Source organism: Amycolatopsis sacchari (assembly GCF_900114035.1).
GTDB lineage: Bacteria > Actinomycetota > Actinomycetes > Mycobacteriales > Pseudonocardiaceae > Amycolatopsis_E > Amycolatopsis_E sacchari.
In genome coordinates this window covers 1-46,531 of record NZ_FORP01000038.1, presented here as the reverse complement: position 1 = coordinate 46,531, position 46,531 = coordinate 1, and the positions used below count along the sequence as shown (strand labels likewise).

44 protein-coding genes are annotated in these 46,531 nt (G+C 73.2%); 18 read left to right on the top strand and 26 right to left on the bottom strand.

Annotated elements, in window-relative coordinates; genetic code table 11:
* Nucleotides 1-485 precede the first annotated feature (485 nt).
* From BMZ92_RS34525 to BMZ92_RS34510, 4 genes are read right to left on the bottom strand one after another with little or no spacing between them, the layout of a single operon-like run.
* A complete protein-coding gene (locus BMZ92_RS34525; protein ID WP_091516504.1) occupies nt 486-1,196 on the bottom strand; it encodes an ESX secretion-associated protein EspG in 711 nt (236 codons plus the stop codon).
* Nucleotides 1,193-1,735, bottom strand: coding sequence for a PPE domain-containing protein (locus tag BMZ92_RS34520; RefSeq protein ID WP_091516501.1), 543 nt, complete (start codon nt 1,733-1,735; stop codon nt 1,193-1,195). The genes BMZ92_RS34525 and BMZ92_RS34520 overlap by 4 nt, the downstream gene beginning before the upstream one ends.
* A gap of 9 nt (nt 1,736-1,744) precedes the next feature.
* The gene (locus BMZ92_RS34515) at nt 1,745-2,242 is read right to left on the bottom strand and encodes a DUF3558 family protein (protein ID WP_245783428.1); all 498 of its coding nucleotides are present in this window, start codon (nt 2,240-2,242) and stop codon (nt 1,745-1,747) included.
* Entirely contained in the window at nt 2,235-2,585 is a 351-nt protein-coding gene (locus tag BMZ92_RS34510; RefSeq protein ID WP_091516500.1) for a hypothetical protein, read from the bottom strand. The genes BMZ92_RS34515 and BMZ92_RS34510 overlap by 8 nt, the downstream gene beginning before the upstream one ends.
* A 275-nt stretch (nt 2,586-2,860) precedes the next feature.
* Here BMZ92_RS34510 and BMZ92_RS34505 point away from each other — a divergent pair, with 275 nt between their 5' ends.
* From BMZ92_RS34505 to BMZ92_RS34495, 3 genes are read left to right on the top strand one after another with little or no spacing between them, the layout of a single operon-like run.
* Nucleotides 2,861-3,946 carry an AAA family ATPase gene (locus BMZ92_RS34505; RefSeq protein ID WP_177229003.1) on the top strand — a complete coding sequence of 362 codons (1,086 nt, stop codon included), beginning with the start codon at nt 2,861-2,863 and terminating at the stop codon, nt 3,944-3,946.
* Between the two features lie 6 nt (nt 3,947-3,952).
* Nucleotides 3,953-5,239 carry a DUF58 domain-containing protein gene (locus BMZ92_RS34500; protein WP_091516497.1) on the top strand — a complete coding sequence of 429 codons (1,287 nt, stop codon included), beginning with the start codon at nt 3,953-3,955 and terminating at the stop codon, nt 5,237-5,239.
* On the top strand, nt 5,236-7,728 hold the full coding sequence (locus tag BMZ92_RS34495) for a transglutaminase TgpA family protein (RefSeq protein WP_091516523.1): 2,493 nt from the start codon (nt 5,236-5,238) through the stop codon (nt 7,726-7,728). The genes BMZ92_RS34500 and BMZ92_RS34495 overlap by 4 nt, the downstream gene beginning before the upstream one ends.
* Nucleotides 7,729-7,885: 157 nt before the next feature.
* Here BMZ92_RS34495 and BMZ92_RS34490 read toward each other — a convergent pair whose 3' ends face one another.
* Nucleotides 7,886-8,923, bottom strand: a complete 1,038-nt coding sequence (locus tag BMZ92_RS34490; protein ID WP_245783427.1) for a LacI family DNA-binding transcriptional regulator — start codon at nt 8,921-8,923, stop codon at nt 7,886-7,888.
* 31 nt (nt 8,924-8,954) lie between these two features.
* On the opposite strand from BMZ92_RS34490, the gene BMZ92_RS34485 reads away from it, so the two are divergent.
* Nucleotides 8,955-10,112: an MFS transporter gene (locus BMZ92_RS34485; RefSeq protein WP_091516495.1), complete on the top strand. Its 1,158-nt coding sequence runs from the start codon at nt 8,955-8,957 to the stop codon at nt 10,110-10,112.
* A gap of 40 nt (nt 10,113-10,152) precedes the next feature.
* Here the strand turns inward: BMZ92_RS34485 and BMZ92_RS34480 are convergent, their stop codons facing one another.
* The 3 genes from BMZ92_RS34480 to BMZ92_RS34470 all read right to left on the bottom strand — a co-directional run bounded on the left by BMZ92_RS34480 (nt 10,153) and on the right by BMZ92_RS34470 (nt 12,754).
* On the bottom strand, nt 10,153-10,533 hold the full coding sequence (locus tag BMZ92_RS34480) for a DUF3040 domain-containing protein (RefSeq protein ID WP_091516493.1): 381 nt from the start codon (nt 10,531-10,533) through the stop codon (nt 10,153-10,155).
* A 180-nt stretch (nt 10,534-10,713) separates the two neighbouring features.
* Nucleotides 10,714-11,979 (bottom strand): DNA polymerase IV, encoded by a 1,266-nt coding sequence (locus tag BMZ92_RS34475; RefSeq protein ID WP_091516491.1) that lies wholly within the window; start codon nt 11,977-11,979, stop codon nt 10,714-10,716.
* Nucleotides 11,980-12,010: 31 nt separating this feature from the next.
* Nucleotides 12,011-12,754, bottom strand: a complete 744-nt coding sequence (locus tag BMZ92_RS34470; protein WP_091516489.1) for a methyltransferase domain-containing protein — start codon at nt 12,752-12,754, stop codon at nt 12,011-12,013.
* Between the two features lie 63 nt (nt 12,755-12,817).
* On the opposite strand from BMZ92_RS34470, the gene BMZ92_RS34465 reads away from it, so the two are divergent.
* The 4 genes from BMZ92_RS34465 (at nt 12,818) to BMZ92_RS34450 (ending at nt 16,624) form a co-directional block, all read left to right on the top strand.
* Complete coding sequence (locus BMZ92_RS34465; protein ID WP_091516486.1) at nt 12,818-13,690, top strand: ParA family protein; 873 nt, start codon at nt 12,818-12,820, stop codon at nt 13,688-13,690.
* Nucleotides 13,677-14,480, top strand: coding sequence for a DNA-formamidopyrimidine glycosylase family protein (locus BMZ92_RS34460; RefSeq protein WP_091516485.1), 804 nt, complete (start codon nt 13,677-13,679; stop codon nt 14,478-14,480). The genes BMZ92_RS34465 and BMZ92_RS34460 overlap by 14 nt, the downstream gene beginning before the upstream one ends.
* A gap of 534 nt (nt 14,481-15,014) precedes the next feature.
* Nucleotides 15,015-15,572 carry a GNAT family N-acetyltransferase gene (locus tag BMZ92_RS34455; protein WP_091516482.1) on the top strand — a complete coding sequence of 186 codons (558 nt, stop codon included), beginning with the start codon at nt 15,015-15,017 and terminating at the stop codon, nt 15,570-15,572.
* A 14-nt stretch (nt 15,573-15,586) separates the two neighbouring features.
* Nucleotides 15,587-16,624, top strand: a complete 1,038-nt coding sequence (locus tag BMZ92_RS34450; RefSeq protein WP_177229002.1) for a quinone-dependent dihydroorotate dehydrogenase — start codon at nt 15,587-15,589, stop codon at nt 16,622-16,624.
* On the opposite strand, the gene BMZ92_RS34445 is transcribed toward BMZ92_RS34450, so the two are convergent.
* The 7 genes from BMZ92_RS34445 to rimO all read right to left on the bottom strand — a co-directional run bounded on the left by BMZ92_RS34445 (nt 16,596) and on the right by rimO (nt 23,351).
* A complete protein-coding gene (locus tag BMZ92_RS34445) occupies nt 16,596-17,741 on the bottom strand; it encodes an allophanate hydrolase-related protein (RefSeq protein WP_091516478.1) in 1,146 nt (381 codons plus the stop codon). The genes BMZ92_RS34450 and BMZ92_RS34445 overlap by 29 nt on opposite strands.
* Nucleotides 17,742-18,322: 581 nt before the next feature.
* On the bottom strand, nt 18,323-19,225 hold the full coding sequence (pspM, locus tag BMZ92_RS34440) for a phage shock envelope stress response protein PspM (protein ID WP_091516475.1): 903 nt from the start codon (nt 19,223-19,225) through the stop codon (nt 18,323-18,325).
* 13 nt (nt 19,226-19,238) lie between these two features.
* Nucleotides 19,239-20,075, bottom strand: a complete 837-nt coding sequence (locus BMZ92_RS34435) for a PspA/IM30 family protein (RefSeq protein WP_091516473.1) — start codon at nt 20,073-20,075, stop codon at nt 19,239-19,241.
* A gap of 246 nt (nt 20,076-20,321) precedes the next feature.
* A complete protein-coding gene (locus BMZ92_RS34430) occupies nt 20,322-20,768 on the bottom strand; it encodes a helix-turn-helix domain-containing protein (protein WP_177229001.1) in 447 nt (148 codons plus the stop codon).
* A gap of 95 nt (nt 20,769-20,863) precedes the next feature.
* A complete protein-coding gene (locus BMZ92_RS34425; RefSeq protein ID WP_177229000.1) occupies nt 20,864-21,328 on the bottom strand; it encodes a CinA family protein in 465 nt (154 codons plus the stop codon).
* Nucleotides 21,325-21,954 (bottom strand): CDP-diacylglycerol--glycerol-3-phosphate 3-phosphatidyltransferase, encoded by a 630-nt coding sequence (pgsA, locus tag BMZ92_RS34420; protein WP_091516466.1) that lies wholly within the window; start codon nt 21,952-21,954, stop codon nt 21,325-21,327. Before pgsA ends, BMZ92_RS34425 begins: the two co-directional genes overlap by 4 nt.
* On the bottom strand, nt 21,951-23,351 hold the full coding sequence (gene rimO / locus BMZ92_RS34415; protein ID WP_091516463.1) for a 30S ribosomal protein S12 methylthiotransferase RimO: 1,401 nt from the start codon (nt 23,349-23,351) through the stop codon (nt 21,951-21,953). The genes pgsA and rimO overlap by 4 nt, the downstream gene beginning before the upstream one ends.
* 95 nt (nt 23,352-23,446) lie before the next feature.
* Here rimO and BMZ92_RS34410 point away from each other — a divergent pair, with 95 nt between their 5' ends.
* Nucleotides 23,447-23,959, top strand: coding sequence for an amino-acid N-acetyltransferase (locus BMZ92_RS34410; protein WP_091516462.1), 513 nt, complete (start codon nt 23,447-23,449; stop codon nt 23,957-23,959).
* 21 nt (nt 23,960-23,980) lie between these two features.
* Nucleotides 23,981-24,616 (top strand): hypothetical protein, encoded by a 636-nt coding sequence (locus BMZ92_RS34405; RefSeq protein WP_245783426.1) that lies wholly within the window; start codon nt 23,981-23,983, stop codon nt 24,614-24,616.
* Here BMZ92_RS34405 and BMZ92_RS34400 read toward each other — a convergent pair.
* The gene (locus tag BMZ92_RS34400; RefSeq protein WP_091516459.1) at nt 24,613-25,206 is read right to left on the bottom strand and encodes a TetR/AcrR family transcriptional regulator; all 594 of its coding nucleotides are present in this window, start codon (nt 25,204-25,206) and stop codon (nt 24,613-24,615) included. The genes BMZ92_RS34405 and BMZ92_RS34400 overlap by 4 nt on opposite strands.
* Before the next feature lie 94 nt (nt 25,207-25,300).
* On the opposite strand from BMZ92_RS34400, the gene BMZ92_RS34395 reads away from it, so the two are divergent.
* The 3 genes from BMZ92_RS34395 (at nt 25,301) to BMZ92_RS34385 (ending at nt 27,972) form a co-directional block, all read left to right on the top strand.
* Entirely contained in the window at nt 25,301-26,266 is a 966-nt protein-coding gene (locus tag BMZ92_RS34395) for an NADP-dependent oxidoreductase (protein ID WP_091516457.1), read from the top strand.
* A gap of 126 nt (nt 26,267-26,392) precedes the next feature.
* Complete coding sequence (locus BMZ92_RS34390; RefSeq protein ID WP_091516455.1) at nt 26,393-27,415, top strand: lipase family alpha/beta hydrolase; 1,023 nt, start codon at nt 26,393-26,395, stop codon at nt 27,413-27,415.
* Nucleotides 27,412-27,972, top strand: coding sequence for a QsdR family transcriptional regulator (locus tag BMZ92_RS34385; RefSeq protein WP_091516452.1), 561 nt, complete (start codon nt 27,412-27,414; stop codon nt 27,970-27,972). The genes BMZ92_RS34390 and BMZ92_RS34385 overlap by 4 nt, the downstream gene beginning before the upstream one ends.
* Here the strand turns inward: BMZ92_RS34385 and BMZ92_RS34380 are convergent.
* Nucleotides 27,969-30,449 carry an FtsK/SpoIIIE family DNA translocase gene (locus BMZ92_RS34380; protein WP_091516449.1) on the bottom strand — a complete coding sequence of 827 codons (2,481 nt, stop codon included), beginning with the start codon at nt 30,447-30,449 and terminating at the stop codon, nt 27,969-27,971. The two genes, BMZ92_RS34385 and BMZ92_RS34380, sit on opposite strands and share 4 nt — an antisense overlap.
* A gap of 75 nt (nt 30,450-30,524) precedes the next feature.
* Here BMZ92_RS34380 and BMZ92_RS34375 point away from each other — a divergent pair, with 75 nt between their 5' ends.
* Nucleotides 30,525-31,340 (top strand): lysophospholipid acyltransferase family protein, encoded by an 816-nt coding sequence (locus BMZ92_RS34375; protein ID WP_091516448.1) that lies wholly within the window; start codon nt 30,525-30,527, stop codon nt 31,338-31,340.
* Here the strand turns inward: BMZ92_RS34375 and BMZ92_RS34370 are convergent.
* Complete coding sequence (locus BMZ92_RS34370) at nt 31,337-32,689, bottom strand: LLM class flavin-dependent oxidoreductase (RefSeq protein ID WP_091516445.1); 1,353 nt, start codon at nt 32,687-32,689, stop codon at nt 31,337-31,339. The two genes, BMZ92_RS34375 and BMZ92_RS34370, sit on opposite strands and share 4 nt — an antisense overlap.
* Nucleotides 32,686-33,966 carry an MFS transporter gene (locus BMZ92_RS34365; protein ID WP_218153607.1) on the bottom strand — a complete coding sequence of 427 codons (1,281 nt, stop codon included), beginning with the start codon at nt 33,964-33,966 and terminating at the stop codon, nt 32,686-32,688. The genes BMZ92_RS34370 and BMZ92_RS34365 overlap by 4 nt, the downstream gene beginning before the upstream one ends.
* 87 nt (nt 33,967-34,053) lie before the next feature.
* On the opposite strand from BMZ92_RS34365, the gene wrbA reads away from it, so the two are divergent.
* Together wrbA and BMZ92_RS34355 are read left to right on the top strand one after the other, a co-directional pair.
* A complete protein-coding gene (gene wrbA / locus BMZ92_RS34360) occupies nt 34,054-34,668 on the top strand; it encodes an NAD(P)H:quinone oxidoreductase (protein WP_091516513.1) in 615 nt (204 codons plus the stop codon).
* A 53-nt stretch (nt 34,669-34,721) separates the two neighbouring features.
* A complete protein-coding gene (locus BMZ92_RS34355) occupies nt 34,722-35,708 on the top strand; it encodes an EamA family transporter (RefSeq protein WP_218153606.1) in 987 nt (328 codons plus the stop codon).
* Here the strand turns inward: BMZ92_RS34355 and BMZ92_RS34350 are convergent.
* From BMZ92_RS34350 to thyX, 7 genes are all read right to left on the bottom strand, one after another.
* Nucleotides 35,660-37,321, bottom strand: coding sequence for a substrate-binding domain-containing protein (locus tag BMZ92_RS34350; RefSeq protein ID WP_245783424.1), 1,662 nt, complete (start codon nt 37,319-37,321; stop codon nt 35,660-35,662). The genes BMZ92_RS34355 and BMZ92_RS34350 overlap by 49 nt on opposite strands.
* A gap of 109 nt (nt 37,322-37,430) precedes the next feature.
* A complete protein-coding gene (locus BMZ92_RS34345; protein ID WP_091516441.1) occupies nt 37,431-39,137 on the bottom strand; it encodes an RNase J family beta-CASP ribonuclease in 1,707 nt (568 codons plus the stop codon).
* Complete coding sequence (gene dapA / locus BMZ92_RS34340; protein ID WP_091516440.1) at nt 39,134-40,147, bottom strand: 4-hydroxy-tetrahydrodipicolinate synthase; 1,014 nt, start codon at nt 40,145-40,147, stop codon at nt 39,134-39,136. The genes BMZ92_RS34345 and dapA overlap by 4 nt, the downstream gene beginning before the upstream one ends.
* A gap of 130 nt (nt 40,148-40,277) precedes the next feature.
* Nucleotides 40,278-41,729, bottom strand: coding sequence for a serine/threonine-protein kinase (locus tag BMZ92_RS34335; RefSeq protein ID WP_091516438.1), 1,452 nt, complete (start codon nt 41,727-41,729; stop codon nt 40,278-40,280).
* Nucleotides 41,730-41,806: 77 nt separating this feature from the next.
* Nucleotides 41,807-43,045: an Nramp family divalent metal transporter gene (locus BMZ92_RS34330; RefSeq protein WP_177228999.1), complete on the bottom strand. Its 1,239-nt coding sequence runs from the start codon at nt 43,043-43,045 to the stop codon at nt 41,807-41,809.
* Nucleotides 43,046-43,147: 102 nt separating this feature from the next.
* A complete protein-coding gene (locus BMZ92_RS34325) occupies nt 43,148-43,546 on the bottom strand; it encodes an ACT domain-containing protein (RefSeq protein WP_091516435.1) in 399 nt (132 codons plus the stop codon).
* Nucleotides 43,543-44,295 carry an FAD-dependent thymidylate synthase gene (gene thyX, locus BMZ92_RS34320; RefSeq protein WP_091516434.1) on the bottom strand — a complete coding sequence of 251 codons (753 nt, stop codon included), beginning with the start codon at nt 44,293-44,295 and terminating at the stop codon, nt 43,543-43,545. The genes BMZ92_RS34325 and thyX overlap by 4 nt, the downstream gene beginning before the upstream one ends.
* An 88-nt stretch (nt 44,296-44,383) precedes the next feature.
* Here thyX and BMZ92_RS34315 point away from each other — a divergent pair, with 88 nt between their 5' ends.
* Nucleotides 44,384-44,911: a toxin-antitoxin system HicB family antitoxin gene (locus BMZ92_RS34315; RefSeq protein WP_091516431.1), complete on the top strand. Its 528-nt coding sequence runs from the start codon at nt 44,384-44,386 to the stop codon at nt 44,909-44,911.
* A gap of 2 nt (nt 44,912-44,913) precedes the next feature.
* Entirely contained in the window at nt 44,914-45,816 is a 903-nt protein-coding gene (locus BMZ92_RS34310; RefSeq protein WP_091516428.1) for a DUF4097 family beta strand repeat-containing protein, read from the top strand.
* Nucleotides 45,817-46,531 lie beyond the last annotated feature (715 nt).

Sequence of the window (46,531 nt, the reverse complement as noted above, 5' to 3'; positions counted from 1 at the left end):
GGGGGGGGGGGGGGGGGGGGGGGGGGGGGGGGGGGGGGGGGGGGGGGGGGGGGGGGGGGGGGGGGGGGCGGGGGGGGGGGGGGGGGGGGGGGGGGGGGGGGGGGGGGGGGGGCGCGGGGGCCGGGGCGCGGTGGGCGGCGGGGTCGGGCGCGCGCGGTGGACCGGGGCGGGGCGCGGCCGGGGCGGCGACGTGGCCCGGCGGCCGCCGGGCGCGGGGCGGGGGGCTGGCGTGCACGGGGCCCGGGCGGGGGCGGGCGGCGATGACCCCGAGGTGCGCCGGGGCCGAGGCGGGGCGGGGGCCCGGCGGGCGCCGGGGCGCGGGGGCACGGGGCGCGGGGGCACGGGGCGCGGGGGCGCGGGGGCGCGGGGGCGACGACGGCCGGGCGTGCGCCAGGGGCGCGGGGCGCGCGGGCTGTGATGGCCCGGCGGCCGCAGCGGGTCGGGACGGGGCGGTAGGCCGACCCGGGGAGCCAGCGCCGCGAGAATCAACCCCCGAGATCCGCCAGCCGTGCTGCCAGCCGCTCCGGGTCGGTGGGCGTCAGCGTCAGCCAGGACTCGCCGCCGCGGCCGGGGGCGACGCCGCCGCAGTACGCCCCGGCCTCGGTGGTGAACCAGCTCAGCCCACCGACCCGGCGCACCCGCCCGCCTTCGCGCACCCGCACCGAGAACTGCCCCGCACCCAGCACCGGCCGGGCCTGGATCGCCCGCAGCTCACGCAGCTGCTTCTCCCGCGTCTCCGACCCGCCCCCGACCAGGGCCGACTCCGGCACGCTCACCCCGAACCCCGGCCCCGGCCCGAACGGCGGCAGCAACCCGACGACCGCCCCGTGCAACTCCGTCCCGCGGATCGCCGACAAGCCGATCGTCCGGCTCGGCTGCGCCGCCAGCACCGCGCGCCGCCCGTCCCCCGCCGCCACCGCACGCAACGGCGTCTCGTCCGACAGCGACACCAGCACCTCGCACTCGACGTACCGACTCGCCGACGCCAGGACCTCCAGGCGGTCGGCCAGCACGTCGTCCGGACGGCCCCCGTGGGCCAGCCCGCGCTCGGCCAGATTGCGGTACACCGCCTCCCGGACCTCCGCCCGCTCCCGCTCAGTACCGCCCGGGCTGGGCACCGCGAACGGCAGCGGCACCTCCGGCAACCCCAGGTCCTCCCACAGGACGTCGAAGGCCGTCGCCGAGACGCGGATCAAGTCAGCTCCGGCGGCGCCTCGAACACGCGGTCCGGGACCGACGCCCGCAGTGCCGCGTCCCGCGCCGCCATCACGTCGATCGCCTTGCGGCGGGCCGCTTCGGACTCTTCCCGCCGCCGCGCCATCCGGTCGGACAGGCCGACCAGCGCGACCACGTCACCCGCCGACTCGCGGATCATCGCGACCGGGTCGTACGACACCGGCGGCGGCATCTCCGCCCGCGCCCTGGCGGCGATCTCCGCCTGCCCGCTCACCGCACCGGCCACCGCCCGCGAGACCTCGGTGGCCTGGTCCGACCACGCCGCCGCCTTGGCCAGCGTCGCCCGCACGGCTTCGGCCGCCGGACCCTGCCACGCCTCGCCGCTGCGGTCCGCCAGCGACTCCAGCGCCTGCGCCGACTCACGCAGCCGCGTACCGAGCTCCGCCCACCGCGCGCCGAGCTGCCCCGCCGCGGCCGGGTCGTTGCCCTCGGCCACCTCGCGGGCCAGCTCCTCGTGCGAGCGGGACTCGTACCGGCGGACCGGTTCCGGAATCGTCACGGCTTCCTCCTACGGCAGCTTCGGCTCCACCAGCAGCGCCACCGTCTCGGCGCGACGGCAGGCCAGCCCGGTGTCCCGGAAGTTCGCGTTGGAGACGTCGACCTGCACGCTCGCGCGGTCCTCGACGTCGAGCAGGACAGCGCAGGTGCCGTCGTCCTTCTCCCGGTCGGCCACCTCCAGCGCCTGGTGGCGGCCCACGGTGCGCTGGTTCCCCTCACCGGTCCGCAGGTCGCTCACCGCGGCCGTGTCGTCGACCGTGACCGTGAGGCCGAACGTGCCGGTCTCGGTCCAGTCGCACGCCCTCGCGACCCCGATCGTCTTCTCCTGACCCAACGACGTCAGCCCGGCCTGTGAGCGGTCGACCGAGGACAGCAGCCCGCACGGGGCAGGCAGGGCACTCGGCGAGGGCGAGGACGCCGGCGGCGACGCGGGTGGTGCGGCCTGTGCCCCGCAGGCGGCCGGCAGCCAGGCCGCGGCGAGCAGCAGGGCGGGAAATCGCCTAGCCACCGTGGCAGTCGACCCCGTCGGCCGCGTCGTCGTCGGCGGCCCGGTACCGCTTGAGCGCCTTCTCGATGTTGTCGCGCAGGCCCTGCAGCTCCTGGCCGAACTTCGTCAGCTGGTCGGCCGCCGAACCGGGACCACCGATCCCGTAGCGCGCCATGAACTCGCCGATCTCCGCCGCGTAGCCGCCGCCGAGCGGCACGGCACGGCCCAGCACCTTGGCCTCGCGCACCAGCTCGCCCACGACGTCCTGCAACTGGGTGAGCTGCGCGAACGCCGCCGTCGCGAGTTCCGGGGACACCGCGAACGCACCCGCGTCCACCCTCGGTGCCACCTTCGATCCGACCATCGCGCCTCTCCGTAGCCGACCGGTTTCCCACCGCAGCATAGAGGCTGGGCCCCCGAATGCCCATCACCCGGGAAAATGAGGGTTCGGTCACGCGGTTGGCACGAGTTTGACACACTGGATGCGAGGCTGGAGACCAGCCGAACAGCATCGGAAGGCTCGTACGCGCCGCCGGACCCGTCTGTGAGACGCTTCCGCGCCACCACTCATTCGGGGGGCGTGCGGTTCACTCCGTACCCAGCACGCACGCAACAGGGGTTTCACCACCAGGAGGTCGAGTGACGTCGAGGATCCAGCCCGCGACGCCCGGCGAGTACGCCGGCGAGCAGGCACCGGGGCCCGCGCCGTACTACGCGTCAGGGGCCACCGCCTACAACGGGCACGCGACCGTCTCCCTCGACGAGCTGCACGACACGATGCGCCGCATCGCGGGCAACGTGGAACGCGTGCTCGTCGGCAAGCCCGACGTGGTCCGGATCGCGCTGGTGACCCTGCTCGCCGAGGGCCACCTCCTGGTCGAGGACGTGCCCGGCGTCGGCAAGACGTCGCTGGCCAAGGCGCTCGCCCGCTCCATCGACTGCACGGTCAGCCGCATCCAGTTCACCCCCGACCTGCTGCCCAGCGACGTCACCGGGGTGTCGATCTACAACCGGCAGACCGGCGGCTTCGAGTTCCGCCCCGGCCCGGTGTTCGCGAACATCGTGGTCGGCGACGAGATCAACCGCGCCTCGCCGAAGACGCAGTCCGCGCTGCTGGAGTGCATGGAGGAGCAGCAGGTCACGGTCGACACCACGACCTACACCCTCGAAGACCCGTTCATGGTCATCGCGACGCAGAACCCGATCGAGATGGAGGGCACCTACGCCCTGCCGGAGGCCCAGCGCGACCGGTTCACCGCGCGGGTCTCGATCGGCTACCCCGACCAGCAGGCGGAGCTGGCGATGGTCGACGAGCACGCCGGGCACAACCCGCTCGCCGAGCTGGAGCCGGTGTCCGACGCCGCCACCGTGGTCCGGCTGATCCACCTGGTGCGCAACGTGCACATGGCGCCCGAGGTGCGGCGCTACGCCGTGGACGTGGTGGCCGCGACGCGCCAGGCGCCGGAGATCCGGCTGGGCGCCTCCCCGCGGTCCACGCTGCAGCTCGTCCGCGCCGCGCGGGCGCAGGCGGCGCTGTCGGGCCGCGACTTCGTGGTCCCCGACGACCTCCACGCGGTGGCGATCCCGGTGCTGGCGCACCGGCTCGTGCTGACCACGGAGGCCCACGCCGCGCGCCGCTCGGCCGTCGACGTGGTGCGCTCGGTGCTGCAGCGCGTGCCGGTGCCACAGGGCGGTCCCGCGCTCAACGGCCAGGGCCGCCGGTAGCCGGCCATGCTGCGGTCGCTGTCGGGGCTGACCACGCGGGGCCGCTGCCTGCTCGCCGCGGGCGTGGCGGCGGCCGTGTGCGCGGTGGTGCTCAACGAGCGCGACCTGCTGCGCGTCGCCGTGTTCGTCATCGGGCTGCCCCTGCTGGTGGTGGTGTTCATCGCCGCGTCCCGCGTGCGCATCGGCGCCTCGCGGCGGCTGCTGCCCGACCGCGTGGCGGCGGGCTCGGCGGGCGAGGTCGAGCTCGCGCTGTGGCGCAACGGGAAGCTGCCCGCCGGTGAGGTGCTGCTGGAGGACGGCGTGCCCTACGCGCTGGGTTCGCGGCCGCGGTTCGTCGTGGAGCGGCTGCCGCAGGGGCGGGCGATCGCGCTGCGCTACCCGATCCAGCCGATGCTGCGCGGGATCCAGCAGGTCGGGCCGCTGCGCGCGACGCTGACCGACCCGTTCGGGCTGTGCGAGTTCGAGCGCGAGCTGTTCGGCCACAGCAAGCTCGTCGTGGTGCCGCGCGTGGTCTCCCTGTGGGGCCTGCCGACCGGGGCCGGTGTCGGCGCGGGTGACGACGGCAGCGTGCGCCTGCACGCGGGCCAGGGCGAAACCGACGTGATCGTGCGGCACTACCGCCAGGGTGACGACCTGCGCAAGGTGCACTGGCGCTCCACCGCGCGCCGCGACGAGATCATGGTCCGCGTCGAGGAACGCCCGTGGCGCGGCGGCATCACGGTGCTGCTCGACCACCGCGCGGCCGCCCACCACGGCACCGGCCCCGCCGCGAGCCTGGAGTGGGCCGTCTCGTTCGCCGCGAGCGTGTGCCTGCACGTGCGCCGGTCGGGGCACCGAGTGCGGCTGGTCACCGAGCACGGCAAGGTGCTCGCCGACTCGCCCGGCTACGGCGGCGAGGGCAGCTCCAGCAACGCCGACAACGTCCTCCTGGACGCGCTGGCCGCGCTGCAGCCGGCGCACCAGCGCGACCTGACCACCGGGCACGACCCGGCCGAGGGACAGGAGCTGATCGCGATTCTGGGCACGGTGAGCAACGAGGCGGTCCACGAGCTGGCGCGGTTCCGCGCCCGCGGCACGCGCAGCCTCGCGGTCCTGCTGGACACCCCGGCGTTCGCCGGTGGCGTGTCCGCGCCGGACAAGCGCGCGGCGGCCACCGAGGAGTCGGCGGCGCTGCTGCGCGCGGCGGGCTGGGGTGTGGTGATCGCCGACCCGGTGACGCCGATGACGCAGGTCTGGGCCGAGCTGTGCCGGGCCGCCGCGGGCCGGGGCGCGCTGCTGGGGGGTGCGCGATGACGAGCACGCTCCCCCGTCCCCAGGCCCCCGCGCCGCCGCCCGGCGGTCCGGAGCTGCACACCCCCGCGAAGCGCTACGTCCAGCCGCCGCCCGCGTGGCGCAGCTCCGTGCTCGCGCCCGCCGCCGCGGGGGTCGCGACGCTGTGCGCGTCCACGTCGCTGACCGGCGTGGTCGGCGGCGCGAGCTGGCTGGGGTACGTGGCGGTCACCGTCGTGCTCGTCGCGTGCACCGGGCTGGCGCTGCGCTCGGTCCGCACGCCGACCCCGCTGGTCGGGCTCGCCCAGCTCGTCGTGCTCCTGCTGCTGGTCACCGGCGTGTTCACGAGCAGCGGCCTGCTCACCGTCATCCCCGGTCCCGCCGCGCTGAGCGAGCTGAACGACGTGCTGGTCTCGGCGTTCGACCAGATCCGCACGGGACTGCCGCCGGTCGACCCGACGCCGCCGATCCTGTGCCTGGTCACGATCGCGATGGGCATGGTCGCGGTGCTGGTCGACACGCTCGCCGTGGCCGCGTCCGCGCCCGCCGCGACCGGGCTGGTGCTGCTGTGCGTCTACGCGGTCCCGGCCTCGCTGTCGGACTCGATGCTGCCGTGGTGGACGTTCCTGCTCGGCGCGTCGGCGTTCGCCGCACTGCTCGCGGTGGACGGCAACCACCGGCACCGCCGCTGGCGCAACCGGGACAGCCCGGGCACGAACCGCTCCCCCGCCGCCGCGTCGGCCCCCGTCGCGGTGGTGGCGCTGGCGCTCGTGTGCGGGCTGGTCGCGGGCACGGCGATCACCGCCGTCGGCACCGTCGGGCGATTGCCGGGCAGCGGGCGCAACGGGCAGGGCGCGGGCTCGGGCGGCCTGGGCGTCAACCCGTTCACGTCGCTGCGCGGCATGCTCGACCAGGGCGACACCGTGGACCTGTTCCGCGTGCGCGGCCTCGGCAACGACAGGCGGCTGCTGCGGGCGTTCACGCTGGACACCTACCGCCCGAACCAGGGCTGGAGCCTGCCGGACGGGCCGATGCCCGCCGGCTACCCCGCCGACCGCACGCTGCCCGCGGCGCCCGGTGACGACGGCACCGGCGAGTCGCGGCGGATCGACATCGAGCCGGTGAACTGGGTGGACGTGTGGCTGCCGGTGTACGGGGCGCTGCGCGGGCTCCAGGGCGTGTCGCCGGGCTGGTACTACGACCCGGACAGCGGCGCGGTCTTCAGCGAGCGCAAGCAGCACATGCAGCCCTACACGGAGCTGGCGTCCCTGGCCGAGCCGACGAAGGAGCAGCTGGAGACGGCGCCGGACCGCGGGGCGTCGCTGCCCGCGGTCTACACCCGGATCAACGGGGTCGACCCGCGCGTGGTCACGCTGACGCAGCAGATCACGGCGGGGCAGGCCACGACGTTCGACAAGGCCACCGCGATCTGGCGGTACTTCACCGCGGAGAACGGCTTCACCTACGACACGCGCACGGCGGCGGCCACGGACTCCGACGCCCTGGCGGACTTCCTCCTCAAGGGCAAGCGCGGGTTCTGCGAGCAGTTCGCGTCGGCGATGGCCGTGATGCTGCGGGTGCTGGGCATCCCGTCGCGCGTGGCCGTCGGGTTCACCACGGGCTACCCCGACGGCGACTACCGGCTGATCACCTCGCAGGACGCGCACGCGTGGGTCGAGGTCTACTTCGGCGAGGACCTCGGCTGGGTCAGCTTCGACCCGACGCCGCGTTCGGACGGCCGGGGCTACGTCCCGCCGTACCTGCAGTCGGGCAGCGCGTCGACCGACCCGTCCACGCAGGACGACCAGGAGGTGCCGAGCGTCTCCACGACCCACCAGGCGCCGACCGGTGCGCCGACCGCGCAGGAGGACGGCACGGGCGCGAACGGCGATCCGCAGGCGGCGGGCGCGGGTTCGGCGCCGGGCTGGACGGGCTGGATCGCGCTGGGGATCGTGCTGCTGGCGATCGCGCTGACGGTGGCGGCGTTCGCCGGGGCGCGGCTCGCGCGGGGCCGGGTGCGCTGGCTGCCGCTCGCGGCGGTGGGCGCGTGGCTGCTCGCGGTGCTGCTGAGCGCGTGGCTGGTGCACTGGACGCTGTCGCTGGTCCTGCTGGTGGTCGTGGGGGCGGTGCTGGCCCCCGCGGTGCTGCGGGAGGTGGCGCGGCGGCGGCGCAGGCGGGCCATCGCGGGCCGCGAGCCGGGTGCGGCGGACGCCGCGTGGGCGGAGCTGCTCGACGAGTGCGCCGACCGCGGCCTGCCGATCCCGCCGTCGGACACGGTGCGGGTGGCGGCGCAGAAGGTCGCCCACCAGCACCACCTCGACGAGCACGGGCAGGACCACCTGCGCACGGTGGTCGGCGTGGTCGAGCGGTCGTGGTACTCGCCGGGCGCGGAGCCGGAGGACCCGCAGCGGTTCGCCTCGGCGTTCGAGGGCGTGCGGGAGAGCCTGCGGCGGAACGCGCCGATGTCGTGGCGCGGGCGGCTGTTCCCGCGGTCGGTGTTCCGGCGCCGCTGAGGTTTCACCTCGTACTGGTGCGCACCGTGGTGGTCCACGTGACCGGCTCGACGGCGGCTCGGTCGCCGAGCGCGATCCGCGCGCAGGCGCCGGGAACGCGCCGCGGCCTGGCGCGGACGGCTGTTCCCGCGGTCGGTCTTCCGGCGCCGCTGAGGCCTCACCTCGTACTGGTGCGCACCGTGGTGGTCCACGTGACCGGCTCGACGGCGGCTCGGTCGCCGAGCGCGATCCGCGCGCAGGCGCGACCCTGGTCGAACAGGGACTGGGTGATGGTCGTCAGGCCCTCCCGCCGGGCCTCCGGGTCGTCGTCCCAGCCGCCCAGCGCGACGTCGTCCGGCACCCGGAGGCCGCGCTGGCGGGCGGCGTCCAGTACGGCGAACGCGAGCTGGTCGCTCATGGCGAGCACCGCGTCCGGGAGGTGCTCCTCGAACAGCCTGTCGGCCGTCGCCACCGCCTCCGCGCGGTCGTTGCGGGGCGCGACGGCGACGGGCAGCCGGTCCACGGCCACGCCGGCTTCGCGGCAGTGGTCGTAGATCCCCAGCAGGCGTTCGCGGGTCACCGGGAACGCCACGTCCTCAGCGGCCGGGCCCAGCGCCAGCCGTGACCGGCTGTCCCGGCCGAACGGGAAGCTCAGCACCGCCGGGCGGCGGGCTCCGGCGAACACGCGCGCGGCGAGTTCCCGTGCCGACGCGCGGTTGTCGATGCTCACCACCTGCGCGCCGGGGACGGCGGGACCGCCGTGCACGGCGACCGGCTTGCCGAGACCGGTCACCACGTCCAGCACCGGGTCGTCGTCGACGGTGGTCCAGACGATGTAGCCGTCGACCGAAGCCGAGCGGACCCGCTCGACGTCTCCAGCCTTGCCCGTCGTGGGGATCAGGTTCAGCCCCGACCCGCGTTCGCGGCACACCTCCGCGACGCCGGCCAGGAAACGGCGTGCCTGCGGGTCCTCGAAGGCGTACGCCAGGTGCTCCCCCAGCACGACGCCGATCGCACCGGTGTGGCGGCGGCGCAGCGACCGCGCCGTCGGGTCCGGCCCCCGGTACCCCAGCTCGGCGGCGGCCTCGCGCACCCGCCGCAACGTCTCCGGCGCCACCCGGTCGGGCTGGTTGTAGCAGTACGACACCGTCATCGGCGAGACGCCGCAGCGGCGTGCGACGTCGGCCATCGTCACCCGGGACCCTGCCCTCGACATACCCCCACCCTAGCTGTGTATCGTTACACACATGCGCACCGCAGTAGCTCTCGGAGCACTGAGCGCCGCCTGCTTCGTCTCCGTGACCTCGGAAAACCTGCCCGTCTCCCTGCTGCCGCAGCTCGCGGCGGGCTTCGGGGTGCCCTCCTCCGCCGTCGGCCTGCTGACCAGCGGGTACGCCGTCGTCGTCGCGGTCACGGTGGTGCCGCTGGTCGCGCTCGCGGGCCGCTGGGAGCGCCGGGCGACGGCGCTGGTGACGATCGCGGCGGTGGTGGCGTCCAACGTGCTGCTGGCCTTCGCCCCGAACTACGCGGTCGCCGTCGTCGCCCGGCTCGTCGCGGCGGCCGGGCACGGCGTGTTCTGGTCGATCGTCGCCGCCATGTCGGCCCGCCTGCTCGGCCCCGAGCGGGTCGGCCGCGCCACCGCCGTGGTCTTCGCGGGCAACTCTCTCGCCTTCCTCCTCGGGCTGCCGCTGTGCTCCTGGCTGGGCTCGGCGATCGGCTGGCGGGGCACCGCACTCGTCGTGGCCGGGATCGCCGCGCTGTCGGCGCTGGCGATCCGCGTGAGCGTCTCACCGCTGCCCCCGGAACACGGGACGGCTCCGCACAACGTGGCCGCGGTCCGCCACGCGCTCACCGACCGCGCCCTCGCCCCGGTCAACCTGGCGACCGTGCTCGTCGTGCTGGGGCACTTCGCGGCCTTCACCTACATCACGGTGCTGATCGGCGACTACGTCCACCTCAGCGGCTCGGCGCTCTCGGGCCTGCTGTTCGCCCACGGCGCCGCGGGGCTCGTGGGCCTGCTGCTGATCGGCCGCTACTCCGACAGCCGTCCCCGGGCCACGGCGCTGGTCGTCACGGGCGGTCTCGCCGCGTGCATGCTCGTGCTGCTGCTCGCCGGCCACGGCTCGGCGCTCACGGCGGCAGCGGCCATCGTGGCCTGGGCCGTCCCCGCGGGCGGCATGGGCGTGATCCTGCAGGCGGCCGTGCTGCGAGCTGCGGGCACCCGCCAGGACCTCGCTTCGGCGGTCTACATCGTCGCGTTCCAGGTCGGCATCGCACTGGGCGCGGCGGTGGGCGGCGTCGGCGTGCCCGTCGCGGTGGGCACCGCGGCGGCGTGTGGCCTGGCCGCACTGGGTGTCGTCCACCGGTCGGCGGCGTTCACGCGCAGCCGCACGACAAACAGGTAGCCGGTCCCACCTCGCGGCGGAACCGGCTACCGGAAGCTCGCTACTGCTCCTCGAAGCGCTGGCGGAAGCGTTCTTCCATGCGCTGCGTGAAGGAGCTCTTGGGCCTGCTGCCGCCCTTCTCCCCCTTGGCGCCCGCGGGGCCGCGGCCGCCCATGACGGCCAGCACCACCCCGAAGAACATCACGAGGAACCCGAGCACGCTGGCGAGCGGGATCTCCGCGACCCACAGCGCCCTGACCATCACGCCCACCACGAGCAGCGCGACCCCGACTACGAACAGCGCGATCCCCTGGATTCGGCGGCGGCGGGCGGGCCGGCGGAACCGGGCACCGCGCACCGTAGACGCGAACTTGGGGTCCTCGGCATAGAGCTCGCGCTCGATCTGGTCGAGCAGCCGCTGCTCATGCTCGGAGAGTGGCATCTTTCCTCCTCCGGCACAGCTGTCGCGGGCGCCGGGCCGCGCAACGTCCTGGACCCAACAATGTCACCCCTGACCGGGGTGCACTGTCCAGGATACGAGTCCTCCGCGCGGACGACTACCCGATCCCGCCACCGAGCTGTGGCCCGTTCGGCTCTTTCGTACTTTCGTGCACTCCTCGTGTCACGTCGGACTGCGCCGCCGCGGTTCACCGGGCTCGGCGGACAGCAGCGAAGCGGGCCGGATGGCCGCAGCCCCGAACTTGGCACGGGCGCCGTCCGCGGCCACCTCCGCGTCCCGCCAGCGCGGCTCCTGCCGCTCGAAGCTCAGCTGCTCGGGCGCGTCGGTTCCGGCGAGTCCTTCGACCCGCACCCCGAGTAGCCGGATCTCCGCGCCGGAAACCGCCTCCCCCAGCAGGGCCACCGCGGTCGAGTGGATCACCCGCGCGACGTCCGTCGGCGCGGCCAGGGTGCGGGCCCGGGTGATCGTCCGGAAGTCCGCGAACCGCACCTTGATCGACACGGTCCTGCCGCGGACCTCGCGCGCCCGCAGCGTCGCCGCCACGCGCTCGGACAGCCGCAGCAGCTCGCGCTCCAGCAGCCGGGGATCACGCTGGTCGGTGTCGAAGGTGTGCTCGGCCCCGATCGACTTGTCCACGCTCTCCGGCACGACGCCGCGCTCGTCCTGCCCGTTCGCCAGCGCGTGCAGGTGCTCGGCCGCCGCGTTGCCGACCGCGCGCCGCAACCGCGGCAGCGGCGCCGCCGCGACGTCCGCGATCGTCGCCAGCCCGAGCCGCTTCAGGCTCTCCTCCGTGCGCTTGCCGACGCCCCACAGCGCCGAGATCGGCAGCGGGTGCAGGAACTCCAGCGTCTGGTCCGCCGGCACGACGACCACGCCGTCGGGCTTGGCCATCCCCGACGCCAGCTTCGCGATGAACTTGACCGCCGCGACGCCCACCGAGCACGTGATCCCGTGCTCGGCACGCACGCGCTGCCGGATCAGCTCGGCGACCTCGGCCGGGGTCGCCCGCAGCCGTCGCAGCGCCCCGCTCACGTCGAGGAAGGCCTCGTCGAGGCTCATCGGTTCCACCAGCGGGGTGAGTTCGCGGAAGATCGCCATGACACCCCGCGACACCTCGCCGTACAGCCCCTTCGTCGGCGGGATGAACACGGCGTGCGGGCACAGCCGCCGCGCCACGGCCACCGGCATGGCGGCGCGGACGCCGTACTCCCGCGCCGGGTAGTTCGCCGACGTGACGACCGAGCGCGGCCCGCTGCCCGCCACGATCACCGGCTTGTCCACCAGCTCGGGCCGCGTGCGCAGCTCCACGGCGGCGAAGAACGCGTCCATGTCGACGTGCAGCAGACCGCATCCGGTGTCGTCCGGCACGTGCTGCCCGGAGACCCGGAACCGTTCGTACCCGGCACGCAGGCCGGAGTTGTGTCCCATCGCAGGTCAGCCTAGAGGGACCCCCCGACATTTACGGACGACGAGCCAGCGCATGGAGTCGGGTCGCGATGTCCCGCAAGGGGGAAACCACGCTCGCGGCCGTCTCGAACTCCGTCAGCTCCTCGGCGGTGAACTCGTCCGACTCCGCCTCGCCCAGCGTGTCCGACACCACGCCGTCGCCCTGCAGCAGCGCCAACTCCAGGCCCGCGGCCTCCAGCAGCGTGCGCAGGCCCTCGCTGTCGAAGCGCCGCAGGATGCTCTCGCCGTCGTCGGGCAGGACCCCGTCGGTACCGGTGAGCAGGTGCCGCGCCTCCGTGAGCCGCCCCGCGAGCGCGCGGTGCAGCACGGCGGCGAAGCGGTTGGCGGCCAGCACCGACAGCGCCCCGCCGGGGGCCACGGTCGCCGCCAGCGCGGCGGCCGCGCGAGCCGGGTCGTCGACGACCTCGAGCAGGCCGTGCGCGAGCACGAGGTCCGCCGAACCCGCCGCCACGTGCTCGGAGATCGCGTCGGTGTCGTCCGCCACGACGGTGATGCGGTCGGAGACCCCGCACTCCTGCGCGCGGCGGCGCAGGGTGGCCAGCGCGTTCTGGTTGGGCTCGACGACCGTCACCCGGCAGCCCGCCGCGGCCAGCGGAACCGCCCAGACGCCCGTGCCGCCGCCCGCGTCGACCACGTGCGGCTCGGCCCCGCCCTGCGCGCGGACGCGGGCCAGCTCGTCCTCGAGTACCCGCCAGACCGCGCTCGAGCCGCGTGCCGCCCCGATCTCCGTTCGCATGGTGGGACAGCGTAGTAAGACAGGCGGCGCGGGAGGCGAGCGCACCCGGCTACCCTCGGAGACGTGCACACGGTCGCCGTACTCAGCCTCAAGGGAGGCGTCGGCAAAACGACGGTAGCGCTCGGCATCGCCTCGGCTGCGATGCGTAGGGGCATCCGGACGCTGGTGGCCGACCTCGACCCGCAGGGCAACGCCACGGCCTCGCTCGACCCGCCCTACACCGACGCCACCCTCGCCGACGTGCTGGAGAACCCGCACCGGACGGTGCTCGACCAGGCGATCGGGCCGAGCGTCTGGGGTGCGGAGGTCGAGGTGCTCGTCGGGTCCGAGGACCTGGAGGCGCTCAACGAGCCCGGCCCCGACGAGGAGCGGCTGACGAGCCTGTCGCGTGCGCTGGACGAGCTGGACGAGGCGCCGCCGCGCGGCAAGCCCTACGACCTGGTGATCCTCGACTGCCCGCCGTCGCTGGGCAGGCTGACGAAGTCGGCGCTGGTGGCGGCCGACAGCGCGATCCTCGTCACCGAGCCGACGATGTACGCCGTCGCCGGGGCGCAGCGCGCGCTGGAGGCCATCGAGACGATCCGCGACGAGCACAACCAGGACCTGCGTGCGGTGGGCGTGCTGGTGAACCGGCTGCGCCCGCGCTCGCACGAGCACCAGTTCCGCATCGCCGAGCTGCGCGAGTCCTTCGGCGCGCTCGTGATGCCCACCGCGATCCCCGACCGGCTGGCGATCCAGCAGGCGCAGGGCGCGTGCAGCCCGATCCACGAATGGCACTCGCCGGGGGCGCAGGAGGTCGCGCTCACGTTCAACATGGTGCTCGCCAAGATCCTCCGGTCCACCCGCGCGGGGCGGCACCGCATGGACCCGGAACCGGAGACCGAGGCCGAGGTGACCGGCCCGATCGAGCCGATCCGCACCGATGCCCGAGGGTGACACCGTCTTCCTGGCGGGCAAGAAGCTCGACCGGGCTCTGGCGGGCCGGACGCTGGTGCGGACCGATTTCCGCCACCCCGCGCTGGCGACCGCCGATCTCGCGGGACGCGAGGTGCTGGGCGTGCGCACCGTGGGCAAGCACCTGTTCACGCGGTTCTCCGGCGAGCTGAGCCTCCACAGCCACCTGAAGATGGACGGCTCGTGGGAGCTCTACCGGCCCGACGGCCGCTGGCGGCACCCCGCGCACCACGTGCGGGTGATCCTCGCGGCGGAGGAGGTGCAGGCCGTCGGGTTCCGCCTGCACGACCTCGAACTGCTGCCCACCGGCGAGGAATCCCGGCTCGTCGGGCACCTCGGCCCCGACCTGCTGGATCCACAGTGGACGGACGAGCACACCGGGCGGGCCGTGGCGGCGCTGACCGCGCAGCCGGACCGCGAACTCGGCCCCGCCCTGCTCGACCAGCGGATCATGGCCGGGGTCGGCAACCTCTACAAGTGCGAGATCTGCTTCCTGCTCGGCGTGACCCCGTGGGTTCCGGTGTCCGAAGTGGACGCTCACAAGACCGTGGGGCTCGCGCGGAAGCTGTTGCTGGCCAACGCGTGGCGGCACGAGCAGAGCACCACCGGTGACACCACGCGCGGCAGGCGCAACTGGGTCTACGAGCGCAGCAGGCAGGGCTGCTTCCGCTGCGGCGGCCGGCTGCGGGTCGGCACGCAGGGGCACGACGTGCAGCGGCGGCCCACCTGGTACTGCCCGCGCTGCCAGCGCGGGCCCGCTCCGGCAACGTGAAATTAATGATGTTGCGGGACCGCCGGGAGCAGGCATAACTTGGCAGTACACGAGAAAGGAGGTGGTCCGAAGTTGATTAACTACAGGACTCGTGAGGTGGCTGTCCGCTAGCGGACCGAAGCTGCGAAAAGCTCGTGACGGCGGTGGCCGTCGCGTAGTGCCGCCCTCCGTGGACCGCCGCCCGGCGTCCGGAGGAGCGACAGGACAGTGAAGGCCTGCGAGCGAATACCAGGCAGTCACCGGACCCCCGGCGTCCCGAGCAAGTCCGGCTCGGGCCGGCAGCGGCTGACGACGCTGCCGGAAGCACGCCGGGGGTTTCCTGTCACCCCCGGTCAAGGCCGGTGACGGTGCGCGATTCCCGCGTGGATCTTCCACGCAACGCCGGGGTTTCCGTGAAGGATTGCCCTTTCTGCCGCAATTACCCGCACACGACCGAGTGATCATGGGCCGCGAAACCGGCGTTTCCTAACTTTTCGGCAAGATCCTTGGACAGTGTTCCTGACGAGCGCCCGACCTGCGGCTACCCTGCTCGATGTGCTCCGGCCCACATATCCGCTGAAGACACCGCGGCTGCTCCTGCGTCCGTTCACCCGGAACGACGTGGCCGCGTTCCACGCCATCTATTCCCACCCGGACGTCGTCCGCTTCCTGCTGTGGGAGCCGCACCGTCCGATCGAAAGCGTCAAGCTGCTGGAGAAGAAGGCCAAGCACAACACCCTTTCCGAACCCGGCCAGACCCTCTCCCTCGGCGTCGAGATCGTCGACACCGGTGAGCTGATCGGCGACGCCTCGCTCACGTGGGCCAGCCAGGAGCACGGCAGCGGCGAGATCATGATCATCCTGCACCCGAAGCACCACGGGAAGGGCTACGCGGCCGAGGCGACGACGGAGATCCTGCGCCTGGGTTTCGAGGAGCTGGGGCTGCACCGGATCTACGGCCGTTGCGACGCGCGCAACATCGCCTCGGCGTCGCTCATGGAGGGTCTGGGCATGCGCCGCGAAGCGCACCTGCGGGAGAGCGACCGCGTCAAGGGCGAATGGACCGACGCACTGGTGTACGCGATGCTGGCGACGGAGTGGCAGCGGGGCTGAGCGAAGATGGGGGCGTGCTCTTCGAGAAGCTCCTCCGGCCCGCGCTCTACCGGCTCAACGGGAACGACGCCGAGACCGTCCACGAACGAACGGTGCGCCTGCTGAGCCTGCTGCCCGCCGATCCGCCCCTGCTGCGGGGCATCTACGCGGAGGACGACCCCGCGACCGTGTTCGGGCTGCGGTTCCCCAACCGCGTCGGGCTCGCCGCCGGGATGGACAAGGACGGCCGGGCGCTGCACGCGTGGCCCGCGCTGGGGTTCGGTTTCGTCGAGGTCGGCACCGTCACGCGCCTCGCGCAGCCGGGCAACCCGAAGCCGCGCCTGTTCACGCTCGCCGGGAACGACGCGGTGATCAACCGCATGGGCTTCAACAACTCCGGCGCCGACGCGCTCGCGGCCCGGCTCGCCGCCCGCGGGAAACCCGCGGTGCCACTGGGCATCAGCATCGGGAAGTCCAAAGTGGTCCCATTGGACGAGGCCGTGGAGGACTACCGGTACTCGCTGCGGACCCTGTACCCGCACGCGGACTACTTCGCGGTGAACGTCAGCTCCCCCAACACCCCCGGCCTGCGTGAGCTGCAGGACAGGGCGGCGCTGGCGGAGCTGCTGGGCGAGCTGCGCCGGACCTCGGCGGAGCTGGCCGGGGATCGCGAGCCCACTCCCCTGCTCGTCAAGGTCGCGCCGGACCTCACGGACAGCGCGCTGGCGGAGCTGCTGGAGGTGTGTGACGAGCACGGTGTCGCCGGGCTGATCGCGACCAACACGACGTTGTCCCGCGAGGGGCTCACCGGCCAGGAAGCCGTGCTGGGCAAGGAAACCGGTGGCCTGTCGGGCCGCCCGCTCACCGCGCGCGCCCGCGAGGTGGTGGGGTTCGTGCACCGGCAGACCGGCGGCAGGCTGCCCGTCATCGGCGTCGGCGGGATCCTCAGCGGCGCGGACGCGCGACGCATGCTGGACGCGGGGGCGAGCCTCGTCCAGGTCTACACCGGGTTCGCGCTCAAGGGGCCCGGGCTGGTGCGGGAGATCAACCGGACATTGGGCGGGTGGCGGTGAGGTAACGCAGGTACGCCCGCCAGTCGCCGAACGCCGTGATGTCGCGCCCGGTTCGCGTGTCGGTGCAGTGCACTCCCAGCGCCGTCCTGCCGTCGTCCAGTTCGATCTCGCGAAGCTTGAGGGAGCCCGGGAGCTGGGCGGCGAACGCCTCCAGCCCGGCGGGCGAGATGGTCCAGCGTTCACCGCTGAGGGAGGCACCGCCGGCGGCGGGGACGACGCCGGGCTCGGTCGCCCCGGCGATCAACCGGTAGCGGGGCGCCGTTTTCACCTCGCTGCGGAAGCGGGCGCCCAGTTCGGTGAACAGGCGGTTGAGCGGCTGGCCACGGAGGTGGGTGCCGAACACGACGACGTCCGTGCCGGTGTCCGCGCAGGGCTCGCGGAGCTGCTCGCCGTGCAGGAAGGCCGCGATGTCCAGCGCGACCTGGTCGTCGAAGGGCGCGGCGAAGACGTCGGCCGCGGGCACCCGGACCGACGGCGGGGCGTGCGGTTCGAGGAGGCCGGGCGGGGCGACGAGTGCGTCGTGCCCGGCGAGCGCGTGATCGCGTTCGACAACGGCGCCCCAGGCGAGCAGGTCACCGGTGGTCTTGGCGAGCCCGGCGGGGACGGCGATGCGGGGGTGCTCCCCGGCCGACAGGCGCACCGAGGCGGGCCACGGGTGGGTGGTGATGGCGCGGAGGGTGCGTTGCGCGTCCTCGACGGTGCGGGCGAAGACGCTGATCCGGTCCGGCGCGAGCCCGGCGGTGGGGGTGACCACGACGACGTCGGGCGGAGCGACGCGGCCCGCGCCGATGGCGATGTCGGCGATGTCGAGGCCGACGAGTTCGCCGCACTGGTCGTCGGCGGCGTCACCGAGCACGACGGCTCCGGCCTCGGTCAGGCCGTCCAGCGCTGCGCCGACGGCGAGCAGTCCGGCGAGGGGCAGGGATTCCCCGGCGCGGACGCGTTCGTCCACGGCCTTGGCGTCGATGAGCACTTCCTCGCAGGAGCGGAGGGTGCACCACAGTTCGGGGCGGGCGACCTCGGCGATACGGTCGTATGCGGCGAGGACCTGGCGGTGGGCGGTGACCGGCGCCGGGGGTAGGGGCGCCGGTTCTGGGGGCAGCGGCAGCGTCTCCATCACTTGACGGTAAGCACCGGATATTCCGGTAGATGACCGCTTCGCGTTACGCCCAGGTATCGGAGAGTGTCCGGAAGGGGTTTCCGGAGACCCCGGACGGGGGTGATTTCGGGGATGGCGGGTGGCTTCGGTGCGGGCTCCGGCTGCGGGCTCCCGGCTGCGGCCCCGAACGGGGCCGCCAGGAAACCTCGCGCAGAGGCGACCGGCCAGAACGAGGTCGCAGCGACGAGCACCGGCGAGACGATCGGCGGGCGCCGCCCGGCCCAACTGCTGCCCCCGCGAGTCGGCCGCAGCAGCGCGCGCCGCCTTCCGGCGGCAGCCACACGATCGACGGCGCCGACCACCCGCGCCACCCACCGCCCTGGGCGGCGCCAGGAAACCTCACGCAGGACGGCCGGCTAACCCGGCCAGGGCGAGGTCGCAGCCACGAGCACCGGCGAGGCGATCGGCGGGCGCCGCTGCGCCCGACTGCTGCCCCGCGAGTCAGCCGCCGCAGCGAGCGCCACCTTCCAGCGCCAGCCACACGATCGGCGCCGCCCGCCCGCGCCACCCACGGCCCCGGAGCAGCGCCCGCCCGTGCCTCAGGAAACCTCGCGCAGGGCGATCGCCAGCCCGGCCAGGCGGTCGGTCGCGTCGGTGAGTGCCGTTTTCGACTGGTGCAGGCCACTGCCGCCCGCGGCGACCGCGTGGCCCGCGGCCGCGATCAGGGCCCGGTAGTCCTCCAGGCCGTCCTCCAGCTGGTCCCGCAGGGTGGCGATCGCCGAATCGAGGGCGTTCCGGTCTCCCGCCGGCGCGGCGTCACGCGCCCGCTCGATCGCTTCGATGCGGGCCGCCAGCGTGCGGAGCGCCGCCGCGGCTTCGGCCGCCGTCGAGCGGGCCTCCGCCACCGACTCCTCCGACACCAGCGCCGACGCGGCCAGCTGCCGCAGCACCTCGACCAGCGACGCCTCGCACTCCGCCAGCCGCTCCATCGGCTGCCGGGCCGCCGAGCCCGGCTGCGGCAACGGCGGCGGCGCGGTGCTGACCGGCAGCGGCGTGCGGTTCAACTGCCGCAACCGCAACCCCGAACGCACCCCCAGCGCCGCGAACACGATCCCGCCCGCGACCCCGACGAAAGCCTCGCTCACGGTCGCCGGCCCGGCGAGCCCGAGGCCCATCACCACCGCGTACAGCCCGCACAACAGCGTCAGCACGATCCACAGCGTCATCGCCCGCGAAGCCCGCCGCTTGCGCCGCTCCAGCTTCGCCGCCGGCTCGTTCCAGCGCGTCCACCGGGCCCGCGCCTCCGCGAACACCGGCACGTCCGTCAGCGACACCGGCCGCGGCGGCGCCGGACGCCGGAGCGGGTGGGCCCGCTGCCGGTCGTCCTGCGGGAAGTACCGCTCCAGCTTCGCCTGAGCGCGCTGCGCGTAGTCGGGCAGGCGTTCGAGGTGCTTCTCCAGCCTGGCGCTGAACTCGCCGAAATCCCGTCTGCCCGACGTCATCGCGTGGACCCCGTCAGGCCTGGTTCTTCTGCTCGGCCTGCACCCGCGCCTGGATCTCGCGCTGGATGTCGGCCGACGGCGTGGCCGCCGTCTTGCCCTCGGAACCGTCGGTCACCTGCGCCACCGAGTCGCCCTTGAGCGAGGCCCGGATCTGCTCCAGCCGCGAGTGCCCCGCCAGCTGCGTGGTGGCCTGCTGGACCTCCAGCATCCGGCCCTGCACCGAGTTCTGCGCCAGCTCCGCCGAGCCCAGCGCCGTGGTGTACCGGCGCTCGATCTTCTCGCGGACCTCGTCCAGCGACGGGGTGTTGCCCGGCGCGGCCAGCTCGGACATCTGGTTGAGCGAGGCCGACACCTTCTCCTGCATCTTGGCCTGCTCCAGCTGCGACAGCAGCTTCGTGCGCTCGGCCAGCTTCTGCTGCAGCATCGTGGCGTTGCGCTCGACGGCCTGCTTGGCCTGGGCCGCCGCCTGCAGCGCCTGGTCGTGCAGCGTCTTGAGGTCCTCGATGCTCTGCTCGGCCGTCACCAGCTGGGTGGCGAACGCCTCGGCGGCGTTCTCGTACTGGACCGCCTTCTGCTCGTCGCCCTTGGCGCGCGCCTCGTCGGCCAGCACCAGCGCCTGCCTGGCCGAGGCCTGCAGCTTCTCGACCTCCCCCAGCTGCCGGTTGAGCTTCATCTCCAGCTGCCGCTGGTTGCCGATCACCGCGGCGGCCTGCTGGGACAGCGCCTGGTGGTTCCGCTGCGCGTCCTCGATGGCCTGCTGGATCTGCACCTTCGGGTCGGCGTGCTCGTCGATCTTCGACGAGAACGCCGCCATCAGGTACTTCCATGCCTTGACGAACGGGTTGGCCATCTGCTCCGCCTGCCTTCTTACGTCCCACTGTCGGAAAGTTTGTCCTGGCCGATGGGGCGCTGCCCCCCTCTGTGCTGGCAACGTCCCGGCCCCGGCGTGGGTTCCATCGTGTCAGGTCGAGGCGCGCTCTTCCAGGCGACCCGGGGGTAATTCAGGGACTACCCCGAGATCGGGACCCGGGAAACGGCGAGGCCACTCCCCGGACACCTGCTGTCCGGAAAGTGGCCTCGTGCGAAGAACCGGGACCTACGCCGCCACCATCTTCGGGGCGCTGATCGTCGTGCGCAGGGCCGGGCCCATGCGCTGGGTGGAGACCCGCAGGTCCGCCAGGTCGTTGCCGATCACGCCGTCCACGAGCCTGCCGCCTTCGAGGCTGCCCGCGGCTTCCCGGCGCTCCGGCTGCTCGCCGCGCTCCTCGGCGCCCTGCCGTTCGGGCATGGTCGCCACGTCGACGCTCTCCAGCGCGGAGATGTCGGCGGCCACGTTGTTCAGCAACTCGCCGAGCGGAAGCTCCAGCGCCTCGCAGATGGACGCCAGCAGCTCGCTCGACGCCTCCTTCTGCCCCCGCTCCACCTCGGACAGGTACCCGAGGCTCACCTTGGCGGCGCGGGAGATGTCGCGCAGCGTGCGACGCTGGTTGGTGCGGGCATGCCGGAGCCGATCACCGATCGCCTCACGCAACAGCACGGTCATCACGCGCCTCCCTTCCTGGTACCGACCACGTTACCCAGACCTCGCCCTCCAGTGCAGCGGTTGACACGGCCGTACGCCAAGGGCGAACGCCTGGCTCAGGCCAGTTGTTCCCCCAGCAGGAGCAACGCGGCGCGCACCGATTCGGTTCGGACGAGTGCCCGATCGCCCTCGAACCAGTGCGTGCGGACGTCCCGCACGCCGGGCCCGGCGAGCCCGATGTGGACCGTTCCCGGCACCACGCCGTCCTGCGGATCGGGGCCCGCGACCCCGGTCAGCCCCAGGCCCCACGTGGCCCCGCACCGGTCGCGGGCACCCTCGGCGAGCTGGGCGGCGACCTCGGGGTGCACCGCGCCGTGCTCCGCCAGCAACCGCGTGTCCACCCCCGCCAGCCGCGCCTTGAGCTCCGTCGCGTACACCACCAGCCCGCCCCGCACGACCGCGCTGGCGCCCGGAACCTCCGTGAGGGTGACGCACACCAGCCCGGCCGTGAGGGACTCCGCGGTCGCGACGGTTTCACCCCGTGCGGTGAGATCGGCGATCAGCTGCCGGGCGAGGTTCACGACGACGCGGCCCGCGTTCCCGTCGCCCGCAGCCGCAGGGCCCGCACCACGTAGTCCACCCCGGTGACGACGGTCAGCACGAGCGCCAGCGCCATCAGCGCCCACGACACCGGCGCCGCGCCGGCGGGCAGGGGCAGCAGGAACAGCACGATCGCGGCGATCTGGGTCAGCGTCTTGGCCTTGCCGCCGCGGCTGGCCGGGATCACCCCGTACCGGATCACCCAGAACCGCAGCAGCGTCACGCCGATCTCGCGCACCGCGATCACGATCGTGACCCACCACGGCAGGTCGCCGAGCACGCTCAGCCCCACGAGCGCCGCTCCGATGAGCGCCTTGTCCGCGATGGGGTCGGCGATCTTGCCGAAGTCGGTGATCAGCCCGAAGCGGCGGGCCACCCAGCCGTCGATCTGGTCGGTCAGCGACGCGACCGCGAACAACGCGGTGGCCGCGATCCGCCAGCCCGTGCTGGCGCCGTCGTCGACGAACAGCGCGACGACGAACACCGGGACCAGCACCAGGCGCGACAGCGTCAGGAAGTTGGCGACGTTGAGGTTGGAGACGGGGGTCCGCGGCGGCACGTGGGCGGGGCGGCCGGTCTGCGCGGACTCGTCCGGCACGGCACTCATCCGTCCGCGTCCGGGCGCACGAGCAGGTCCACGCCTTCGCTGTCCACGACCCGGCAGCGCACGAACCGGCCCACCTCGACATCACCGGCGTCGAGCACGATGCACGCCCCGTCGACCTCGGGCGCCTGGTGGGCGGCGCGGCCGACCACCTCTTCGCCGGTTTCCTCGATCAGCACGTCCACCACCTCGCCGACGCGCTCCTCCGCGCGCTGGGCCGTCAGTTCCTCGACCAGCGCCGAGATCTTGGTGACCCGCTCGGTGACCAGGTCCGGGTCGATCTTGCCGTCGAAGCCCTCGGCCTCCGTGCCGTCCTCGTCGGAGTAGCCGAACACGCCCACGGCGTCCAGCCGGGCGTGCGTGAGAAACCGCTCCAGCTCGGCGACGTCCTCCTCGGTCTCGCCGGGGAAGCCGACGATCACGTTGGTGCGGATGCCCGCCGTGGGCGACAGCTCGCGGATCTGGTCGATCAGGGCCAGGAACGAGTCCGTGGAGCCGAACCGGCGCATCCGCCGCAGCACCTGTTCGCTGGAGTGCTGGAACGACAGGTCGAAGTAGTCGGCGACGCCCGGCGTGGTCGCGATCGCGCGCACGAGGTCCGGCCGCGTCTCCGCGGGTTGCAGGTAGGACACGCGCACCCGTTCGATGCCGTCGACCGCGGCGAGCCGGGGCAGCAGGCGCTCCAGCGCGCGCGTCCCGCCGTCCTCCCGGCTCAGGTCCTTGCCGTAGGAGGTGGAGTTCTCGCTGACCAGGAACAGCTCCTTCACGCCCTGCCCGGCCAGCCACGCGGCCTCGGCGAGGATCTCGTCGGGGCGGCGCGAGACGAACGAGCCGCGGAAGGACGGGATCGCGCAGAAGGAGCAGCGCCGGTCGCAGCCGGAGGCGATCTTCAGCGCCGCGACGGGGCCGTCCTGCAGCCGCGCCCGCGGCACCCAGCCGTGGCCGGGGACGGCGACCTCCGAGGCCGCGGACGGGCGCTCGACCGGGCTGATCGGCAGGAGCTTGCGCCGGTCGCTCGGCACGTGCGAGGAGATCTTGTGCCCCGAGACGATGGACCCGAGCTTCTCGGCCAGGTCCGGGTAGTGGTCGAAGCCCAGCACCGCGTCGGCCTCGGGCAGGCTCTCGGCCAGCTCGGCGCCGTAGCGCTCGGCCATGCACCCGACGGCGACGACCTTCGCGCCGGTGTCGGCGGCCGCGAGCAGCGTGTCCACCGAGTCCTTCTTCGCCGACTCGACGAAGCCGCAGGTGTTGACCACCACGACGTCCGAGTCCTCGGGGTCCTCGGTCAGCTCCCAGCCGCCGGCGGCGAGGCGGCCGGCCAGTTCCTCGGAGTCGACCTCGTTGCGGGCGCACCCCAGGGTCAGCAGGGAGACACGACGGGATTCGGTGGCGGAAGACACGCCACTCAGGGTAGCTGGCGGGCCCGGGCGGCCGGTGTGCGCAGGTGGCGCAACCCGGCGCGACCACGCGGCTCCGGTGCGGTTACGGTCGATCCGTGCCGGAAGATCCTTCGTGCCGGGTCGGCATCCGCCGGGCCCGCATCGCCGACGTCCGCAAGATCAAGGCTCTCGTGGACGCGGACGCGGGGCGGGTGCTGCTGGAGAAGGACCTCGTCACGCTGTACGAGGACATGCAGGAGTTCTGGGTCGCGGACTCCGGCGGCGAGGTGCTCGGCTGCGGGGCGTTGCACGTGCTGTGGGAGGACCTGGCCGAGATCCGCACGGTCGCGGTGGACAAGGCCGCGCGCGGGCAGGGCATCGGGCACCGGCTCGTGGGGCGGCTCGTGGACCACGCGGTGGAACTGGGGCTGCGGCGGATCTTCGTGCTCACGTTCGAGACGGAGTTCTTCGCCCGCCACGGTTTCCGCGAGATCGACGGCACGCCGGTGCCGCAGCAGGTGTACGACGAGATGCGCCGTTCCGTCGATCCCGGGGTGGCCGAGTTCCTCGAACTCCCTTACGCGAAGCCGAACACGCTCGGAAACACGCGCATGCTGCTCGAGCTCTAGGACCAGGCCACAATGGAGCGCATGAAGAGGGGGCTTCGCCGCTGCGCGCTGGCCGCACTGGGGGTCACGGTGCTGGCGATCCCGTCGGCCGCCGCGTTCACCGCGGCACCGGCGCAACCTCCGGTCGCCGCGCCGCCGCCCGTGGTGCCGGGTTGCGAGCAGGGCTGCGAGACCGTGTTCACCGCCGGCCTGCCCGGCGGGCGCCGGCTCGAAGGGCTGCGCTTCCGCGGCGGCAGTGTGCTGGCGTACTGGGAGGGCGCGAAACTCCTCGACAGCAAGCAGGTTCTCGGCAGCGACGGGCATCCGTACGAGACCGTCACGGCGGGGCTCTGCGGGGCCGGACGGTGCTCGGTGGCGTTCGAGTACGGCGTCCACTCCGCGGCCGTCGCGTCGGTGCGGCTGGACGCGGAGATCACGGTCGACACCGCGGTGGAGGGCATCGTCGCCGACGTGCGTGACCTCAACGGCGACGGACGCCCGGACGCGTCGGTGCGGCAGAGCACGTACGAGCCGAGCTTCGCGCTGGCCCCGCTGTACTGGGAAACGTACGTGCAGCAGGACGACCGCCTGGTGCCCACGGGCTGCACGACGCCGGTGCAGGCGTTCGAAGCCGCGCCGGCGGCCCCGGCGACGGGCCCCTGCCCGACGAACGTCTAGCTCTCCGGCACCGGCAGCGGGTGCGCCCCCTCGGGGCGCAGCCCGTCGAAGATGATCCCCAGGTAACGCCGCCACAGGTCGGGCGGCGGGTCCTTCACGAAGCTGACGACGTGGTTCGGCGCGCACATCAGGAGCACGACGTCGTTCCCGGTGACGTCCCGCCGGACGGCGCCCGCCTCGCGTGCGCGGTCGACCAGCCGGCGGACGGTGCCGTACAGCCGCTCGCGGAGCTCGACCACCTCCGGGCCGGCGTCGTCGGCGTTCAGCAGGAACGACAGGTCGCGCTGCTCCCGTTGCCCGCCCGCCACGGTGAGGAATTCCAGCAACGCCGCGCCGGGGTCCTCGGCGCCGAGCAGTCGTCGCCCGGCCTCGTCGAGCGCGCTGACGTGGGGCCGCACGACCGCGGCGATCAGCTCCTCCTTGGTGGCGAAGTGGCGGAACACGGTGCCCTTGCCCACCCCGGCCCGGCGCGCGATGTCGGCGACCGAGGCGTCGGGGCCCCGTTCGGCGAACTCGGCCTCGGCCGCGGCCAGCAGCAGTTCGCGGTTGCGCGCGGCGTCGGCGCGCAAGGTCCGGGAGGGCGGGTTCACGCGGCGATCCTAGCAAGTTGACCGCACGGTCCGTTTCTGTGTACCGTCGCGGCAGATAACCTGACCCATCGGTCCGTTTACTGGAGGAACTTCCGTGAAAGCCCTTGTCGCGACCGCGTACGGCGAGCCCGGGCAGCTGTCGATCGCCGACCTCGAGGTGCCCCGCCCCGGCCCGGGGCAGATCCAGGTGAAGATCGCCGCGTCGGCGATCAACCCCACCGACATCAGGGTGGTCACGGGCGACTACCGCGAGCTCGTCGAGCTGGAGTTCCCCTACGTCCCCGGCAACGAGTTCGCCGGTACCGTCACCGAAGTCGGCGCCGGGGTGACGGACTACCGGGTGGGCGACGAGGTCTTCGGGCAGGCACTGCCGCGGCAGCTGCGCTTCGTACCCGCGCGCCGCCCGTCGATGAGCACGGGTGCCTTGGCCGAGTACGCGGTCTTCGAAGCCGACACCCCGCTGCTGGCGCACCGCCCGGCCAACATCCCCGTCGAGCAGGCCGCCGCACTGCCGATCGCCGGGATGACCGCGCTGGGAGTGATGGCCCTCGCCGCGATCCGGCCGGGGGAAAAGGTCCTGGTCATCGGCGCCAGCGGCGGGGTGGGCACGGCGCTGCTCCCGCTGCTGGCCGCCGCGGGCGCGCACGTCGTCGCGACCGGGGCCGCCGGCGACCACGCGGTCCTGCGGGAACTCGGCGCGGACGAGGTGATCGGGTACGACGCGGCGGGCTACCCCTCGGGCGTCGACGCCGTCTTCGACCTGGTGCTGCCCCACGACCGCCTGTCCGCGGCGGCCGCCGCACTGCGGCCCGGCGGACGGCTGGTGACGATCATCTACCCCGAGCCGGCGAAGGACCTGCTCGGCCGGGACGACGTGGACCTGCACTTCTTCCTGGACATGGACGCCGAGCTGGGCGGGATGCGCGAGGTCGCCGAGGCGGCGGAGCGCGGGGCGCTGTCGGTCCGGATCGCCCGCCGTTACCGGCTGGAGGAAGCGGTGCAGGCCGCCGTCGCCTACGTCCGCGAGCACAACCTGGGGAAGGTCGTCGTGACGATGTGAGCCGGATGGCTGCCCCGGCGCTCCGGCGCCCGGGCAGCCCTGGCCCGGCTTGCCGGAATGCAACACTTCGTGTTTTAGTTGCATCGCGCGTCGCGACGGAGCGATGCCCGGCGGGAAGGATTCCGGATGCGTCCCCCCTTGCGGTACCTGGTCACCATCGCGGTCGCGGCCCTGCTCGCCCTCGTCGGCGGAAGTGGCGTCGCCGGAGCCGACGGGTACGCGCCGGTCGGCCGGCCCGGGCCGGCGTTGACCGTGCCCGACCTGGCGAAGAGCCTCCGGTGCACCGCCGACGTCCGCGACGCCACCCGCGAACCGGTCCTGCTCACGCCGGCCACGACCGTCGACAGCGGGCAGAACTTCGGCTTCAACTACGAGCCGCTGTTCCGCCGCCTCGGCATCCCGTACTGCGTGTCGGACTCGCCCGTGGATCCCTACAACATGGGCGACATGCAGGTCCGGGCCCAGTACGTCACCTTCGGCATCCGGGAGATGTACCGGCTCGCCGGGCGCAAGATCGCCGTCATGGGGCACAGCCAGGGCGGGATGATCATGCGCTGGGCGCTGCGCTTCTGGCCCGACACCCGTGGCATGGTCGAGGACGTGATCGGGATGGCGGGCACCAACCACGGCTCGGTCGTCGTGCCCGCGTTGTGCGTGCCGAACTGCGCACCGGCGTTGTGGCAGCAACGCGCCGACTCGGAGTTCATGAAGGCGCTCAACTCCGGGCAGGAGACCTTCCCCGGCATCAGCTACACCGAGATCTACTCCCGCACGGACGAGTTCGTGCAGCCCAACCTCGACGACCACGGCACCTCGTCGCTGCACGGGGGCGGCGGGACCGTCACGAACGTCGCGGTGCAGGACGTCTGCCCGCTCGCCGTGCCCGAGCACCTGCTCATCGGCACGATGGACCCGGTCACGTCCGCGCTCGCCGTCGACGCGCTGACCCACCCCGGACCGGCGGACCCGGCCCGGATCGGGCGGGCGGTCTGCGGCCGTCTGCTGATGCCAGGCGTGGACCCGCTGACCGGCCCCCTCACGTTCGCGACGCTGACGGCCCAGGTCGCGGCGCAGCTGACCGTCGCGGCGAGGCGGGTGCCGTCCGAGCCCCCGCTCGCCTGCTACGTCACCGCCGACTGCCCACGATGACAGCGGCGGGCCGACCCGATCGCGAAAGCGCGCTGCGCCTGGCGCGGAAGACCTTCAACGCCCGGCAGCGCGTGGAGGTCAACGACCTCGCCGCCGCGCTGGGGGTCAACCGGGTAACCATCTACCGCTGGCTCGGCGACCGCGACGCCATCCTCGCCGAGGTGGTCTGGCGGCTCGGCGAACGGACCATGCTCGACGCCTACGCCTCGGCGGCGGGGACCGGCGGCACGCGCATCGCGAACACCATGTCGGCGTTCGTCCGGCAGACGCTGGCGCACGCCGGAATGCGCCACTTCCTGACGAACGAGACCGAGACCGCGCTGCGCGTCCTCACCCGCGGCGGCCACACGTTCCAGCCACGCCTCGTCGCACTGGTCGAGCAGCTCCTGACCAGGGAACGCGACGCGGGTGCGCTGCCCGCCGGGGACATCGACGCGCACGACCTCGCCTACCTGTGCGTCCGGGTCGGCGAGTCGTTCGTCTACACCGACGCGATCACCGGTGAGCCCCCGGACCCCGACCGCGCCGAACGGGCGCTGCGCTACCTGCTCCGCTAGTCCTCCTCCGCGGCGGGGGCACCACCGCCGCGGATCATGTACAGGACGCTGTCCAGCTCGTCCGGTTTGATCAGCACGTCGCGGGCCTTGGAACCCTCCGACGGGCCCACCACGCCGCGGCTTTCCAGCAGGTCCATCAGCCGCCCGGCCTTGGCGAACCCGACGCGCAGCTTGCGCTGCAGCATCGACGTGGACCCGAACTGCGACGTCACCACGAGCTCCGCCGCCTGCAGCAGCACGTCGAGGTCGTCGCCGATGTCCGGGTCGATCTCCTTGGCCTCGCCGGGCTTCGCGGCCGTGACGCCGTCCTGGTACTCCGGCTGCGCCTGCTCCTTGGTGAAGTTCACGATCGCGGCGATCTCGTCGTCGCCGACGAACGCGCCCTGGATGCGGACCGGTTTGCCCGCGCCCATCGGCAGGTACAGCGCGTCGCCCATGCCGATCAGCTTCTCGGCGCCCGGCTGGTCCAGGATGACGCGCGAGTCCGTCAGCGACGAAGTCGCGAACGCCAGCCGCGAAGGCACGTTCGTCTTGATCAGGCCGGTCACGACGTCCACCGACGGGCGCTGCGTCGCCAGCACCAGGTGGATACCGGCGGCACGCGCCTTCTGCGTGATCCGGACGATCGCGTCCTCGACGTCGCGGGGCGCGGTCATCATGAGGTCGGCCAGCTCGTCGACGATCGCCATGATGTACGGGTACGGCCGGTACTCGCGCTCGCTGCCCGGCGGCGCAGTGATCTCCCCCGACTTGACCTTGCGGTTGAAGTCGTCGATGTGGCGCACGCGGTTGGCCTGCATGTCCTGGTACCGCTGCTCCATCTCCTCCACCAGCCACGCCAGCGCGGCCGCGGCCTTCTTCGGCTGGGTGATGATGGGCGTGATCAGGTGCGGGATGCCCTCGTACGGCGTCAGCTCGACCATCTTCGGGTCGATCAGGATCATCCGGCACTCGTCGGGCGTGGCGCGCGCGAGCAGCGACACCAGCATCGAGTTGACGAAGCTCGACTTACCGGAACCGGTGGAACCGGCCACCAGCAGGTGCGGCATCTTCGTCAGGTTCGCGGTGACGAAGTGGCCCTCGATGTCCTTGCCCAGCCCGATCACCATCGGGTGGTTGTCCTTCGCGGCGGTCGGCGAGCGCAGCACGTCGCCCAGCCGCACCATCTCGCGGTCGGAGTTGGGCACCTCGATGCCGACCGCCGACTTGCCGGGGATCGGCGCCAGCAGGCGCACGTTGTCCGTGGCGACCGCGTACGCGATGTTCTTGGTCAGCGCGGTGATCTTCTCGACCTTCACGCCGGGGCCCAGCTCGACCTCGTACCGGGTGACCGTCGGCCCCCTCGTGAAGCCGGTGACCTGCGCGTCGACGTTGAACTGCTCCAGCACGCCGGTGATCGCCTCGATCATGGCGTCGTTGGCCTTGCTGCGGGTCTTCGGCGCGTCACCGAGCTGCAGCAGGTCCGCCGACGGGAGCTGGTAGTCGCCCTCGACGGTCCGGGTGACCGAAAGCGCGGGCTCGGGGGCTTTCTTCGGCTTCTTCTCCGGCACTTCGGCGGGCTTGACCCGAGGTGGCCGCGTCGGCGTCGGGGGCTCCGCGAGGGCGGCCTCGATGTCGAGCTGCTCCCCCGCAGTGTCACTGCTGGCCTGCCGCCGCCGCGAGGGCTTGCGCAGCCGCACGGACTTCGGGTCGACCTCGGTGACCTCGGCCTTCTGCTCCTCCTCGAAGGCCCGCTGCTCCTCCGCCATGCGCTCGCGTTCCTCGGGGTCGAGACCCCATTCGCGCAGTGCCTGCGGGATGTCGCGGATGCGCGTGCCGGTGAACACCAGCACGCCGTAGCCGAGCGCGAGGACGAGCAGCGGCGCCGCGACCCACGCCGTCACGCCGCGCGCGAGCAGGCCACCGGACAGCGCGCCGAGCTGGCCGCCCGCGTACATCCGGTCGTCGTTGGGCGCCGGGCTGTGGTTGAACAGGTGCAGCAGCCCGAGCAGGGCGAACGTGACCAGCAGGGTGCCGATCACCATGCGGGGGCGGGTTTCCGGGCGCGGTTCGGAGCGCATCAGCGCGATCGCGGTGGCGAACAACGCCAGCGGCAGCGCGACCGACCCCGCGCCGAACACCGTGCGGGTGGCGAGTTCGAGGTACCCGCCGACCGGACCGCCCGCGCGCCACCACACGGCGGCCGCCAGGATCAGGCCGAGCGCGATCAGGCCGAGCGCCACGCCATCCCTGCGGTGCTCGGGCTCCAGCTCGCGGCTGCGCCCCACCGTGCGGGCCATCGTGCCGACCCCGCGGGCCAGCAGCGTCCAGCCGCCGCGGACGGCCTTCGCGAACGTGCCGCCGGACGAGCGGCGGGCCGGGGGCTTGCGTGCCGACGACCGCGCGCGCGGCTTGGTCCCCGAGCGCGGTTTGCGCGCCGGGCTCTTGCTGCCGCCCCGTTTCGCCGTCGTGCTTCTCCTCGCCGTCGTCCCCGCCATGTCCCCTACGGTAACCGGATCGGCGCACCAGTCCCATCCGCCACTCGCGACCCAGTGCGAACTTTCGCATCTGACATGCTCTGCGTCATGGTCGCGTTGCGAGACGGAGGAAACCCGAGGCCGCCGGCGATCTGGCGGACGATGTCGGCGCTGGACACGGGCCTCGTGCACCTGGTGGGCAGGCTGCGGGTCACCGGCGGCATCCCCCGAGCCCTGCGGGGCAGGCCGCTGCTGATGGCGGCCAACCACATCGGCGTGTTCGACGCGTTCGTGCTGATCGCCGCGTGCCAGCGGCTCGGGTTCGCGCCGCGGTTCCTGCTGGCCGGCGGCCTGCTGGACGCGCCGGTGCTCGGGCCGGCGCTGCGGGCGAGCGGGCACCTGCGGGTCGACCGGGGCAAGGCGACCGCGGTCGAGCAGTTCGCGCAGGCGGTCGAGGCGATGCGCACGACGACCAGCCCGATCATCGTCTACCCCGAGGGGCGGATCAGCCACGATCCCGGTCTGTGGCCGGAACGCGGCAAGACGGGTGCGGCGCGGCTCGCGCTGGCGGCGGGCGTGCCGGTGGTGCCGATCAGCCAGTGGGGCGCGCACGAGGCGGTGTACTGGGGCACGGAGAAGGTCACCGGCCCGGCGGACCTGCTGCCGCTCGCGCGGTCGGGGTTCACCGCTCCCCTGCGCCGCCCGACGTTCAAGGTCCACTTCGGCGACCCGGTGGACCTCTCCGACGTGGACCCCGAGCGCCCGGGCGCGGGTGTCCGGGCGCACGCGAAGATCATGCGTGCGATCACGGCGGGTCTCGTGCCGCTGCGGGCTTCGGAACCGGACCGCCCCCGCTTCCACGACCCGACGCGCCCGACCGACACCGTCAGCCCCTGGCGGCCCGGGGCCTAACGCCGGTAAGACGCTCCAGGGTGGGGCGGGGCGAGGCGCGGGCCGGGGAAGCCGAGCCGCTCCCGCAGCGTCGGCCCCTCCGGGGCTTCGGGCACCCGGCCCCGGCGCCGCAGCTCCGGGACCACCCACCGCGCGAAGTCCGCGAAGGTGCCGGGCGTCGTGACGTACGCGAGGTTGAAGCCGTCCACGTCGGCCTCCTCCACCCAGCGCTCCAGCTCGTCCGCGACCTCGCCGGGCGACCCCGCGAACACCGGGCCACGGCCGCCGAGGCCGATGAACTCCGCCAGCTCCCGCGGCGTCCACGCCCGGTCCGCCGTCGTGAACGACGCCAGCGCCGAGCGGTTCGCGTTCGAGTCGGCGTAGGTCAGGGGCTCGTCCAGCGCCAGCTCGGACAGGTCCACCCCGGTCCAGCCGCCGAACAACGCGAACGCGCCCGGCACGCTGACCAGCTCCTGGTAGGACCGCAGCTTCGCCTGCGCTTCCTCACTCGTCTCGGCGACCACGGGCGTGAGCATCGTGAACACCTTGACCGAGCGCGGATCCCGCCCCTGCTCCGCCACCGCGGCCCGCAGCGCGTCCACGGACTTGCGCACGACCTTCGGCGACGGCCCGGACACGAACACGGCCTCGGCGTGCGACGCGGCGAACTTCAGCCCGCGCTTGGACGCGCCGGCCTGGAACAACACGGGCGTGCGCTGCGGCGACGGCTCGCACAGGAACGGCCCCGGCACGCTGAAGTACTTGCCCTTGTGCCCGACGTCGTGGACCTTCGCCGGGTCGGTGTACACGCCGCGCCCGACGTCCCGCACGACGGCGTCGTCCTCCCACGAGCCTTCCCACAGCTTGTAGCAGACCTCGACGTACTCCTCGGCGATGTCGTACCGCTCGTCGTGCGGGATCTGGCTGTCCAGACCGAGGTTGCGGGCGGCACTGTCCAAATAGGACGTCACGATGTTCCACGCCACGCGGCCGTCCGTGAGGTGGTCCAGCGTGGTCAACCGCCGGGCGAGCGCGTACGGCTGCTCGTACGTCGTCGAGATCGTGACCCCGAAACCGAGCCGCTCGGTCACCGACGCCATCGCGGAGATCGCCATCGTCGGGTCGTTCACCGGGAACTGCGCCGCGTCGGCGACCGCGGCGTCCCGTGAGCCGCCGTAGACGTCGTACACGCCCAGCACGTCGGCGAGGAACAACGCGTCGAACCCGCCCTGGTCCAGCAGCTTCGCCAGCTCCAGCCAGTGCCCGAGCTCGCGGTAGCGGTGCCCCTGGTCCTCGGGGTGCCGCCACAGCCCGGCGGACTGGTGCCCGGCGCAGGCCATGTCGAAGGCGTTCAGGTGGATCCTGCTCATTTCGCGGTCTCCTCCGCGTAGAACGCCGACGCGAACGTCAGCACGGCCAGCACTCCGAAGTAGACCACGATCAACCACGTCCCGCCCGAGACCAGCAACGCGGCCGCGATCAGCGGGGCGAACCCGCCGGAGAGCACGGCGCCGACCTGGTAGCCCAGCGAAGCGCCGCTGTACCGGACGCGCGTGCTGAACAGCTCGCCGAACCACGCCGCCTGCGGCCCGTACATCGCGTCGTGCACCACGTTCACGCCGAACACGATCGCCAGCACCACCAGCAGTTCCGAACCCGAGTGCGCGGCGAGGAAGAACAACGCCAGCGCGAGCACCCCGGCCGCCGCGCCGAACAGGTAGAACGGCCTCCTGCCGTACCGGTCCGACAGGTGCGCCCACAACGGCGTGCTGATCAGCCCGAGCGCCGAAGCGACCATCACCGCGACGAGCCCGACCTGGTTGTGCTTGCCGAACGTGCCCTGCAGGTACGTCAGCGAGTACGTCGTGAGCAGCACGTACAGGGCGATCTGCGACAGCCGCAGCCCGGTCGTGAGCAGCACGTTCTTCGGCTGCGTGCGCAGCACCTCCAGCACCGGCAGCCGCGCGAGGTCGTCCCGCTGCTTGAGTTCGCGGAACTCGGGCGCGTCCTCCAGCCGCAGCCGCACGACGAGCCCGATCGCCACCAGCACGAAGCTCAGCAGGAACGGCAGGCGCCACGCCCACGACACGAACACGTCGTCACCGGCGAAGGCCCGCACCCCGGCGTAGATCCCCGTCGCCAGCAGCATTCCGGCCGGGGAGCCGACCTGCGTGAAGCTGCCGAACAACCCGCGCCGCCCGGCGGGCGCGTGTTCGACGGACAGCAGCGCGGCCCCGCCCCACTCGGCGCCGACGGCGAGCCCCTGCAGCACCCGCAACACCACGAGCAGCGTCGGCGCGAGCACCCCGACCTGCGCGAACGTCGGCAGCGCCCCGATCGCCGTGGTCGCCAGGCCCATCAGCAGCAGCGCGCCGACGAGCATCGTCTTGCGGCCCACGCGGTCGCCGAGGTGCCCGGCGATGACGGCGCCGACCGGCCGTGCGCCGAACCCGGCGGCGTAGGTGGCGAAGGTCGCGAGCGTGCCGGCGGTGGGCGAAATCGTGGGGAAGAACAGAGGTTTGAAGACCAGAGCCGTGGCAGTGGCGTACAGGTAGAAGTCGTACCACTCGATCGTCGTGCCGATGGCGCTGCCGACGGCGGCGCTGCGCGCGGTGGTCCGCGGCGGGGCTGGGGTGAGTGTGGTCACGCTCTCGCACGGTAGGTCCCGTTTCCCGTACCGAACAGGCTGTTCCATATTTTGGGAGCCCTGTCGAAGATCGCTAGGGTGGGCGGGGTGAGCACACGCATCCTCGTGGTCTTCTACAGCGCGACCGGCAACACCGCCAAGCTCGCGGAGGCGCTCGCCGGCGGCGCACGTGACACCGGGGCCGACGTCCGGGTCCGCACGGTCGCGGAAACCGCGCCGCCGCAGGCGATCGCGACCAACCCGCGCTGGCAGGCCTACGTCGACTCCGGGCCCCACGCCGAACTCGCCACGCTCGACGACCTGGAGTGGGCGGACGGGCTCGCGGTCGGCAGCCCGACCCGGTTCGGCGGCCCGGCGGCCCAGCTGAAGTCCTTCTTGGACACCACGGGTGGCCTGTGGGCGCAGGGGAAGCTCGCGAACAAGGTGGCGACGTCGTTCACCACCGCGTCGACGGCCCACGGCGGACTGGAATCGACGCTGCTGGCCATCAACAACATCTTCTACCACTGGGGTGCGATCGTCGTCCCGCTCGGTTACGCCGAGCCGCACCTGCTGCAGTCGGGCAACCCGTACGGCGGTTCGTTCGTATCCCGCAAGTCCGCCGAGCCCGGCGACGAGGCGCTGGAAGCCTTGCGCATCCAGGGCACGCGCCTGGCGACCGTGACCGGGTACGTGGCGCGCGGGCTCGCCGGAGATCACTGAGGCAGCCGGAAAACAAGAGGTTTTCCCGGCGTGGACGACCTAGCCTCGGTCGTGTGTCACTGGAACTACCCGCCGTACGCCCGCAGCGGATCTCGTCCCGCGGCCGCGGCACCGCGTTGATCCTCGTTTCCTCGGTCTGCTTCGGCAGTTCCGGCACGATAGCCAAACCCGCGATGCTCGCGGGGTTCTCGCCGGAACAGGTCGCCGCCGCGCGGATCGGGCTCGCCGCGGTCGTCCTCGTCGTCGCCGCCGCGCTCTTCCGCCCGCGCCTGCTGCGGGTGCGCCGCGCGGAGTGGCCCGTCGTGCTGGGGTACGGGATGCTCGGCGTGGCGGGCGTGCAGCTGTGCTACTTCGTCGCGGTGGGACGGTTGCCGGTGGGCATCGCGATCCTGCTCGAGTTCACCTCGCCCGTGCTGATCGCGCTGTGGACGCGGTTCGTGCGCGGGGTCCGGCTGAGCCGCGTGATGTGGCTCGGCATCGGGCTCGCGATGCTGGGGCTGGCGCTGGTCGCCGAGGTGTGGGAAGGGCTGAGCCTCGACGCGGTCGGGCTGCTCGCCGGGCTCGGCGGGGCACTGTGCTCGGCGGCGTACTTCCTGCTCGGCGAACACGGCGCGGCCACCCGCGACCCGCTCGGGCTCGTGCTGTGGGGCATGGTCGTCGGCGCCGTGGTGGTGTGCGCCGTGTCCCCGCCGTGGCGGCTGTCGGGGCTCGACGCGGTGACGGACTTCGGGCCGTGGCACCCGCCGGTGTGGCTGCTGCTGGTGGCGGTGGCCCTGCTGTCGACGATGTTCGCCTACGGCCTGGGCACCAGCGCGCTGCGGTACCTGCCCGCGGCGGTCGCGTCGGTGCTGGGGCTGCTGGAACCGGTCATCGCGACGGCCAGCGCGTGGGCGCTGCTCGGTGAGGCGCTGAGCTGGGTGCAGCTGGCCGGCGCGGTCGTGCTGCTGGGCGGTGCGGCCCTCGTGCAGTACGTCCACAGCAGACAGAGCGGTCAGGCGCAGCCCGCCGTGGGGCAGGAGAGCCCGGCGAGCGCGCCGTAGAACACGTCGGCGATGTGCGCCGGGTCGGGGGCCACGAACGTCCGCCCGCCGGTCGCCGCGGTGATCGCGTCCAGCTCGGGCACGTCGATGTCGGTGCCGAGGCCGATGGCGATCACCGGCAGTGGCCGCTTCGGGTCCTGCAGGCTCCGCAACTGGTCCAGCAGCTGGTCGCGGCTGATGCCGTGCGGATCGGAGTTGCGCCCGTCGGTCATCACGATCACCAGGTTGAGCCGCCCGGGCTCCCAGTCCTGGCGGGACTGCCGGTAGGCGGCGAGCACGGTGTCGTACAGCCCGGTCTGGCCGTTCGGCGTGGCCCGCAGGTCCCGCAGCCGCTGGGCGGCCCCGGCGGCGAGCTGCGCGCTGACCGGCGCCATCGGCAGGACCTCGCGGTAGTCGCGGTCGCCGTCCAGCTCGGTCGCGAAGATCCACGTGGCCGTCTCGGACGTGGGTTTGAACAGGTCGAGCGCCCGCGCCGCGGCGTCGACGGTCAGCTGCATCCGCGTGCGGCCACCGGAGTCCGGCACGACCGCGTTCATCGACCCCGACACGTCGATCAGGACGCGGGCGCGGGAACTGGTGTTGATCTTCGCCCACTGGCCGAGCAGCGCGTCGAGCACGTCGTCCGGAGGCAGCGACGCCAACGGCTGCGTCCGGGCGGACACGTGTTCGTCGCCGAGGTGCCCGTACAGCATGCGGCCGTCCGGGGTGCGCACGCCGACGTCCGCCAGCGCGGCCTGGCCGTCCGGTTCGAGCAACGCCCGCAGCAGCTTCGCGGCGGCCTCGCGCTGCGCCTGCCCGGCGTTGCCCAGCACCGCGAACGGGTAGTCCAGCGACGGCACCGGCTGCGGCGCGTACAACGCCACCAGCTGCGCCGGCGTCGCGGTGACGCCGGCGCGCGCGTTGTACCGCAGCACCGAGGTTTCCGACGCGGGGAAAGCGCTTACCGGCTGCCGCGAACTGCCCGCGCCGGGCAGCCTGGCGTACAGGTCCGCCACGGCGGGCAGCGTGTTCGGCGCCAGCCTGCGCATCGTGGCGGCCACTTCGGACGGTTGGGAAAACGCTTTCGAGATGCCCAGCAGCGCCGACACCCCCGCGGGGTCCGTCCCGGGGTCCGGCAGCCCCAGCGGCGTTCCCGACGCCAGCAGCTCCGGCCAGTCCGGCTGCTCGTCCGGCCAGCCGAGCGACCGCGCGACCTCCTCCGTCACCGCGAACACGACGGGCGAGTTGGCGACCGGCGAACCGGACTCCGGCACGTCCGCGGCCCCGGCCGCCTTCGCGCGGCGCAGCCGCAACGTCGAGTCGGGGATCCAGACGTCCGGCCGCTTCGTCCCGTCCGCGACGGTCAGCGACGAGGCGACGGCGGCCGGATCCCGCTCCTCGACCTCGAAGCGGAAGCACTGTCCATCCGCGACTGTCCGCCCGATCCGGTCCACCGCCGCCGCCAGTTCCGGCGCGACGGCGACGCGGACGGCGTCCTCCCCGGCACAGCCGGGTTGCTGGGTCGCGCGCTCCACGACGACCCAGCCGGTGGTGCCCAGTACCAGGACCGCCGCGGTGGCGGCGAGCACCAGGGGCACGCGCCGCCGCCCGGTGGCAGGCTCGTGTCGCCCCACCGGTATCGCCTCCTGCAACTCGAGTTCGGCTACAGGTTAGAGCGAAAATCGATCAGCACAGGCGCCACCGGGAGGAGCGGGGACTCCTCCGTTCGGCTCAGAGTTCGGCTCAGACCGGGATCACGGTGGGCACGATCATCGGCCGGCGGCGGTAGGTCTCGGCGACCCACCGGCCCACGACGCGCCGCACCGCCTGCGCGATGCGGTGGCTTTCCGTGATGCCCTCGGCCTCGGTGCGCGACAGCTCCATCTCGACCAGCGGCACGACCGCGTCGAGCGCCTTCGGGTCGTCGGAGAACCCGCGCCCCGACACCGTCGGCGTGCTCACCGCGCGGCCGGTCGTCGAGTCCACAGCGACGGTGATCGCGATGAACCCGCCCTCGCCCAGCACGAGCCGGTCCGAGAGGGTGGACTCGCCGACGTCACCGACCGACAGCCCGTCCACGTACACGTGCCCGACCTCGACACGCCCCGTCGTCCGGGCCCGGCCGTCCACCAGGTCGACGACCACGCCGTCCTCGGCGAGCACCACGTTCTCCGGCGCCACCCCCGTGCGCACGGCCAGCGCCGCGTTCGCCCGCAGGTGCCGCCACTCGCCGTGCACCGGCATGACGTTGCTGGGGCGGATCGCGTTGTACAGGAACAGCAGCTCACCGGCCGACGCGTGCCCGGACACGTGCACCTTCGCGTTGCCCTGGTGCACGACGTGCGCGCCCAGCCGGACCAGGCCGTTCACGACACCGAACACGGCGGTCTCGTTGCCCGGGATCAGCGAGCTGGCGAGCACGACGGTGTCCCCGGCGCGGATCGAGATCTGCCGGTGCTCGCCGCGCGCCATGCGCGACAACGCCGACAGCGGCTCGCCCTGCGAACCGGTGGACACGAACAGCACCTTCGTCTCGGGCAGGTTGACGGCCTCGTCGAGGTTCATCAGCAGGCCCTCGGGGATGTTCAGCAGCCCCAGGTCCGCCGCGATGCCCATGTTGCGCACCATCGAGCGGCCCACGAACGCCACGCGCCGCCCGTGCCGCACCGCCGCGTCGAGCACCTGCTGCACGCGGTGCACGTGGCTGGCGAAGCACGCCACGATGACCCGCTGCGTGACCTTGCCGATCACGTCGTCGAGCACCGGGCCGATGTCGCGCTCCGGCGTGACGAACCCGGGCACCTCGGCGTTGGTGGAGTCGATGCACAGCAGGTCGACACCCTCGTCACCGAGCCGGGAGAACCCGGCCAGGTCGGTCAGCCGCCCGTCGAGGGGCAGCTGGTCGAGCTTGATGTCCCCGGTGTGCAGCACGACCCCGGCGGGGGTGCGGATCGCGACCGCGAGCGCGTCCGGGATGGAGTGGTTGACCGCGAAGAACTCCAGCTCGAACGGCCCCACCGTGCGCCGCTCGGCCTCGGTCACCTCGATCAGCTTCGGCCGCTGCCGGTGCTCGCGGCACTTCGCCTCGAGCAGCGCGAGCGTGAACCGCGAGCCGTAGACCGGCAGGTCGGGACGCATGCGCAGCAGGAACGGCACGGCACCGATGTGGTCCTCGTGCCCGTGGGTGAGCACGAGCGCGTCGATGTCGTCCAGCCGGTCCTCGATGGCGCGGAAGTCGGGCAGGATCAGGTCGACGCCGGGCTGCGCGTCCTCGGGGAAGAGCACCCCGCAGTCCACGATGAGCAGCCGCCCGGCGTGCTCGAAGACGGTCATGTTGCGGCCGACCTCGCCGATGCCGCCCAGCGCGACCACGCGCAGGGCACCTTCGGGCAGGGCGGGCGGCGGGTTCACCGGGCCTGGCCCGGCGGGTTTCGGAGAACTTGCAGTCACCTAGGAATGATCCCAACGCTGGTATGGGTGGTCGGCGCGACGTAGGCCGCGGCCGAGTCCGCTTGCGCGACCCTCGAACTGTGCCAGTCCTGGCCGTGCGACTCGTCGAGGGGGACCCCCGCCTGGGCGAGGTCGCCCGCGATGGCCTCGATCTGCTCCGGCGAGGCCGGGACGATCGGCAGCCGCGGGTCACCCGCGTCGTGGCCGCGCAGGCGCAGCGAGGTCTTCGCGAACACGACCCCGCCTACCCGCGACATCGCGCGGTAAACGGGCAGCATGCCGCGGTGGTTGGTGCGCGCGGTGGAGGTGTCCCCGCTGTCGTAGGCGTCGAGCATCGCGCGGATGCGGCCCGCGACGACGTGCCCGATCACGCTGACCACGCCGGTGGCGCCGACCGACAGCCACGGCAGGTTCAGCGCGTCGTCGCCGGAGTAGTAGGCCAGGTGCGTGTTGGCGATGACCTCGCTGCCGGCCAGCAGGTCGCCCTTGGCGTCCTTGACCGCGAGGATCCGCGGGTGCTCGGCGAGGCGGAGCAGCGTGTCGACCTCGATCGGCACGATCGAGCGCGGCGGGATGTCGTAGAGCATCACCGGCAGCCCGGTCGCGTCGGCGACGGTCGTGAAGTGCGCGTACAGCCCCGCCTGCGAGGGCCGCGAGTAGTAGGGGGTGACCACCAGGACGCCGTGCGCGCCGGCCTTCTCGGCCTCGCGCACCAGGTGCACGCTGTGCGCCGTGTCGTACGTGCCCGCCCCGGCGACGACGGTCGCCCTGTCCCCGACCGCCTCGACGACCGCGCGGATGACGTCGGCCTTCTCCTCGTCGGAGGTGGTCGGGCTCTCCCCGGTGGTCCCGTTCACGACGAGCCCGTCGTTGCCCAGTTCCACCAGGTGCTCGGCGAGCTCCCCGGTGCGCTTCAGGTCCACCGCGCCGTCGGCGTCGAACGGGGTGACCATCGCGGTGAGCACGCGCCCGAACGGCCTGCCGGGCGCGGCGGTGGGTGGAGTGGACATGCTGTTGACGGTACCTCTTCCGCGCCGGTATCTCCGCGACGACCTGCCGGTTCGGCATGATCGGCAGGCGGTGTCGCCCTCCTGCCGGAGAATCACCGGCGGCGCTGTGCCCCGGCGGGAACTTCTGCGGCTACTCCAGTGGCGTGGAAACGGCTCCGGTGAAGGCCTCCGGCTTGCCCGCGAGGCAGTAGACCTTGCGCACGGGCTCGCCGGAGTAGCTGTTCTCGCTCTGCGTCTCCCACGCCTGCCGTGACGGGACGAGCGCCTGGTAGGTCAGGCCTGTGCGGTCGCGGACGGCGTTGGAGTGGAAGGTCATCGCGCAGCGCGCCTCGGCCCACTCCCGCAGCTTCTCCGGGTACCCGGCCTTGACCGCGTCGGAGTCGTTGGAGCCGTAGGTGGTGGCGGTGTCGTAGAGCTCGGCGAAGTGCAGTTCCTTGCAGTCCACCCAGTCGTCCTGCGCGACGCCCGCGCCGCTGAGCGGGATCTTCAGGCACGGGTAGCTCGACGAGACGACCAGCGCGGGCACGTCGCCCCCCGAGCCGTAGGTCTGCGTCGGGCGCATCGCCGGGTCCGGGTCCGGGGTGGCCCACCGGTCTCCGAGCACGAACCCGCCCGCGAGCAGCAGCACCGCCGCCACGACGGCCGCGATCCACCACGGCCTGCGCTTGGCCGGCGCGGCCGCGACCTTCGTCGGCACGGGACCGGACCACGCCGGCGCGCCGTGCGGCGGCGTGGGCTGCGCCGCTTGTGGCGTGGCGGCCAGCGAGAGCAGCTGGTGCGCCTGGTCGGCGGAGATCCGCGCCTGCGGGCTGGTGATCAGCAGGCCCATGATCGCGGCGGCCAGCGGGCCCCGCACCCGCGTCAGGTACGGCACCTCGTGCAGGATCGCGTGCAGCGTGGCCGCGGTCGTGGGCCGGTCGAACGCGAGCGCGCCCTCGGCGGCGAAGAACAGCGTCGCGCCCAGCGACCACAGGTCCGAGGCGGGCAGCGCCTCCTCCCCCGCGACCCGTTCCGGCGCCATGAACGCGGGCGAGCCGATGATCATCCCGCTGGTGGTCAGCCGCGGGTCGTCCACGGCCTGCGCGATGCCGAAGTCGGTCAGCTTCACCCGCCCGTTCGGCGCGACCATGATGTTGCCCGGCTTGACGTCGCGGTGCACGATCCCGGCGCCGTGCGCGGCCTGCAGCGCCGTGAGGACCTGGCGGCCGATCTCGGCGACCTGGGCGGGCGGCAGCGGCCCCTGGCGGCGCACCAGCTCGGCGAGCGTGGGCGCCTCGACCAGCTCCATCACGATGAACGTGCTGCCCTGCTCGGCGACGACGTCGAACACCGTGACCACGGCCGGGTCGTTGAGGCGGCCGCCGGTGCGGACCTCACGCAGCACGCGCTCGCCGAACACCGTGTCCTCGGCTCCGTCCGGCAGCCGCAGCTCCTTGATCGCCACGTGCCTGCCGATCACCCGGTCCTCCGCGCGCCAGACGACCCCCATGCCGCCGCGCCCCAGCTCCGCCAGCAGCGCGTACCGGCCGGCGACCAGCCGGGGAGCGGGCTGGGTGGCCTGGGTCGTGTACTCGGAGGTCACGGGGTTGCGCCTTTCGTCGGGATCGGACAACCGGATGCTAGTCCGACCCGCCGGGCGCCCCGGTGGTTCCCGCTTGGTCAGCCCGCGAACGTCAGGTAGACCAGCACCACGTTGAGCACGCTGATCACCCCGGCGATCGCCCACGCCAGCACCGTGGTGACGCGGTGGTTGGCCGACTCGCCCATCAGCCGCCGGTCGCCGGTGATCCGCACGAGCGGGACCAGCGCGAACGGGATGCCGAACGACAGCACCACCTGGGAGATGACGAGCGCGCGTGACGGGTCCACCCCGATCGCGAGCACCACGATCGCCGGGGTGAGCGTGATCAACCGCCGCAGCAGCAACGGGATCCGCTTGCGCAGCAGGCCCTGCATGATCATCGCGCCCGCGTACGCGCCGACCGACGTGGACGCCAGCCCCGACGCGAGCAGCCCGACCGCGAACAGCAGCGCCATGCCGCCGCCCAGCAGTTCGCCGATCGCCGAGTGCGCGCCCGCGATCGAGTCCACATCGGACCGGCCGCGCAGCACCGTCGCCGCGAGCAGCACCATCGACAGGTTCACCGCGCCCGCGAGCAGCATCGCGAGCGTGACGTCCAGGCGGGTCGCCCGCAGCAACGTGGTGAGCCTGCCGTCGGTGGCGCGGCCGTGCCGGTCGCGGGAAAGCCCGGAATGCAGGTAGACCGCGTGCGGCATGACAGTGGCGCCCAGCATCGCGGCGGCGATCAGTACGCTCTCGGTGCCGTCGAACCGCGGCACCAGCCCGCCCAGCACGCCCGTGCCCGACGGCGGTTCGACGACCACGCTCGCCACGAACCCGATCGCGATCACGGCCAGCAGCCCGGTGATCACGCGCTCGAACGGCCGCTGCCCGCGCTTGTCCTGCACCAGCAGCAGTCCCATCGACACCACGCCGGTGATCACGCCACCGACCAGCAGCGGCAGGTGGAACAGCAGGTTCAGCGCGATCGCGCCGCCCACGACCTCGGCGAGGTCGGTGGCGATCGCGACCAGTTCGGCCTGCCCCCAGTACGCCAGCCGCCCGGCGCGCGGCATCCGCTCGCGGATGGCTTCGGGCAGCGACAGCCCGGTGACGATGCCGAGCTTCGCCGACAGGTACTGCACGAGCCCGGCCATCAGGTTCGCCGCGAAGATCACCCAGACCAGCAGGTAGCCGAACTGGGCCCCGGCGCTGATGTTCGACGCCACGTTGCCGGGGTCGACGTAGGCGATGGCGGCGACGAACGCCGGGCCCAGCAGGACCGAGCCCGCCCGCACGCGAGCCAGCTTCGGCCGCACGGTCTCCGCCAGCGCCATGCCGTCCACCTCTCGCTTGCAGTGGTCCTAAATCAAAGTTTAGGCACGCCGAACTTCTGAGTTCAACCCAGATGAGAGGAGTGTTACCCGAAACGGACTCGGTTATGCCGGGAGGTGCACCTCGTGCCCGGCCGACGTCAGCGCGGCCTTGGCGCGCGCCAGGTCGGACTCCTTGACCAGCACGTGCTCGGTGTCGAAGGTCGAGAGCGTCACCAGCGGCACCCCGGCGGAGGCCAGCTCGTTGGTCAGCGCGGCGATCACCCCGGTCAGCGTGAAGGCCAGCGGGCCGCGCACGGTCAGCAGCCGCCAGCCGCCCTCGACCTGCGCGCCCTCCGGCACCTCGTCGACCGGGCACACCACGGACAGCTCCTTCGCCGTGCGCGTCACCGAGGCGAACGCGGTCCGGCCCGGCGCCAGCAACGCGGCGGGCACCACGGCCTCCGCGCCCAGGCGCGCCACGGCGTACTCCCCCGGCTGGAGGTCGATCGCGAGGCGCTTCACCCTTCCAGCACCTTCGGGCTCGACGCGACCTCGGTGCCGTCCGGCAGGGTCGAGATCGTGAAGTCGGCGAAGACGTTCGCCGCCACCTTCTGCAGCTGCCGCAAGCATTCCACGGCCAACCCCCGGATCTCGACGTCGGCGTGCTCGGTGGCGCGCATCGCGATGAAATGCCGCCAGGCGCGGTAGTTCCCGGTGACCACGATGCGGGTTTCGGTGGCGTTGGGCAGCACCGAGCGGGCCGCCTGGCGCGCCTGCTTGCGGCGGAGCGTCGCGCTCGGGGCCTCGGCGAACTTCTCCTCCAGCCCGGCGAGGAGCTCGGTGTAGGCGTCCACGCTGGCCTGGGTGGCCTTGACGAACTTCTCGTGCAGCTCGGGGTCGTTCGCGATGACGTCCGGCTCGACGAACGCCGCGTCCCGCTCCGGCACGTACCGCTGGGACAGCTGGGAGTACGAGAAGTGGCGGTGGCGGATCAGTTCGTGCGTCAGGGAACGGGAAATCCCGGTGATGTAGAAGCTGACGGAGCCGTGCTCCAGCACCGAGAGGTGGCCGACCTCGATGATGTGGTCGAGATAGCCGGCGTTGGTCGCGGTCCTCGGGTTCGGCTTGCCCCACGACTGGTAGCACGCCCGGCCGGCGAACTCCGCGAGCGCCTCGCCGCCGTCCGCGTCGGTGGACCACGGCACGTCCTCCGGCGGGAAGAACTCCGTCTTCGCGATCAACTGCACCCTCGGCGCGACGGTTCCGGCCATGCGCACTCCTTCCCCTCTTCGAGATCGAGCCTAGCCGTCCGCACCGCGACACCTTGACTGACACCATTCGTGGTGTCATGGTGGTGTCATGGATTTGTCGCCTTACATCAACAACCTCCGTGAGGACCTCAGCGCGACGGCCTCCGCGGGAGACGAGAACACGCGTCGCGCGGCCGCCGTGCTGTCGGCGGCGCTGGAGCCGGCCGTGCGGCTGGCGCTGATGAACGCCCTGTCGGACCTCGCCGCCGAGGTCACGACGCAGCTGCCGGACCAGGTCGTCGAGGTCCGGCTCGACGGGCGGGACGTCCGGGTCGTCGTCACGGGGACCGGCACGGGTGAACGGGAGGGCGGGCCGGTGCCACCGCCCCCGCCACCACCGCCGCCCGCCCCGGAGGGGGACAACAACATCGCGCGGATGACGCTGCGCCTGGTGGAGCAGATCAAGGGCCAGGCGGAGCAGGCGGCGGCCGCGCAGGGGGTTTCGCTGAACACGTTCATCTCGCAGGCGGTGCAGGGTGCCTTGCACGGCACGTCGCACCTGCGTGGCGAGTCGCAGAGCAAGCCGGCGCGGGGCGAGCGCAGCGACTCGCACCTGCGTGGCTGGGTGAGGGGTTGAGCATGGGCGAGCAGCCGGGGGGCGAGCTGATCCGCACGGAGACGTTCGACGCCGAGGGTCCGCTGGACCTGGACGTGAGCGTGCCGCTGGGCCGGGTCGAGGTCGAGTTGACGGAGACGGCGGAGGCCGTCGTCGAGGTCCGGCACGCGCCGGACGAAAGCGAGCCGTGGGCGCAGGGGGTGTCGAGCCTGCTGAACTGGTTCAACGACCAGTTCGGGGACCAGTTCGGTGGTGCGCAGCTGCGGGGTGGCGCGAAGGAGGCGGTCGAGCAGACGCGGATCGAGCTGACCGGGAAGCGGCTGGTGGTGCGCGCGCCGAAGGCGTTGCCGCTGCGGAACCAGCCGCTGGCGGTGAAGCTGCGCGTGCCGACGAGTTCGACGCTGGAGGTGCGTGCCGGTTCGGCCGACGTGCGGGTGACCGGGACGTGTGGCCGGGCCGATGTCGCGACCGGTTCGGGCGAGGTGGCGCTGGACCGGGTGGAGGGCCCGACGAACGTGCGGACCGGCTCGGGTGCGATCCGCCTGGGGCCGGCGTTGTCGGGGCTGCAGCTGCGTTCGGGCAGCGGCGACGTGGAAGCCGCATCGCTCGACGGCTCGGCAACGCTCGTGACCGGAACGGGCGACGTGTGGCTGGGTGCGACGACGGGGAAGGTCCTGGCGCGCAGCGGCAGCGGCAACCTGTCGGTGGCGGAGGCGGTGAGCGGTTCACTGGAGCTGATCACCGGCAGCGGGGACATCCGCGTGGCGATCCGGCCCGGGGTGGCCGCGGAGGTGGACCTGTCGAGCTCGAGCAAGGTGACGAGCGAGCTGGAGGTGTCCATGGAGCCGCCCGAGGGCGAGGTCCCGCTGACCATCCGCGGCCGGACGGGGCTGGGGAAGGCAGTCCTCACCCGCGCGACCGCGTAGCGGTCGGGGGGGCGCCGGGCCGGGGACGGACGGCACGGCGGGGGGTAGGGGCGCCGGGCCGGGTCGGATCGGACGGCGCGGCGGGGTTGGGAGGCGGGCGCCGGGGACGGGCGGGGGCGCCGGGGCCGGGGACGGTGGCCAAGCCACGCGGTGAGGCGCCGGCCGAAGCGGGGCAGCGACGCACGGCGGACGGCGCGGCGAGGGTTGGGACGGACGGTGCGGCGGGGTTGGTCGGGGACGGACGGCGCGGCGGGGGGTTGGGTCAGGCGCCGGGGCGGGTGCGGTGGGCCGATCTGGCGATGGGGCTGGTCGCGGCCCGCCCGGCGGAGCAGGACTCGCCACGGCGGAGCGGAGCCGGTGGCGGCCCGCACGGGCGGTCGGGCGTGGCGGCTAGGCCAGGCGGGGCTGGAGCAGCGGCGGGCCAGGCCCGTGGCGGCCCGGTCCGGCCGGACCCGGCGGGGCGGGGCGGGCGGGTGTGACAGCCAGCGGCCGGTCAGTCGTGTGGGCCAGTGCGCAGCGGGCAGGCAGCGGTGGGGCGCGGCGTGGCGCGGCGGTCGGGCGTGGCAGCTGGCGACGGGCGGCGCGGCGAGTCGGGACGGGGCCGCTTCGCGTGGAGGCGGCTAGGTCATGTCTGACAATGTTGTGGTCCAGGTGATGACGGCGTGCAGGAGGATGGCTGCTCGGTAGACGGTGGCGAGTTTGTCGTATCGGGTGG

Bases quoted from the DNA above. Each gene is read 5' to 3' on its own strand.
- BMZ92_RS34310 (WP_091516428.1), top strand. From the start codon at position 44,914: ATGGGCGAGCAGCCGGGGGGCGAGCTGATCCGCACGGAGACGTTCGAC.
- BMZ92_RS34510 (WP_091516500.1), bottom strand. From the start codon at position 2,585: ATGGTCGGATCGAAGGTGGCACCGAGGGTGGACGCGGGTGCGTTCGCG.
- BMZ92_RS34460 (WP_091516485.1), top strand. From the start codon at position 13,677: ATGCCCGAGGGTGACACCGTCTTCCTGGCGGGCAAGAAGCTCGACCGG.
- BMZ92_RS34430 (WP_177229001.1), bottom strand. From the start codon at position 20,768: ATGACCGTGCTGTTGCGTGAGGCGATCGGTGATCGGCTCCGGCATGCC.
- BMZ92_RS34435 (WP_091516473.1), bottom strand. From the start codon at position 20,075: ATGGCCAACCCGTTCGTCAAGGCATGGAAGTACCTGATGGCGGCGTTC.
- BMZ92_RS34370 (WP_091516445.1), bottom strand. From the start codon at position 32,689: ATGAGCAGGATCCACCTGAACGCCTTCGACATGGCCTGCGCCGGGCAC.
- BMZ92_RS34475 (WP_091516491.1), bottom strand. From the start codon at position 11,979: ATGGGACACAACTCCGGCCTGCGTGCCGGGTACGAACGGTTCCGGGTC.
- BMZ92_RS34315 (WP_091516431.1), top strand. From the start codon at position 44,384: ATGGATTTGTCGCCTTACATCAACAACCTCCGTGAGGACCTCAGCGCG.
- BMZ92_RS34490 (WP_245783427.1), bottom strand. From the start codon at position 8,923: ATGTCGAGGGCAGGGTCCCGGGTGACGATGGCCGACGTCGCACGCCGC.
- BMZ92_RS34380 (WP_091516449.1), bottom strand. From the start codon at position 30,449: ATGGCGGGGACGACGGCGAGGAGAAGCACGACGGCGAAACGGGGCGGC.
- pspM (WP_091516475.1), bottom strand. From the start codon at position 19,225: ATGACGTCGGGCAGACGGGATTTCGGCGAGTTCAGCGCCAGGCTGGAG.
- dapA (WP_091516440.1), bottom strand. From the start codon at position 40,147: ATGTCCACTCCACCCACCGCCGCGCCCGGCAGGCCGTTCGGGCGCGTG.
- BMZ92_RS34405 (WP_245783426.1), top strand. From the start codon at position 23,981: ATGAAGAGGGGGCTTCGCCGCTGCGCGCTGGCCGCACTGGGGGTCACG.
- BMZ92_RS34385 (WP_091516452.1), top strand. From the start codon at position 27,412: ATGACAGCGGCGGGCCGACCCGATCGCGAAAGCGCGCTGCGCCTGGCG.
- BMZ92_RS34500 (WP_091516497.1), top strand. From the start codon at position 3,953: ATGCTGCGGTCGCTGTCGGGGCTGACCACGCGGGGCCGCTGCCTGCTC.
- BMZ92_RS34485 (WP_091516495.1), top strand. From the start codon at position 8,955: ATGCGCACCGCAGTAGCTCTCGGAGCACTGAGCGCCGCCTGCTTCGTC.
- BMZ92_RS34445 (WP_091516478.1), bottom strand. From the start codon at position 17,741: ATGGAGACGCTGCCGCTGCCCCCAGAACCGGCGCCCCTACCCCCGGCG.
- BMZ92_RS34375 (WP_091516448.1), top strand. From the start codon at position 30,525: ATGCTCTGCGTCATGGTCGCGTTGCGAGACGGAGGAAACCCGAGGCCG.
- BMZ92_RS34470 (WP_091516489.1), bottom strand. From the start codon at position 12,754: ATGCGAACGGAGATCGGGGCGGCACGCGGCTCGAGCGCGGTCTGGCGG.
- BMZ92_RS34390 (WP_091516455.1), top strand. From the start codon at position 26,393: ATGCGTCCCCCCTTGCGGTACCTGGTCACCATCGCGGTCGCGGCCCTG.
- BMZ92_RS34330 (WP_177228999.1), bottom strand. From the start codon at position 43,045: ATGGCGCTGGCGGAGACCGTGCGGCCGAAGCTGGCTCGCGTGCGGGCG.
- pgsA (WP_091516466.1), bottom strand. From the start codon at position 21,954: ATGAGTGCCGTGCCGGACGAGTCCGCGCAGACCGGCCGCCCCGCCCAC.
- BMZ92_RS34495 (WP_091516523.1), top strand. From the start codon at position 5,236: ATGACGAGCACGCTCCCCCGTCCCCAGGCCCCCGCGCCGCCGCCCGGC.
- thyX (WP_091516434.1), bottom strand. From the start codon at position 44,295: ATGGCCGGAACCGTCGCGCCGAGGGTGCAGTTGATCGCGAAGACGGAG.
- BMZ92_RS34480 (WP_091516493.1), bottom strand. From the start codon at position 10,533: ATGCCACTCTCCGAGCATGAGCAGCGGCTGCTCGACCAGATCGAGCGC.